This window comes from Pantoea sp. SGAir0184, from assembly GCF_043544755.1.
On record NZ_CP028050.1, the window covers coordinates 1,894,262 to 1,947,752 of the forward strand.

At 54.5% G+C, this 53,491-nt stretch carries 70 protein-coding genes and 1 tRNA gene (2 of these 71 cut by a window edge); 56 read left to right on the top strand and 15 right to left on the bottom strand.

What is annotated here, in order from left to right:
* From C1N60_RS08760 to C1N60_RS08790, 7 genes are all read right to left on the bottom strand, one after another.
* On the bottom strand, positions 1 to 139 hold the 5' end (the start) of the coding sequence (locus tag C1N60_RS08760) for a hypothetical protein (RefSeq protein ID WP_394521668.1). It extends 470 nt beyond the left edge of the window; the window shows 139 of its 609 coding nt (coding positions 1-139); the start codon lies at positions 137 to 139; its stop codon lies beyond the left edge, outside the window.
* Positions 136 to 1,143 carry a phosphoadenosine phosphosulfate reductase domain-containing protein gene (locus C1N60_RS08765; protein WP_394521746.1) on the bottom strand — a complete coding sequence of 336 codons (1,008 nt, stop codon included), beginning with the start codon at positions 1,141 to 1,143 and terminating at the stop codon, positions 136 to 138. The genes C1N60_RS08760 and C1N60_RS08765 overlap by 4 nt, the downstream gene beginning before the upstream one ends.
* Positions 1,143 to 1,670: a hypothetical protein gene (locus tag C1N60_RS08770; RefSeq protein WP_394521669.1), complete on the bottom strand. Its 528-nt coding sequence runs from the start codon at positions 1,668 to 1,670 to the stop codon at positions 1,143 to 1,145. Before C1N60_RS08770 ends, C1N60_RS08765 begins: the two co-directional genes overlap by 1 nt.
* Positions 1,671 to 1,680: 10 nt before the next feature.
* On the bottom strand, positions 1,681 to 1,842 hold the full coding sequence (locus tag C1N60_RS08775) for a DUF1317 family protein (protein WP_346818392.1): 162 nt from the start codon (positions 1,840 to 1,842) through the stop codon (positions 1,681 to 1,683).
* A gap of 1 nt (position 1,843) precedes the next feature.
* On the bottom strand, positions 1,844 to 2,641 hold the full coding sequence (locus tag C1N60_RS08780) for a hypothetical protein (RefSeq protein WP_394521670.1): 798 nt from the start codon (positions 2,639 to 2,641) through the stop codon (positions 1,844 to 1,846).
* Positions 2,642 to 3,606: 965 nt separating this feature from the next.
* The gene (locus C1N60_RS08785) at positions 3,607 to 3,762 is read right to left on the bottom strand and encodes a hypothetical protein (protein ID WP_394521671.1); all 156 of its coding nucleotides are present in this window, start codon (positions 3,760 to 3,762) and stop codon (positions 3,607 to 3,609) included.
* A gap of 103 nt (positions 3,763 to 3,865) precedes the next feature.
* Entirely contained in the window at positions 3,866 to 4,534 is a 669-nt protein-coding gene (locus tag C1N60_RS08790) for a LexA family protein (protein WP_394521672.1), read from the bottom strand.
* An 85-nt stretch (positions 4,535 to 4,619) separates the two neighbouring features.
* On the opposite strand from C1N60_RS08790, the gene C1N60_RS08795 reads away from it, so the two are divergent.
* From C1N60_RS08795 to C1N60_RS09000, 42 genes are all read left to right on the top strand, one after another.
* On the top strand, positions 4,620 to 4,847 hold the full coding sequence (locus C1N60_RS08795) for a transcriptional regulator (protein WP_394521673.1): 228 nt from the start codon (positions 4,620 to 4,622) through the stop codon (positions 4,845 to 4,847).
* Positions 4,848 to 4,866: 19 nt separating this feature from the next.
* A complete protein-coding gene (locus tag C1N60_RS08800; protein ID WP_394521674.1) occupies positions 4,867 to 5,400 on the top strand; it encodes a YmfL family putative regulatory protein in 534 nt (177 codons plus the stop codon).
* Positions 5,401 to 5,676: 276 nt separating this feature from the next.
* Positions 5,677 to 5,859 (top strand): DUF4222 domain-containing protein, encoded by a 183-nt coding sequence (locus C1N60_RS08805; RefSeq protein WP_394521675.1) that lies wholly within the window; start codon positions 5,677 to 5,679, stop codon positions 5,857 to 5,859.
* Positions 5,856 to 6,749 carry a replication protein gene (locus tag C1N60_RS08810; RefSeq protein ID WP_394521676.1) on the top strand — a complete coding sequence of 298 codons (894 nt, stop codon included), beginning with the start codon at positions 5,856 to 5,858 and terminating at the stop codon, positions 6,747 to 6,749. Before C1N60_RS08805 ends, C1N60_RS08810 begins: the two co-directional genes overlap by 4 nt.
* Before the next feature lie 2 nt (positions 6,750 to 6,751).
* Complete coding sequence (locus tag C1N60_RS08815) at positions 6,752 to 7,162, top strand: MarR family transcriptional regulator (RefSeq protein ID WP_394521677.1); 411 nt, start codon at positions 6,752 to 6,754, stop codon at positions 7,160 to 7,162.
* Positions 7,159 to 7,281, top strand: a complete 123-nt coding sequence (locus C1N60_RS08820; RefSeq protein WP_262257796.1) for a hypothetical protein — start codon at positions 7,159 to 7,161, stop codon at positions 7,279 to 7,281. The genes C1N60_RS08815 and C1N60_RS08820 overlap by 4 nt, the downstream gene beginning before the upstream one ends.
* A complete protein-coding gene (locus C1N60_RS08825) occupies positions 7,278 to 8,099 on the top strand; it encodes a ParB/RepB/Spo0J family partition protein (RefSeq protein WP_394521678.1) in 822 nt (273 codons plus the stop codon). The genes C1N60_RS08820 and C1N60_RS08825 overlap by 4 nt, the downstream gene beginning before the upstream one ends.
* Positions 8,099 to 8,725 carry an MT-A70 family methyltransferase gene (locus C1N60_RS08830; RefSeq protein ID WP_394521679.1) on the top strand — a complete coding sequence of 209 codons (627 nt, stop codon included), beginning with the start codon at positions 8,099 to 8,101 and terminating at the stop codon, positions 8,723 to 8,725. Before C1N60_RS08825 ends, C1N60_RS08830 begins: the two co-directional genes overlap by 1 nt.
* Positions 8,722 to 9,201: a hypothetical protein gene (locus C1N60_RS08835; protein WP_394521680.1), complete on the top strand. Its 480-nt coding sequence runs from the start codon at positions 8,722 to 8,724 to the stop codon at positions 9,199 to 9,201. Before C1N60_RS08830 ends, C1N60_RS08835 begins: the two co-directional genes overlap by 4 nt.
* Positions 9,198 to 9,569, top strand: coding sequence for a RusA family crossover junction endodeoxyribonuclease (locus tag C1N60_RS08840; RefSeq protein ID WP_394521681.1), 372 nt, complete (start codon positions 9,198 to 9,200; stop codon positions 9,567 to 9,569). The genes C1N60_RS08835 and C1N60_RS08840 overlap by 4 nt, the downstream gene beginning before the upstream one ends.
* A gap of 127 nt (positions 9,570 to 9,696) precedes the next feature.
* Positions 9,697 to 10,491: a KilA-N domain-containing protein gene (locus tag C1N60_RS08845; RefSeq protein ID WP_278707820.1), complete on the top strand. Its 795-nt coding sequence runs from the start codon at positions 9,697 to 9,699 to the stop codon at positions 10,489 to 10,491.
* Positions 10,492 to 10,498: 7 nt separating this feature from the next.
* Positions 10,499 to 11,515: a DUF968 domain-containing protein gene (locus tag C1N60_RS08850; RefSeq protein WP_394521682.1), complete on the top strand. Its 1,017-nt coding sequence runs from the start codon at positions 10,499 to 10,501 to the stop codon at positions 11,513 to 11,515.
* On the top strand, positions 11,496 to 12,347 hold the full coding sequence (locus C1N60_RS08855) for an antitermination protein Q (protein WP_394521683.1): 852 nt from the start codon (positions 11,496 to 11,498) through the stop codon (positions 12,345 to 12,347). Before C1N60_RS08850 ends, C1N60_RS08855 begins: the two co-directional genes overlap by 20 nt.
* A gap of 240 nt (positions 12,348 to 12,587) precedes the next feature.
* Positions 12,588 to 12,663, top strand: a tRNA-Ile gene (locus C1N60_RS08860).
* Between the two features lie 189 nt (positions 12,664 to 12,852).
* Complete coding sequence (locus C1N60_RS08865; protein ID WP_282955365.1) at positions 12,853 to 13,215, top strand: phage holin, lambda family; 363 nt, start codon at positions 12,853 to 12,855, stop codon at positions 13,213 to 13,215.
* Positions 13,199 to 13,831 carry a glycoside hydrolase family 19 protein gene (locus C1N60_RS08870; protein ID WP_394521684.1) on the top strand — a complete coding sequence of 211 codons (633 nt, stop codon included), beginning with the start codon at positions 13,199 to 13,201 and terminating at the stop codon, positions 13,829 to 13,831. Before C1N60_RS08865 ends, C1N60_RS08870 begins: the two co-directional genes overlap by 17 nt.
* On the top strand, positions 13,819 to 14,292 hold the full coding sequence (locus C1N60_RS08875; RefSeq protein ID WP_394521685.1) for a coiled-coil domain-containing protein: 474 nt from the start codon (positions 13,819 to 13,821) through the stop codon (positions 14,290 to 14,292). The genes C1N60_RS08870 and C1N60_RS08875 overlap by 13 nt, the downstream gene beginning before the upstream one ends.
* A gap of 198 nt (positions 14,293 to 14,490) precedes the next feature.
* On the top strand, positions 14,491 to 14,715 hold the full coding sequence (locus C1N60_RS08880) for a hypothetical protein (RefSeq protein WP_394521686.1): 225 nt from the start codon (positions 14,491 to 14,493) through the stop codon (positions 14,713 to 14,715).
* A 40-nt stretch (positions 14,716 to 14,755) separates the two neighbouring features.
* Entirely contained in the window at positions 14,756 to 15,097 is a 342-nt protein-coding gene (locus C1N60_RS08885) for an HNH endonuclease (protein ID WP_282955457.1), read from the top strand.
* 117 nt (positions 15,098 to 15,214) lie between these two features.
* Complete coding sequence (locus C1N60_RS08890) at positions 15,215 to 15,682, top strand: phage terminase small subunit P27 family (RefSeq protein WP_119177142.1); 468 nt, start codon at positions 15,215 to 15,217, stop codon at positions 15,680 to 15,682.
* Positions 15,636 to 17,381 (top strand): terminase large subunit, encoded by a 1,746-nt coding sequence (locus C1N60_RS08895; RefSeq protein ID WP_394521687.1) that lies wholly within the window; start codon positions 15,636 to 15,638, stop codon positions 17,379 to 17,381. The genes C1N60_RS08890 and C1N60_RS08895 overlap by 47 nt, the downstream gene beginning before the upstream one ends.
* The gene (locus tag C1N60_RS08900) at positions 17,381 to 18,685 is read left to right on the top strand and encodes a phage portal protein (protein ID WP_394521688.1); all 1,305 of its coding nucleotides are present in this window, start codon (positions 17,381 to 17,383) and stop codon (positions 18,683 to 18,685) included. The genes C1N60_RS08895 and C1N60_RS08900 overlap by 1 nt, the downstream gene beginning before the upstream one ends.
* A gap of 11 nt (positions 18,686 to 18,696) precedes the next feature.
* Positions 18,697 to 19,545, top strand: coding sequence for a head maturation protease, ClpP-related (locus tag C1N60_RS08905; protein WP_394521689.1), 849 nt, complete (start codon positions 18,697 to 18,699; stop codon positions 19,543 to 19,545).
* Between the two features lie 9 nt (positions 19,546 to 19,554).
* On the top strand, positions 19,555 to 20,769 hold the full coding sequence (locus C1N60_RS08910; protein WP_394521690.1) for a phage major capsid protein: 1,215 nt from the start codon (positions 19,555 to 19,557) through the stop codon (positions 20,767 to 20,769).
* Positions 20,770 to 20,809: 40 nt separating this feature from the next.
* Positions 20,810 to 21,049: a DUF7210 family protein gene (locus C1N60_RS08915; RefSeq protein ID WP_394521691.1), complete on the top strand. Its 240-nt coding sequence runs from the start codon at positions 20,810 to 20,812 to the stop codon at positions 21,047 to 21,049.
* A gap of 5 nt (positions 21,050 to 21,054) precedes the next feature.
* Positions 21,055 to 21,384 (top strand): head-tail connector protein, encoded by a 330-nt coding sequence (locus tag C1N60_RS08920; protein WP_394521692.1) that lies wholly within the window; start codon positions 21,055 to 21,057, stop codon positions 21,382 to 21,384.
* 1 nt (position 21,385) lies between these two features.
* Positions 21,386 to 21,775 carry a phage head closure protein gene (locus C1N60_RS08925; protein ID WP_394521693.1) on the top strand — a complete coding sequence of 130 codons (390 nt, stop codon included), beginning with the start codon at positions 21,386 to 21,388 and terminating at the stop codon, positions 21,773 to 21,775.
* Positions 21,768 to 22,274 (top strand): hypothetical protein, encoded by a 507-nt coding sequence (locus C1N60_RS08930; RefSeq protein WP_394521694.1) that lies wholly within the window; start codon positions 21,768 to 21,770, stop codon positions 22,272 to 22,274. The genes C1N60_RS08925 and C1N60_RS08930 overlap by 8 nt, the downstream gene beginning before the upstream one ends.
* Positions 22,271 to 22,831, top strand: coding sequence for a phage tail terminator protein (locus C1N60_RS08935; RefSeq protein ID WP_394521695.1), 561 nt, complete (start codon positions 22,271 to 22,273; stop codon positions 22,829 to 22,831). The genes C1N60_RS08930 and C1N60_RS08935 overlap by 4 nt, the downstream gene beginning before the upstream one ends.
* A 3-nt stretch (positions 22,832 to 22,834) precedes the next feature.
* Positions 22,835 to 23,023, top strand: a complete 189-nt coding sequence (locus C1N60_RS08940) for a DUF2635 domain-containing protein (RefSeq protein WP_264239796.1) — start codon at positions 22,835 to 22,837, stop codon at positions 23,021 to 23,023.
* Entirely contained in the window at positions 23,023 to 24,519 is a 1,497-nt protein-coding gene (locus C1N60_RS08945) for a phage tail sheath subtilisin-like domain-containing protein (RefSeq protein WP_394521696.1), read from the top strand. Before C1N60_RS08940 ends, C1N60_RS08945 begins: the two co-directional genes overlap by 1 nt.
* Positions 24,519 to 24,875 carry a phage tail tube protein gene (locus C1N60_RS08950; protein ID WP_312109343.1) on the top strand — a complete coding sequence of 119 codons (357 nt, stop codon included), beginning with the start codon at positions 24,519 to 24,521 and terminating at the stop codon, positions 24,873 to 24,875. Before C1N60_RS08945 ends, C1N60_RS08950 begins: the two co-directional genes overlap by 1 nt.
* 8 nt (positions 24,876 to 24,883) lie before the next feature.
* The gene (locus tag C1N60_RS08955) at positions 24,884 to 25,195 is read left to right on the top strand and encodes a phage tail assembly protein (RefSeq protein ID WP_167626700.1); all 312 of its coding nucleotides are present in this window, start codon (positions 24,884 to 24,886) and stop codon (positions 25,193 to 25,195) included.
* A gap of 84 nt (positions 25,196 to 25,279) precedes the next feature.
* Positions 25,280 to 27,115 carry a phage tail tape measure protein gene (locus C1N60_RS08960; protein ID WP_394521697.1) on the top strand — a complete coding sequence of 612 codons (1,836 nt, stop codon included), beginning with the start codon at positions 25,280 to 25,282 and terminating at the stop codon, positions 27,113 to 27,115.
* 36 nt (positions 27,116 to 27,151) lie between these two features.
* Complete coding sequence (locus C1N60_RS08965) at positions 27,152 to 28,480, top strand: DNA circularization protein (protein ID WP_394521698.1); 1,329 nt, start codon at positions 27,152 to 27,154, stop codon at positions 28,478 to 28,480.
* Entirely contained in the window at positions 28,477 to 29,550 is a 1,074-nt protein-coding gene (locus C1N60_RS08970) for a phage baseplate assembly protein (protein WP_394521699.1), read from the top strand. Before C1N60_RS08965 ends, C1N60_RS08970 begins: the two co-directional genes overlap by 4 nt.
* Entirely contained in the window at positions 29,550 to 30,107 is a 558-nt protein-coding gene (locus C1N60_RS08975) for a phage baseplate assembly protein V (protein WP_394521700.1), read from the top strand. The genes C1N60_RS08970 and C1N60_RS08975 overlap by 1 nt, the downstream gene beginning before the upstream one ends.
* Positions 30,104 to 30,517 carry a phage GP46 family protein gene (locus tag C1N60_RS08980; protein WP_394521701.1) on the top strand — a complete coding sequence of 138 codons (414 nt, stop codon included), beginning with the start codon at positions 30,104 to 30,106 and terminating at the stop codon, positions 30,515 to 30,517. Before C1N60_RS08975 ends, C1N60_RS08980 begins: the two co-directional genes overlap by 4 nt.
* A complete protein-coding gene (locus C1N60_RS08985; protein ID WP_394521702.1) occupies positions 30,510 to 31,577 on the top strand; it encodes a baseplate J/gp47 family protein in 1,068 nt (355 codons plus the stop codon). The genes C1N60_RS08980 and C1N60_RS08985 overlap by 8 nt, the downstream gene beginning before the upstream one ends.
* Positions 31,568 to 32,149 carry a YmfQ family protein gene (locus C1N60_RS08990; RefSeq protein ID WP_394521703.1) on the top strand — a complete coding sequence of 194 codons (582 nt, stop codon included), beginning with the start codon at positions 31,568 to 31,570 and terminating at the stop codon, positions 32,147 to 32,149. Before C1N60_RS08985 ends, C1N60_RS08990 begins: the two co-directional genes overlap by 10 nt.
* 3 nt (positions 32,150 to 32,152) lie before the next feature.
* A complete protein-coding gene (locus C1N60_RS08995; RefSeq protein WP_394521704.1) occupies positions 32,153 to 33,196 on the top strand; it encodes a hypothetical protein in 1,044 nt (347 codons plus the stop codon).
* A gap of 7 nt (positions 33,197 to 33,203) precedes the next feature.
* The gene (locus C1N60_RS09000) at positions 33,204 to 33,386 is read left to right on the top strand and encodes a hypothetical protein (protein ID WP_394521705.1); all 183 of its coding nucleotides are present in this window, start codon (positions 33,204 to 33,206) and stop codon (positions 33,384 to 33,386) included.
* On the opposite strand, the gene C1N60_RS09005 is transcribed toward C1N60_RS09000, so the two are convergent.
* Positions 33,383 to 34,363 (bottom strand): acyltransferase family protein, encoded by a 981-nt coding sequence (locus C1N60_RS09005; RefSeq protein WP_394521706.1) that lies wholly within the window; start codon positions 34,361 to 34,363, stop codon positions 33,383 to 33,385. The genes C1N60_RS09000 and C1N60_RS09005 overlap by 4 nt on opposite strands.
* 577 nt (positions 34,364 to 34,940) lie before the next feature.
* Here C1N60_RS09005 and umuD point away from each other — a divergent pair.
* From umuD to C1N60_RS09020, 3 genes are read left to right on the top strand one after another with little or no spacing between them, the layout of a single operon-like run.
* Entirely contained in the window at positions 34,941 to 35,363 is a 423-nt protein-coding gene (umuD, locus tag C1N60_RS09010; RefSeq protein WP_127834023.1) for a translesion error-prone DNA polymerase V autoproteolytic subunit, read from the top strand.
* Positions 35,364 to 36,626 (top strand): Y-family DNA polymerase, encoded by a 1,263-nt coding sequence (locus tag C1N60_RS09015; protein ID WP_288422676.1) that lies wholly within the window; start codon positions 35,364 to 35,366, stop codon positions 36,624 to 36,626.
* 5 nt (positions 36,627 to 36,631) lie between these two features.
* Entirely contained in the window at positions 36,632 to 36,922 is a 291-nt protein-coding gene (locus C1N60_RS09020; RefSeq protein WP_238561952.1) for a hypothetical protein, read from the top strand.
* 94 nt (positions 36,923 to 37,016) lie between these two features.
* Here the strand turns inward: C1N60_RS09020 and C1N60_RS09025 are convergent, their stop codons facing one another.
* A complete protein-coding gene (locus C1N60_RS09025) occupies positions 37,017 to 38,144 on the bottom strand; it encodes a site-specific integrase (RefSeq protein WP_394521707.1) in 1,128 nt (375 codons plus the stop codon).
* Between the two features lie 276 nt (positions 38,145 to 38,420).
* On the opposite strand from C1N60_RS09025, the gene C1N60_RS09030 reads away from it, so the two are divergent.
* Together C1N60_RS09030 and C1N60_RS09035 are read left to right on the top strand one after the other, a co-directional pair.
* Positions 38,421 to 39,269, top strand: coding sequence for a hypothetical protein (locus C1N60_RS09030; protein WP_088517807.1), 849 nt, complete (start codon positions 38,421 to 38,423; stop codon positions 39,267 to 39,269).
* A gap of 45 nt (positions 39,270 to 39,314) precedes the next feature.
* On the top strand, positions 39,315 to 39,935 hold the full coding sequence (locus tag C1N60_RS09035; RefSeq protein ID WP_058757506.1) for a LysE family translocator: 621 nt from the start codon (positions 39,315 to 39,317) through the stop codon (positions 39,933 to 39,935).
* Positions 39,936 to 39,938: 3 nt separating this feature from the next.
* Here the strand turns inward: C1N60_RS09035 and cmoB are convergent, their stop codons facing one another.
* From cmoB to C1N60_RS09050, 3 genes are all read right to left on the bottom strand, one after another.
* On the bottom strand, positions 39,939 to 40,907 hold the full coding sequence (gene cmoB / locus C1N60_RS09040) for a tRNA 5-methoxyuridine(34)/uridine 5-oxyacetic acid(34) synthase CmoB (protein ID WP_021509962.1): 969 nt from the start codon (positions 40,905 to 40,907) through the stop codon (positions 39,939 to 39,941).
* On the bottom strand, positions 40,904 to 41,632 hold the full coding sequence (gene cmoA / locus C1N60_RS09045) for a carboxy-S-adenosyl-L-methionine synthase CmoA (protein ID WP_058757507.1): 729 nt from the start codon (positions 41,630 to 41,632) through the stop codon (positions 40,904 to 40,906). Before cmoA ends, cmoB begins: the two co-directional genes overlap by 4 nt.
* 78 nt (positions 41,633 to 41,710) lie before the next feature.
* A complete protein-coding gene (locus C1N60_RS09050; protein WP_058757508.1) occupies positions 41,711 to 42,532 on the bottom strand; it encodes a DUF72 domain-containing protein in 822 nt (273 codons plus the stop codon).
* Between the two features lie 230 nt (positions 42,533 to 42,762).
* Here C1N60_RS09050 and aspS point away from each other — a divergent pair, with 230 nt between their 5' ends.
* The 6 genes from aspS to ruvB all read left to right on the top strand — a co-directional run bounded on the left by aspS (position 42,763) and on the right by ruvB (position 48,306).
* Positions 42,763 to 44,544 (top strand): aspartate--tRNA ligase, encoded by a 1,782-nt coding sequence (gene aspS / locus C1N60_RS09055; protein WP_059009762.1) that lies wholly within the window; start codon positions 42,763 to 42,765, stop codon positions 44,542 to 44,544.
* Entirely contained in the window at positions 44,544 to 44,975 is a 432-nt protein-coding gene (gene nudB, locus C1N60_RS09060) for a dihydroneopterin triphosphate diphosphatase (protein ID WP_059009760.1), read from the top strand. Before aspS ends, nudB begins: the two co-directional genes overlap by 1 nt.
* 241 nt (positions 44,976 to 45,216) lie before the next feature.
* Positions 45,217 to 45,960: a YebC/PmpR family DNA-binding transcriptional regulator gene (locus tag C1N60_RS09065; protein WP_021509967.1), complete on the top strand. Its 744-nt coding sequence runs from the start codon at positions 45,217 to 45,219 to the stop codon at positions 45,958 to 45,960.
* 36 nt (positions 45,961 to 45,996) lie between these two features.
* Positions 45,997 to 46,524 (top strand): crossover junction endodeoxyribonuclease RuvC, encoded by a 528-nt coding sequence (gene ruvC, locus C1N60_RS09070; RefSeq protein ID WP_021509968.1) that lies wholly within the window; start codon positions 45,997 to 45,999, stop codon positions 46,522 to 46,524.
* A 154-nt stretch (positions 46,525 to 46,678) separates the two neighbouring features.
* A complete protein-coding gene (gene ruvA / locus C1N60_RS09075) occupies positions 46,679 to 47,293 on the top strand; it encodes a Holliday junction branch migration protein RuvA (protein ID WP_021509969.1) in 615 nt (204 codons plus the stop codon).
* A gap of 8 nt (positions 47,294 to 47,301) precedes the next feature.
* On the top strand, positions 47,302 to 48,306 hold the full coding sequence (ruvB, locus tag C1N60_RS09080; protein ID WP_021509970.1) for a Holliday junction branch migration DNA helicase RuvB: 1,005 nt from the start codon (positions 47,302 to 47,304) through the stop codon (positions 48,304 to 48,306).
* 6 nt (positions 48,307 to 48,312) lie between these two features.
* Here the strand turns inward: ruvB and znuB are convergent, their stop codons facing one another.
* Positions 48,313 to 49,098: a zinc ABC transporter permease subunit ZnuB gene (znuB, locus tag C1N60_RS09085; RefSeq protein ID WP_021509971.1), complete on the bottom strand. Its 786-nt coding sequence runs from the start codon at positions 49,096 to 49,098 to the stop codon at positions 48,313 to 48,315.
* On the bottom strand, positions 49,095 to 49,850 hold the full coding sequence (znuC, locus tag C1N60_RS09090) for a zinc ABC transporter ATP-binding protein ZnuC (protein ID WP_058774752.1): 756 nt from the start codon (positions 49,848 to 49,850) through the stop codon (positions 49,095 to 49,097). The genes znuB and znuC overlap by 4 nt, the downstream gene beginning before the upstream one ends.
* 77 nt (positions 49,851 to 49,927) lie before the next feature.
* Between znuC and znuA the strand changes: the two genes are divergently transcribed.
* From znuA to lpxM, 3 genes are all read left to right on the top strand, one after another.
* Positions 49,928 to 50,899: a zinc ABC transporter substrate-binding protein ZnuA gene (gene znuA, locus C1N60_RS09095; RefSeq protein WP_058757511.1), complete on the top strand. Its 972-nt coding sequence runs from the start codon at positions 49,928 to 49,930 to the stop codon at positions 50,897 to 50,899.
* Positions 50,900 to 50,913: 14 nt separating this feature from the next.
* Positions 50,914 to 52,242 (top strand): murein DD-endopeptidase MepM, encoded by a 1,329-nt coding sequence (gene mepM, locus C1N60_RS09100; protein ID WP_031280193.1) that lies wholly within the window; start codon positions 50,914 to 50,916, stop codon positions 52,240 to 52,242.
* A gap of 127 nt (positions 52,243 to 52,369) precedes the next feature.
* Complete coding sequence (gene lpxM, locus C1N60_RS09105; protein WP_394521708.1) at positions 52,370 to 53,344, top strand: lauroyl-Kdo(2)-lipid IV(A) myristoyltransferase; 975 nt, start codon at positions 52,370 to 52,372, stop codon at positions 53,342 to 53,344.
* 44 nt (positions 53,345 to 53,388) lie between these two features.
* On the opposite strand, the gene C1N60_RS09110 is transcribed toward lpxM, so the two are convergent.
* On the bottom strand, positions 53,389 to 53,491 hold the final stretch of the coding sequence (locus C1N60_RS09110) for an MFS transporter (RefSeq protein WP_127834161.1). 1,133 nt of this gene lie beyond the right edge of the window; only the last 103 of its 1,236 coding nucleotides appear in the window; its start codon lies beyond the right edge, outside the window; it ends in the stop codon at positions 53,389 to 53,391.

Here is a 53,491-nt window from a genome sequence, read left to right on the forward strand (position 1 = left end):
GATAGCACTCACCAATGGCGGCAGCGGTATCGATCATCTTGAGTTGCCGCGGCGTCAACATGCGCCGCGTCTGTGTCTTGCTGCCATCCAGAACTGCACGAACCATTTCGGCGTTGAAAATCATTCCGCGCTCTTTCATTCGCATACTCCTGCATAAACGCTATTACAGAGAGTTTTATCATCCGCTTCTGCAAGCAGGTCGAACTGTGCCCCTCCGCGAGTAGTCATCGCCCAATCGCGATAGGTCTCTATGCCGAATTTATCAACGGTAATCACTTCAATTCTTCGTTCAGCCCTGCGTGGGTCATGAGTAGATGGAAAAAACGTTGAATTGCCACGGCGCGAGCAAGCCGCCACAAGTTTTTCCCATTCTGCAACCCTGGCTACTTCCTCCGGCCAGCGGCTAAAAATTTCTGCAAGCTCACTTTTGCGTGCATGAATGCATGGCATACAACCGACACGGCTGCATCCCTGCAGGTAAAGCGGGTTAGGTTTAATGCCGTGCCTTTTTGCCAGGGCAAAAACTTCATCATGGGTCCATTTCAGGATGGGTCGATAGATAGCAAGACGCGGTCCAATATCCATTCCTTCTTCCCATTCAGCCAGGGCTGCGCGAGCCGGGGATTCTTGGGCGCGGACACCTTGCCATGAAATCACTTTGGTACCCGATTCGATCAGCGGCTCGACTACCTGAACTTTTATTGGCTCGTGCTTCAGTTCGAAAGTACAAAAGCGCGCTTTAGTGGAGGGAAAACGGCCTTTCCACATACATAAATCAAGGAACGGGTTACCAGTCGCACTAAGTAATGACAGGGCTCGTTCGATTGCCTCCGCAGCTTGGTCTGAAGACATTCCACATTCTTCAGTCAGTGAAATTGGCCATTTTTCAGCTATGAATTTGCGCTTATTTTCAATGCGCCGAGAGAAGTCAGCTTTGACCCGTTGTATATTCCCCAGCTTACTTTCGAGATAATCCAGGTACTCCATTGTTTGAGGATGTTCGTGACCGGTATCCGCAAATACAGGTAAATGTGTGGCTCCGTTTTCGATAGCTAAAAGCCATTGAGCCAGACTGTCTTTACCACCCGAGATGCTAACCAGATTCATAGCGTTCTGCTCGAAACAGCGAGGGTCGAGAGCCATCACACACCATCCATACCGGCATTGCCGGCGCGGAGCTGGGCGATCTGGTTATCTATTCGCTCTTTAATTTCATCATGAACAATACCTCCTGCTTTAGATGCGTCGTGATATGCCCCAATCTCGCTAAGCACTCGGCCAACGTCACGGAGTGATTTGCGCCAGAGTGATGCAACTGCATCCGCCCGCACCGCGTTCAGGTAAGCGTCAGTGGCTGGTGTTTTTAGCGCCTGCAATGCGTCATAAAGAAGAGACTCAGCCGGGTTAATTGAGTTCTGCACTGCGTGGTAACCAGCTGCGCTGTATTGTCCAATCAGTCGACCGATGATGTTGCAGCTGATCGGGTTTTCAGCCGCAAGCTGATCCCGCTGCTTACATGCTTCAGCAGCAGCTGCCAGCGCAACATCGAGCCGAGTTGCCAGCGCACTGACCATCTTCGCCATATCGATCTGCGGCGTATCTGCGCTGATATTGGCTGCGAACTGATGGCCTGCAGCGACCAGCTCTTTGTTTGATAAATTCTTCTGCATGCTGGTGGCCTCAGTGGATTGAACGTGGCGCGTTATTCAGGCGCTCAGCGGCGTTCTGCGCGGTTATTGGGTTTTTAATTACGGCGCCATCAGGCATTAACCAGCCGCCCAAAATTACGCTGTAGGGAAGGGTGACAATCCCGACAGTGATGTTGTCATTTGGCTTCTGCATATCAGTACGCCCCCGGGTAATAAATCTCGTCAGCGTCGTCGCAATCCAGAACGAGCAGGCTATCCCCGTAATACAGCGCGCCCACCAGACGTTCGAAGTCGGAACGGAACTGATGCACTTTTTTGCCAAGAGCGTCGCCATCAAGTGCGCCGGAGAATAGGCGCCAGACAGCCTTTCCATCGTGCAGCACGTCAACCGTCACACGGTCTTCGTAATTTGTCTCTTTGGTAAAATACAGGTTATTAGCGAACTGGAACGCGTGGTTCTTACTGCGAGACCGGGTGCTATAGCTGCTGCTCTGCTCCGGCTCTTTTTCCAGTCCGACCATGAATGAGCCATAGTCGCTGTAAGCCATGAGCACTGCTGGAGATTCCCATCCTTCCTGAGTCGCTTCTTCTTCGTGTTCTTTGACAAACGCAGCCCAGAGGTCAGACGCCTTAATGTACTTCGGCACCTCGTGCGATTTCACAAACTCCAGCACATGCTCGCGCATTGAAGTTACCAGGCGCTCAGATACGGCATTACCTTCCCACGTTGAGGCCAGTTCCTTCGCCATTAGCAAGTTGTAGCGTGGCAAATCAACCAGCTCGCTAATGTTGGCTGGTAGCGCGCCCTCCAGAGCCTTCTTTACCGCCTTCGGGAATTCACCCCAGCGGAACGTGTCTTTGATGGCCTCTTCATACAGGCTCGTGACATGCTTGCGCACCATGTCAGCAAATTCAGGTGATTTTTCGAACTCCGCGCAATGGGCTGCAATAGCTGATGCTAAGCTGTTGGCAATATTTTTCTCGTTGCTCATTTGTTTCTCCACACGAATTCAGGTTGATGAAATCCCTTGCCGGTAATGGCAATAAATCGAAGGGATTAAACGTAAATGGCTGGTGGGTCTCTGCACTGACCCACAGCCGCGCTCTCCACACTTGAAAGAAGTTGTGATGCCGGGTGCCTCCCGGAGCTCTGGCAGAACGGGCAACATCCAGAGCGGCGACTTTAGACTTGAAGCATCGCACGATTGGAATATGTGGATGCCGGTTCTGCCGCGCTCGCACTTGGCGCCATCACCACAACGGAAAAAGAGCGGTCCGCCTCCACCATACTTTGCCTGCTACCATTGGGATTGGTTACTTCAGCAGTCGGAGAATTCAGTTTTTCACGCCCACGCTCTTTCCGTTGTGTGCTGACCTCCCAGCCAGCTTGGTTCGGGTAACACGCAATCACGTGGTTTACGAACTGGCAGACTTTTTCGGTGCTGCCCCCGGTTGTGGTGGCCGGTACTGATCTCCGGCATCTAGGAAAGTGTGTCAGCTATCGGAGGTTCGCTTACCACACATCGCGCATCAGCCTGCGCATTCACCACAACGGAAAGAGCACTGTCAGGGCGCCTCCGGCGCTATACCCGCCATCGGCCAATGCTCTCGCCTGTTGCGCGCCGGTTACCGCTCCGGCTCTGTCTCGCTTTTTGCTTACAGAAGATTGCGTTGTGGCGGCTGGTGACAACGTATCCAGCTCAGTGGCGCGGTGTTTTTCATCGTAGCCGCCCGTACCTTCCGCGTTCGATCAATCCATATGCTCGCTTAGAACGTCTCGCCTGCTTATCAATCTCAACCGTTTGACGGTCATCATCCGTCATTCACCACAACGAAAAGGGCACTTACTCCACGTCTCTAAAGCGTCCGAAAACACCCGCTTTGCAAATACCCTTATCGTTATGAAAAAGGGCGGTTTACCTGAAACAGAGGGAAAAGGTAGCCGCCAATCTCCCCACTAAAACGACGTCCTGAATGGTGCTGGTGCATCATTGAGTTCAACCGTCATCACGCCGGAGTCGGCATCACAGATCAGCTCAGCTGCAGGAAACAGACGCAGGAAGGTGATCAGGTTCTGAATGCTGGTGTCGGCCATGTGTTTAATCATCTTCATGCTATGTACCTATGCGGTTCTGATGAAACTTATTATGTACCTTCAGGGTACATTGTCAAGCATAAAAAAACCTGCCGAAGCAGGTAAATTTTTTGGGATAATTTTAGCGGTGAAATCTTCGAGGCTTCCCAGAGAAGATGACCGTACCTATTAGAGAGCAATTGCCGTCAATTTTTACGTATGGCTCAGGCCAGTCTCTGTTCAGTGCTTTCAGATATTTGCTGTTACCATCTTCAATGAGCCTCTTAAAAGTGGTTTCACCAGTCTCAATCATCAACGCTATAACATCATCACCATGGACTGGAGCAACTTCAGGGTCTACAAAAATCATCTCACCTTGCTTGTACTCATCGATCATGGACTCACCAATGACACGTAAAATGTAAGTCATCGGCCCACAAGGTACGGGGCAAGGGTAAGTTTCTGCAACGCTCATATCCACCTCTGAAAAACCGATCTCTGTCCATGCTCCGGCTTGCACCCAAGAAATAACCGGGACCATCTGAATTTTTAGTTCAGTATCCATTACATCTTTTGGTGCTGCAACGTTGGTGGTCTGATGCTCCTGATCAAGCCAGCCTTGAGGTAGGTCGAAACACTTTTCAATGTGGCGAGCCATATCTTCGCCAATATTCTTGCTCGCATTTTCGCCAAGAAAACGACTCGTTTGAGTTGGCTCGCGCTCAATCATATTGGCGAAGTAGGAGTTACCACCCACCCCGTCACGCAGTTTCCTGGCGTTATCACGCCGTATTTCATTAATGGTTTTCATCTGCTCATTAGATTCCATGTACCAAAAAGGTACAAGTACCTTGCGGGTTCAATTCATTCGTGTATTATGTGCCCAGGAGGTACATATGAAACGATTTTGGGATTCACTTTCTCAAGAAGAACGCTCTCATTTAGCCAGCAAAGTTGGTTATAGCGCTGGCTATCTGAGGCTTGTCTTTACCGGCCATAAAAAGGCCGGATTCATACTGGCGCAACGGTTGGAAGTAGAAACGAAAGGGGAGGTTACACGTTCAGAACTCAGACCTGATATCTACTCCGGAAATAATTCTACCGCGGCGTCTAAAAAATTTTAACTACCTTAAGGAAATCAAGATGGTAGCCACATTAAACGAAGCCGTTAGCCAGATGTGTAAGTCATTACCGCATGGGCGGAATGGTATGGCGGCCGCGCTGGGCATGACGATTGACCAGTTCAATAACCGACTGCACCGCAAATGCAACAGCCTGTTTTTCACAGTTGATGATCTGATGCGGATGGAAGAAATCTCCGGCACATCGCTCATGGCTGAATTTTTCGCTAATCGCCACGGCTTAACGCTGGTGGACATTTCAGCGGTGAATGACGTCGATAAGGTCGAGCTGTTCGACATTGAGATGCGTGCCAATGCAGCAGCTGGAGAGCTGGCGATCGCAAAGCAGATGGCGGCGGAGGACGGGGTGATCGACCAGAAAGAGCTGAAGACGCTGTCGCGCCTGTTTCAGACCAAAGTGCGCCATCAGATTCACGGATTTCTCGGTTTTCTCGCGCTCTATGGCGCTGGTGTATCTGATCACTCGGTGGATTTGTTCATGGCTAACCGAAAAGCGGAGGTGGCTGGTGTTCAGCTTGAAGCGACAGAGATGTGAGGCGTCACGCCCCGTAAAGGGTGACGCCCGAAGTGTGCAGCTTCGGGCGTCGAGTGCAGTTAAATCAACGTGTGGAGATTCAACCTACATGAGCAGTTTAAGACAAAACTTGTATCGAGAGCAATTCCGTTGCCGTTTATCGGCTGGCGTTCTTGTCTATGAGCAAATCATACCGGCGGCTGGTGGGCCTAACAACTACCAGAAGACTGATCGGAAGGTAGTCGAAAAGGCCTGGGCAGATTTTTACACCCGGCCAGAAGGCAAGGCGGTGAGCTGATGGAAAACGAACACATTAAACCCTGGGTGGCGCGCTACAAAGATTCGCATGGTGTCGAGATTGAGACCATCGGCGTCGATGTAGTGAATCACCGCGTGATCTTCATGCGTTCAGGTTATCCGTATCCCTGCGCTCAGCCGCGCGAGCTGTGGGGCCGTAAGTTCAGGAAGGTAGCGCCATGAGCAATTTAATTTCACTGCTTGACCGGCCAATTGCCTATCAGGCCTGCTTTGTTCGCTTTGGCGGCGTAACTGGCGCGGTCTTACTCTCTCAGCTTGTCTACTGGCATAACCGGATGGACGGTGAATGGTTTTATAAAACGCAGAGTGAAATCAAGGCAGAAACCGGCCTGTCGCGCGAAGAGCAGGAAACAGCGCGCCGCAGGCTTATCTCTGCCGGAGTCATCGAGGAAGAGCGGCGTGGAGTGCCGGCAAAACTCTTTTTCCGCGTTAAAGCTGATCACCTGGAATCGCTTCTTTTACAGAATGCGGGAAAGCCGCAATCCAGTATGCGGGATTCCCGCATTCAAGAAAGCGCCAATGCCGCAGACAAGATTGCGGAAAAGCCGCAGGCAAGTTTGCGGGAAACCCTCTCGCCAGCGTGCGGGAATCCCGCATTCATTCATACAGTAGATTACCAAGAGACTACTACAGAGATTACTACAGAGACTGTACGTCAGGCTGCGCCTGCCCATCAGCCGCAAATCGATTACGCAGCGATTGTGGGTTCTTATCACGAAATCCTCACGGACATGCCACGTGTCGCTGAATTCACTGACGCTCGCCGCGATAAGGTCCGGACGTTCTGGCGGAAGTTTGATTTCACACAGGAGCGCTGGATGGCGTATCTGCGCTACATCGCCAGGAACTGCCGCTGGATGTGTGAAAACCGGCCTGACAAGACATCCGGGCGCACCTGGCGCAAAAAAAACTTCGACTACCTGATCACTGAGCGTTGCTATCTCGCGGTGAAAGAGGAGCGCGCTAACGATCTTCCTAAATCCGGTTCGGTCAGGGATATCACGGTCTTGCCGTCCGCTAACTACGACATTCCCCAAGGCTTCAGGGGGTAACGATGAACACTGAAACTTTGATTCTGACTCACCTGATGCTGCATAGCGGGCAGAAGCCGGGCCAGATTGCCGAGGCGGTTGGACGCTCTGTCAGCACCGTTAAGAGTTCGCTTCAGGCTCTGACCACGAACGGCGATGTCTGGTATGACGCTGAAGCGCGCTATTACGCCGCTGAAGAAATGGGCCAGTGCGATGAGGCATACGCAACGCTGAGCGACAAAGCGCTGACCCTGCAGGACAAAAACCTCTGGTACCGCGCGGCGCGCGTTTGGCTTGAAGCTCATGACGCTACCCTGCGCCCCGGCCTACGCCAGAAAGCGATCATCTGCCGTGCGCAGTGCATCAAGCGCGGGAACAGCATGGCACCGAAGCCATTGCCTGATCCGCTGATTATGGGGAATAAGCGCCGATGATAGCTGCCATCAAACGCCATTACTGGCGTAACGAGGATTTTTACCGTGGCGCGCGCATCGCGGCGCTGATGATTACCGGATTGATTATTGCCCTGGCACTGGAGCTGCAACTCAAATGACAACTTTATCTCTGATTTACAAAGACAAAGACCAGAAAGGCACCAACATCACCACGCGCAAAACCTACCTGCTGGGCGTGGACGAACTCTACATCGAGCCAGGCTACAACGTTCGCGACATTGACCAGCAGCACGTTGAAGAGTTTCGCGATGCGTTCATTGCTGGCGAGCACGTGCCGCCGCTGATGGTGCAGGTGACAGAGCAGGGCATGAAAGTCATCGACGGTCACCACCGCTGGCACGGCGCGAAGCTGGCGCAGGCGGCGGGCCACGACATTCGGCTGGAGTGCAAAGACTTCGTCGGCAGCGAAGCCGATCGCATTGCGTTCATGGTAACCAGCAGTCAGGGCCGCGCGCTGGAACCGCTGGAGCGTGCAGCAGCGTATCAGCGTCTGGTTAATCAGGGCTGGGAACCGGCTGAAATCGCGAAGAAGGTTAAGCGCTCAGTGGCTGACGTTGATCACCACCTCGCGCTGCTGACCGTGGGTGATGGCCTGATCGAAATGGTGAAAAACAAAGAGGTCGCGGCAACTACTGCGGTTGCGCTGGTGCGTGAGCATGGCATGCAGGCTGGGCGAGTTGCAAAAACGCAACTCGAAAAGGCAAAGGCGACCGGCAAGACCAAACTGACGCGCGCAGCAGCAATGCCACAATTCAGCGCAGCGCGCGCCCGTAAGCTGGTGGAGCTGATGACCGAGGCTGAACATACGACTGATCCGCAAGGCGAGAATGCGCTTTGGCTCCCTTCCGACACCATCCTGGAAGTGATGGCAATCGTTGCAGAGTTTCGCCAGCACCAGAGCGGGGAGGGCGCGTAATGCCATACCAACTCATTTACGCCGATCCGCCGTGGGCATACAACAACAGCGCCAGCAATGGCGCTGCTACTGACCACTACCAGACCATGTCTATGACCGATCTGAAGCGCCTGCCCGTGTGGGCGCTTGCCGAAGAAAACGCGGTGCTGGCGATGTGGTACACCGGCACCCACAACCAGGAGGCGCGGGAGCTGGCGGAAGCGTGGGGCTTTCGTGTGCGCACGATGAAGGGTTTCACCTGGGTTAAGCTGAACCAGCTGGCTGAGCAGCGTTTTAACCGCGCGCTGACGGAGCAAACGCTCCATGACTTTACCGACCTTCTGGAAATGCTCAACGCTGAAACCCGCATGAACGGCGGCAATCACACCCGCAGCAATACCGAGGATGTGCTGATAGCGACGCGCGGCGCCGGGCTGGAACGGGCCAGCGCATCGGTTAAGCAGGTGGTGTATTCATGCCTGGGCGAGCACAGCGCGAAGCCGTGGGAAGTGCGCCGCCGGCTAGAGCAGCTTTACGGTGACGTGTCACGCATTGAGTTATTCGCGCGAACCGCCGCTGCGGGCTGGGACTGCTGGGGCAACCAGTGTGACAGCAGCGTGCAACTGATCGCCGGGAGTGTGGCATGAAAAAATTAACCTCAGAGAAGTGTCAAAGTGTCATCGCCGGATTCAAATGGCTGACTGATGAAGGAATCGGCATGTCGATCCGCGATGGGTATGATCTGCAGGCATACGAGATTGCTTTGCAGGCACTGAAGCAGCCGACGGCGCAGTTCTTCATCGTCGAGCATGACAGTGGCTATGAAGTCGAAACCACGCTTCACGCCGCCATGGAGCGCCGGGCAGATTTTGGCGGCCGCATCTGGGCGCTTACCGGCAGCATCATGAAGCCCAAAACCGACACCTACCGGCAGATTGAAAATGATGACTGGATTGAGTGGGGTGGTGGGTCTGTTGCGCCAGTAACAGGACTGGTTGAGGTTAGGTGGAGCACGGGGTCAACGGACATAGGTGACGCCGGAGTTTGGAGATGGGAGCACTCTAAGTTCATGGTTAACCTGGTCGCCTATCGGGTGATTGAGAATGATGGGAGGGAGGGATGAAACTAACCCTGCCATTCCCTCCCAGCGTCAACACCTACTGGCGAAACACCAGGAAGGGAGTATTAATCAGCGCCTCCGGGCGCTCTTTCCGATCTAACGCGCTGGCGGACATCATGGAACAACTCCGCCGCATGCCTGAGCCGATTACAGTGAACGTGGCTGTTTCGGTAATTCTCTATCCGCCGGACAAGCGGCCACGCGACCTGGACAACTACCTGAAAGCAGCTTTCGACAGTCTGACGCATGCTGGGGTATGGGTAGACGACAAGCAGATTAAGCGGTTTGAAGTGGAGTGGGGACCGTTGACTAAAAGGGGTAAAACGGAAATCACTATAAATCCATACAGTGAAATCTGCAGCGATAGGTAAGAATTGTCTGTGCGGTTATGATGTTTTGGCGGCGAGGATGTGCAGAATTTTCGCCGCGGTGGTTGGTCCCGTTCGCGTGCAGGTGATGGGGCGGGACCTGTGAAAAATCAGTGTGGAGATTACCGATATGCATAATCAGCTTTTAGTGATTGATGATATTTCCGTTCGCCGTGACCAGACAGGTCGCTACTGCCTTAATGATTTTCATCGTGCTGCTGGTGGGCTTGATAAGCACAAGCCAGCCTTCTGGCTTCGCAATGAGCAAACTGAGCAATTAATCGCCGAGTTGCAAATTAGCAACTCGACCCACAGCGAACCGGTTAACACTATTCGCGGCGGCAGAGAGCAGGGTACTTACGTAAGTAAAGAGTTGGTCTACGCCTATGCCATGTGGATCAGCCCGGCATTCAACCTGAAGGTGATTCGCACATTCGATGCGATTGCCACCCAATCTGCAGCCCCAGCTTTCTCCGACCGCATTCAGGCCGGAGTAATCCTGCTGGAATCGGCAGCCAGAACGCTCAACCTGTCTAACTCATCAAAGCTGGGCGCTTACCACAAACTGCAGCAGGTGGCTGGCTTACCTGACCTGATGCCTCATTACGCTATCGACGCCCCTGCTGATGCGGTAGATGGTTCCAGCCGCCCGACGCAGTCACTTACCCAACTGCTGAAAATTCACGGTGTACGCCTTTCCGCCGGGCAGGTATACACGCAGCTGGCAAAGCTTGGCGTAACCGAGCAGAAAGTCCGCCCGAGCCGTTCAGGTGTTGGCGGTGTGAAACGCTTCTGGTCGTTGACGGCCAAAGGCTGCATGTACGGCAAAAATATCACCAGCCCGGCAAACCCACGCGAGACGCAGCCGCATTTCTTCGAGTCACGCTTTGCTGAACTGCTGCGCCTGCTTGAAACAGTGCACTGAGGTGTCAATGCGAGCATTACTTACACCAGAAGTGGCCCCGCGCACAGGCATTGTGCTGTTCAAACCCGGCAGCGATCTGATGTCCCTGTTTCGTGGCCGCGTGCTGATCACCGTTCCGCCTGGCGACATGGAAAATTTGCCATCCGGACGGATTAATGACAGCGCGCAGCCACTGCTCGATGATCAGCAACTGGCGGAATTCTTTGCCAGCGAAAGGGTGATCACCGCTGCCGGCGGCATGGTGGCGCTGAGAGGGTGGCTGGAGGGTGTCACATACTGCCAGTGCGAAACGGAAGACGGCTATCACTACCACGAACTGACAACGCTCGACGTTGGCACCGGGGCGATCAGCGTCTGTCACCATCATGACAATCTGCTGCGTAAGAACGGAGTACCGCAGTCACTGGAAGCCACAGCAGCAATCAACGTGGCCGCCTGGGTGATCAGCGCCGCCTGCAATCAGATGGGGCTTGGCCTTGATCACCTCATGACGCTGCCTGAGCTGTGCTGGTGGGCGTCACTGAGGGGAGTGATTGACCTCATACCCGAAGCGCCGGCGCGCGTGGTTCTGCGGATGAAGAAGGAATCGGTGCTGACCGGAGCCATTCGCGAAGCGGCCATTACCCCGGAGCGTTCAGGGCGTGAAATCCTGCAGGATGCCGGGGAAGTGGTTAAGCAGGTGATCACCCTGCAGGCGGACCCGGACTCACCTGAATCATTCATGGCGCGCCCGAAGCGTAAGCGCTGGGTAAACGAGAAGTACACGCGCTGGGTGAAAGCGCAGAGCTGCGCCTGCTGCAATAAGCCGGCAGATGATCCACATCACATCATTGGACATGGACAGGGAGGAATGGGGACAAAGGCACATGATTTATTCGTGATACCGCTGTGCAGAGCGCATCACGACGAGCTACATCGCTCACCGTCAGATTTTGAAGAGAAGTATGGCAGCCAGATAGAGCTGCTGTTCCGGTTCCTCGATCACGCGATTGCAGTCGGTGTGATTGGGTCAGATAAAAAATAAAGCGTGTGGAGTGAGTATGAAAATTGAATCAGCGCTGAAGCACTTCAGCCCGAAGAGTATGAATATCAGCGACACGTCGCGCGCCACGGCGTCAGATGCGCTGACGGGCAATGATGTAATGGGGGCCTTTGGCATGTGCCAGTCAAAATCACCGCTGGGTGTTGCCGCGGTTCTGGCGAAAGCCGGCGTTGGTGAAGAGGACAAGCGCCGCGCCGTGGAATACCTGATGGCCCATGCGCGACACACGGTTCCGCGTCTGATTGTGAAAGGCGCAGGGAAGCAGCTGCTGCCATGCCTGATGGTCATGTGTCAGCTGGCGTTCGAAGAATACACCCGTTCGGCTGCCACAGTTCACAGTTGCCCGGACTGCAAAGGTCGCGGCGTTATCAACGGCCTGGCTAACGTGATGGTGCGTCCCGGCTGCGGAGAAAAGACGCCGGCCAGATATCGGCTTGAAACTACTGAAGTACAGTGCGTGACATGTCACGGCAAAGGAACTATCAGTGCCCGCTGCCGGTGTAATGGTAGCGGGCGTGTGCGGGACATTGAGAAATCAAAGCTTCAGGGTACCGTTGTCGAAAAAGAGTGTGAGCGCTGCAGCGGTGCCGGGTTTCGCAGAAGCACTGGCACCCGGGCTTACAAAGTGATCAGCCAGCATCTTCCCGAGCTGCACGTGCGCACCTGGACGCGCAACTGGAAACCTTTCTTCGATTCGCTGGTGGCGAAGCTGGAAGCAGAAGAGAGCCACGCAGACAGTGTGTTTAAAATTGTGACGGGCAACGAATCGATGTCGTCAATTGCTGAATTATCGCAGCACGTTAATAACAAATAGCTTGCTTTTGTCCGAAAATGGATTATTATCTTTCTCATGGTGGGCGTGCTGCATACGAAACACCACCACCCGCAAAAGAACCCTGCCACCCGGCGGGGTTTTCTGTTTTAAATCCACACAATACCAAAGGCGCACGCGCATGACGGGCTCATTACCCAAACCATGCGGGGACTGCACATCCCTGCGCGCCTTTCATATTGTGGCGAAAACCTGAGCCTATCAGGATGCCTTAACGGACACGGCCCCTTAGCTCAGCGGTGAGAGCGACCGACTCATAATCGGCAGGTCGCTGGTTCAAATCCAGCAGGGGCCACCAGACAATCCCCGGTCATGACGATGACAGTAATTACCGCTTAGCGTCGGGGAATTATTCAAAAGCCAGCCTGAGAGCTGGTTTTTTCGTTTTTGCGCCCAGCCAATCAGCGACAGATGACCTTCACCGGAAGTGGCTGAGGCGCATTTTTAATTTCGACTACCTACGGCACCGACCAATCGGGAGGTGAGGATGAAACGCATGCCAGAAAAAGACCCGGGCTTTTGGGCGAGCCTGCTTGCCTGGCTGTATGCCCATAAAAACGAATCTGGCTATGCAGGTCTTGCCGGGGTGATGGCAATCCTGCGTGGCACGTACTACGGCAAAGATACGTGGCCGCGCCGCCTTCTGGACGCTGCCATGTGCAGTGTCTTCGCATTTTTTCTGCAACCAACGCTCCAGATTGCCGGTTCAGTTCTTAACTGGAACATCAGCACGGGAACAACACAGATTGTTGCAGTGTTTCTCGGCTTCCTCGGCGTTGACTGGCTCTCAACAAAACTGCGCCGGTTCATTGATAAGCGCATAGGGGATAGCAATGCTGACACCCAGTAACTTTCAGCGCGCGACCGGCGTATCTGATGCGCTCCGCGATAAGTGGTTTCCGCGCATAGCGGCCAGCATGAGTTCATTCGGCATCAACACGCCGCTGAGACAGGCCCACTTTCTGGCGCAGGTCGGCCATGAGTCCGCCGGATTCACGAAAGTTGAGGAAGGGCTGAATTACAGCGAGAACGCGCTGCTCGCCATGTTCGGCAAGCGCATCAATCCTGCTCAGGCTAAGGCGTATGGCCGCAATAACGATCACCCTGCCAATCAGCGGATGATTGCCAACATCATTTATGCGAACCGAAACGGGAATGGTGGCGTTGGTTCTGGTGATGGCTATCGCTATCGCGGGCGCGGCCTGATTCAAATTACCGGCAAAGCGAATTACGCAGCGCTGTCGGGTCAGCTTAGTGATGATGTGGTGGCTAATCCTGATTTGCTCACTGAAAACCTGCAGGCCGCGATGTCAGCAGCTGCATGGTGGAAGAATCACGGCTTAAACGAACTGGCAGACCAGGATGATGTTACCCGCATCACCCGGGTCATTAACGGTGGCACTAACGGTCTGGACGACAGGAAATCCCGCTTACTCAAAGCTAAGGGGATTCTATGTTCAACGTAATCGGCTTTATCCGAAACTATTCACACGTAATCATCATCGGCCTTATCTGCGTCTGCCTGTGGGGACTCAACGCGCGCAACTCACAGCTGTCAGCTACTAATGACAGGCTTGAACGTCTTGCTAACAGCAAAGACGAGCAGATAAACGACCTCCGCTCTAAAAATGACGACCTGGCCGCCAGCGTTAACGATCTGGTGAAAGCGGTAAATCAGCAGAACGCTGTAATGACTCAGGTAACAGAGCAGCGCGCCGTTACGGCAGAGCAGAACCGGAAACTTCAGAATGAAATTAAGCAATACCTCGCAGCTGATAAAAACGCTGCCGCTCCTGTGCCTGCTGATGCTGTTAAGCGGCTGCGGGACGCCGCGAAGTCAGCCAGTGGAGTACCGGACGATAAAACAGCCCCGGTTAAACCTACCAGCGGAACTGACAGGCCCGATAAAGGCACCGGAACCCGCTAGCGCTATGAGCTATGGCGATTCGGTTGAGTTGAACGTAGTGCTGTATGGCATTGTGGGGCAATGCAACATCGACCGTGCTGCTATCAGGAAAATAGAATCCTCCGACAAGGGATAACGGTTAGCCACGCTGTGAAGCGTCGCGACATCGGTTTATAATGTGGTGGCATTATTGCCATGTTGACAGCAAAGGAGATTGCCATGATTGTTGAACCGAAAGACTTTAAATTTGATGAGTTAACAGCTGCTGAATATGCCAATCCTAAAGCAACTGCACATTTTACTCCTGGCCCAGATGGGCATCACTTCAAATGGGAGTGGGAAGGAAACAGGCATGAACTGTTTATCTCAAAGGAAAAGCTGGTTTTTCCTGATTTGATACTTGAACAATTATTTGAAGCAGCCATTGCGATGGCAAAAAAATAACAGGAAGTCGCCTCCGGGCGGCTTTTTTATTGGAGTTAGTATGTCCGAGCCCCGCATCTACAATAGCCGCTGGGACAAAGCCAGACTGTCATTCCTCAAATCTCATCCTCTCTGTTTAATGTGCCAACGTCAGGGCAGAGCAGTTGCAGCAGCTGTCGTTGACCACATCAAGCCGCATAGGTTGAAAGAAGCAATCAACGGTGGCAAGCAGGATGAGATAGCAAAGGCTCAGAAACTTTTCTGGGACAAAGCCAACTGGCAGCCCCTTTGCAAACAGCACCACGACTCCACCAAGCAGCGCGAAGAAAAGCGCGGTCACATCATCGGGTGCGATGAGAACGGCCTGCCACTGGACCCACAGTCGCACTGGCGCAGGGGATAAAGCTCGGACACAAGGGGGAGGGCGGGTAAAGAGTTCAGGGGATAACGTATTCCTGACCGCCCGCCCCCCTTTTTGTGCACAACCGCGAAATGAAAAGTTTTTTTCTGGGAGGTTTTAATGGCCGGAAGACGACCAAAACCTACCCATCTGAAAGTTGTAACTGGTAATCCCGGCAAGCGCGCGCTCAATAAGAAAGAGCCTAAGCCCGCCCGTGAAATTCCAAGCCCGCCATCTCATCTGACCGACTGGGGAAAAACAGCCTGGGGCAAGCTCACTGTTCTTCTTGACGGTATGGGGGTGCTGACAGTTGCCGATACTCTGGCGCTCGAAAGGCTTTGTGATCTGTATGCGGAAATTCTTCAGCTGCGCCAGATAGTGGATATCGAAGGGCGTACTTACACGACCAAAACGCAGATGGGTGATTTTCTGATAAAGGCAAATCCGGCTGTTGCCATGCTGGCAGATGCCGATCGTCGTTTTAAAAGTTATTTAGTTGAATTTGGCCTGACACCGGCCGCGCGGTCAAAGGTAAACGCAGATGGTGGAGAAAAAGAAGAAGACCCGCTCAACGCATTCTTCGGCTGACCCTGCAACGCAGTATGCGCTGGACGTAAACAGCGGAAAGATTCTTGCTGGTCCGGATATTCGCGCCGCATGCGCCCGCCACATACGCGACCTGGAACACGGACAAACGCGCGGTCTCTTCTGGGACGTTGACGCGGTAACGCGCGTAATAAATTTTTTCGCTCAGGTGCTGAAACTTAACGGTGGTGAGCATGAGGGGAAGCCTTTCATTCTGCTGCCGTGGCAGTGTTTCATTGTTGGTTCGCTGTTTGGCTGGAAATCAGCAGACGGTACGCGCCGTTTTCGTATGAGCTACATCGAATCCGGCAAGGGTTCCGGTAAATCGCCGCTGGCGGGCGGGGTGGGTCTTTACCTGCTGATGGCTGATAAAGAGCCGCGCGCCGAAGTTTATGCGGCGGCCACAAAAAAAGACCAGGCGATGATTTTGTTTCGGGATGCCGTAACGATGGTCGACCAGTCTCCTGCATTGGCGCAGCGCATTACGAAATCCGGCACCGGCCTGAACGTATGGAACCTTGCATTTCTGCAGACCGGTTCCTTTTTCAAGCCAATCAGTTCTGATGATGGTCAGTCAGGACCTCGCCCGCATGGTGCGCTAATTGACGAAGTGCATGAGCACAAAACGAACGCCGTTGTTGAGATGATGCGCGCAGGCACAAAAGGCCGCCGTCAGGCGCTGATGTTCCTGATCACTAACAGTGGCCATGATAAAACCAGCGTCTGCTACGAGTACCATGAATATGGGCGAAAGGTTGCCGCCGGCGATCTGGAAGATGACAGTTTTTTCAGCTTCATCTGCTCGCTGGATGAAGGTGACGACCCATTCAAAGATGAGTCGTGCTGGGGAAAAGCAAATCCCTCTCTTGGGCATACATTCAGCGATAAGTACCTGCGTGAACAGGTGACGCAGGCTCGCGGCATGCCTTCAAAAGAGAGCATCGTCCGCCGCCTGAACTTTTGCCAGTGGGTGGAAGCGTCCGATCCGTGGATTGACAGCGACACCTGGATGAACTGCGAACAGGACTTTGACCCCGAAGATTTGGCGGGTGAAGAGTGCTATGGCGGGCTGGACCTGTCCGGTTCGCGTGACCTGACGGCACTGGCACTTTACTTCCCGAAATCCAAAAAGCTTTTAGTTGAGTTCTGGACGCCGAAAGACTCCCTTATGGAGAGGGCCAAAACTGACCACGTCCCATATGACGCCTGGCTACGTAATGGCTTTATTCACGCGCCGCCGGGCAAGGCGGTCAATTATGGTTTCGTGGCTGTTCGCATCGGTGAACTGGCGGCCAGATACGATATTAAGTGCATTGCATTTGACCAGTACCGTATTAAGTATCTGGAGCCTGAACTTGAAAGCGAGTCTGTAAGCGTTGACCTCATTCCGCACGGTCAGGGCTTTTATAAAGCGCAGGAGTCCGGATTGTGGATGCCGCGATCAATTGAGCTGTTTGAGGAGCATCTGAATAACCGGGTGCTGGTTATCCGGCCTAATCCCTGCCTGCGCTGGAATGCCGCCTCTGCGGTACTTGAAGCTGACCAGAAGGACAACCGCATATTTGCCAAAAAGAAAAGCACCGGCCGTATCGATGGCGTGGTGGCCTCAGCTATGGCAATCGGTGCAGCGGAAGATGCTGTTCTGATAGAGAGCGGCGATCCCGATGACTTTTTTGACGACCCGATCATGGTAGGTATCTGATGAAGGAAAAAAAACGGCCGGGCCGCATAAAAAGCGCGATAGTGAACTGGCTGGGTGAGTCGATTGGACTCAACGATGCCGCGTTCTGGCAGGAGTGGTACGGCACAAGCAGCAGCGGTAAAGTCGTTACAGCAGAGAAAGCGCTGGCGCTGGCCTCCGTGTGGGCCTGTGTGCGCCTGCTGAGCGAGTCGGTATCCACCTTGCCGATGAAAGTTTACGAGCGGTCGGCTGACGGCTCCCGCAAGCTGGCGTTGAATCATCCGGCTTATCAGCTGCTGTGCCGCCGGCCTAACAGCGAAATGACGCCATCACGATTTATGCTGATGGTTGTTGCCAGCATCTGCCTGCGCGGTAATGCCTACGTTGAGAAAAAGATGATCGGCCAGAAGCTGGTCTCTCTGGTGCCGCTCCTTCCTCAGTGCATGAAGGTGGAGCGACTTGACAGCGGCGAACTGCAGTACACATACACAGAGAAGGGCATGCCGCGCATTATCCCCGTTAAAAACATGATGCATATCCGGGGGTTTGGTCTGGATGGCGTCTGCGGAATGATGCCGATGCGCACCGGGCGTGACGTGTTTGGCGCCGCGATGGCAGTTGAGGAATCTGCAGCCAAGATTTTTGAAAATGGTATTCAGACGTCAGGCTTCTTTCTGTCAAAGAATCTGCTGACCAAAGAGCAGCGCCAGAAAAACCGCGAAAACCTTAACCGGTTCGTTGGTTCAAAAAACGCCGGTAAGGTGATGGTGCTTGAGGGTGATATGTCGTATCAGGGCATTACCCTTAACCCTGAAGATGCTCAGATGCTGGAGTCTCGGTCATTCAGCATTGAGGAAATCTGCCGCTGGTTCCGCGTGCCGCCATTTATGGTAGGTCACGTTAACAAGCAGAGCAGCTGGGCTTCAAGCGTTGAAGGCATGAATCTGCTGTTCCTGACCAATACGCTACGACCGATGCTGGTGAATATTGAGCAGGAGATTTCACGCTGCCTTCTCAACAGTGATGAAGACCTATTTGCTGAGTTCTCCGTCGAAGGTCTGCTGCGTGCTGACAGCGCCGGACGCTCAGCCTACTACACCACTGCCCTGCAAAATGGCTGGATGTCTCGCAATGACGTGCGCCGCCTGGAGAACCTGCCGCCTATTGAGGGTGGTGATATTTATACCGTACAGCTGAACCTAACCCCGCTTGAGGACCTGCGAAAAAACAGTAAAGCCGTAAACGCTAAGCTGCTGCGCGAAGTCCACGATGCTGTTTTCCCGGATATTCCTTTCGAAAAATCACCGCTTAAACAGGCGGCTTAGGAGCAACCCCAATGACAGTAAAAAGTCTTCCGGCAGCACCGGAGGGGCGGCCTTTTGCGCGCGAAAATCGCGATCTGCCGTCCTCTGCCATGGAGCGCTGGAATGGCGGCATAAAAGCCGCAAAGAGTGATGACAACAGTATTTCAGTCTTTGACGTTATTGGCGCTGACTGGTACGGCGACGGCGTTACCGCCAGTCGTATCGCGGCGGCGCTGCGCGCAATTGGCGGTGCTGACGTGACGGTGAATATCAATTCGCCTGGCGGAGACATGTTTGAAGGTCTGGCCATATACAACTTGCTGCGTGAGTACGAAGGGAAAGTCACCGTCAAGGTGCTTGGCCTTGCTGCTTCCGCTGCGTCGATTATCGCGATGGCCGGTGATGAGGTCCAGATTGGCCGCGGTGCTTTCCTGATGATCCACAACTGCTGGGTGTATGCGATGGGCAACCGTCACGATCTGGCGCAGGTGGCTGCTGACATGGAACCCTTCGACAAAGCCATGAACGATATCTACGGCGCCCGAACAGGGCTGAGCAGCGAAGCCATTGAAGCAATGATGAATGCTGAAACCTATATCGGCGGCAGCGATGCGGTTGAAAAGGGGTTCGCAGACCGCCTGCTTGCGGCAGATGAGATTGCTGACGGCGACGACAGTCCGGTAACTGCGCTGCGCAAGCTGGACGCCATGCTGGCAAAAACCGATGCCCCGCGTTCTGAGCGTCGAAAACTTCTTAAAGCATTAACCGGCGGCAAGCCTGGCGCTGCTGCCACCCCTGAAGGTATGCCGGGCGCTACCGACGAAATCAACCCTGAATTTATTGAACAACTTAATAACGCGCTGGCCGCGTTCGGCAAATGAGGATTATTTATGTCTGAAGTAAATGAGATTCTGAAAAAGGTCACGGCAAGCATTGAAGAAGCTAATGGCAAATTCAGTGCTAAGGCAGAAGACGCCCTGAAAGAGGCAAAAAAAGCGGGTTCACTCTCAGCTGAAACGAAAGACGCAGTTGATAAAATGGCTTCTGAATTAAATGCCATGCGTGAAGCTGAAAAAACGCTGAAGGCGGCGCTGGGTGATCTGGAGCAGCACGTTGCGCAGATGCCGCTGGCAAATGCGAAAATGGTTGCCGAAACACTTGGCCAAGTGGTTATCAGTAATGAAGCGCTGAAAGCTTTTGCGGCAAGCGTGGAGGGCGGTAAGCGTGTCAGCGTACCGGTTAACGCTGCGCTGCTCTCAACCGATGTAGCCGATGGAGTGGTTGAGCCGCAACGCCTCCCAGGCATCGACACCGCACCGAAGCAGCGCCTCTTTATACGAGATCTGATTGCGCCGGGTCGCACCTCTTCACCAGCTATCTTCTGGGTACAACAGACCGGTTTTACCAATAACGCCGCGGTTGTTGCAGAAGAAACCAAAAAACCGTACAGCGATATTCAGTTCACCTCGAAGATCACTGCGGTGTCTACCGTTGCGCATATGTTCAAAGCGTCAAAGCAGATTCTTGACGATTTTGCGCAATTGCAGTCTACCGTGGATGCTGAACTGCGCTACGGCCTTAAGTACGTCGAAGAGCAGGAAATTCTGTTCGGTGATGGTACAGGTGTTCATCTTCACGGCATTGTTCCGCAGGCAACAGCATTCAGTGCAGCATTCAGCGTAGAGCAGCAAAACGGTATTGACGACCTGCGCTTAGCAATGCTTCAGGCGCAGCTAGCCCGTTTCCCGGCTTCCGGTCACGTTCTGCACTTCATTGATTGGGCGAAAATTGAGCTGACCAAAGACACGCTGGGTCGCTATATTTTGGCCAATCCGTCTGGGCTGGTTGGTCCCACCCTGTGGGGGCTGCCTGTAGTGGAAACGCAGGCGGCCGCGTTCCAGGGTAAATTCCTGACCGGCGCCTTCAATGCCGCCGCACAGCTCTTCGACCGAGAAGACGCCAACGTCGTTATCTCCACCGAGAACGACGACGACTTCGAAAAGAACATGATTTCTATCCGCTGCGAAGAGCGTCTGGCTCTGGCCGTCAAGCGCCCTGAAGCGTTCATTTACGGTACATTCACAGCACCTGCTGCAGCTGCGTAATAGCACGGCGGCCTACGGGCCGCTTTTCCGGGAGTCATATATGAAACTGCTTCTGATTAAACCGAATTACTTCGGCGGCACGGTCGTGTCTGAGGGCAATACCATCGAGACCGATGATCAGCATGGTCGCGAGCTGATTAAAAAAGGCTATGCAGAGCTTTCTGCAGAAGATACTGCTGCTCTGCCAGAGCCAGAGCCAGAGCCAGAGCCAGAGCCAGAGCCAGAGCCAGAGCCAGAGCCAGAGCCAGAGACAGCAAAAGGTAAAAACAAAAAAGGCTGAACACCATGCTGCTGACGCTCGATGAAATTAAACAGCAATGCCGGCTGGAAAATGATTTAACGGAAGAAGATCGCCTGCTGGAATTATTTGCCCTGGCTGCAGAGGCTAAGGCGGTGACCTACCTTAACCGCAATCTCTATAAAACAGTGGACGACATTGCCCCGCTTGATACTGATGGCATGGTGATCACCGAAGATATACGTCTTGCGCTGCTGATGCTGGTCAGTCACTGGTATGAGCACCGCAGCTCTGTGTCTGAACTGGAGATGACTGAGACGCCTCAGGCGTTTGAGTTTCTTCTCTATTCACGCCGCCTGCCTGTGTCGGGGTACTGATATGCAGTTACGGTCATCAAATACCAGCGCTGTATTCACGCTGCCCGATCCCGGTGAGCTCAATAAGCGCATTCATCTGCGGCAGCGCATAGATCAGGCGGCAGCGGATTATGGTGTTGAGCCGATTTATCAGAATGAAAAGGATGTTTGGGCAAGGGTCCGACAGGTGGGGGCGACTACCTATCACGAATCCATTCAGGCTGATGACATCGTTACCCATTACATCACGATCCGTTTTCGCCAGGGTATCACTGCGGATTTTGAGGTGGTGTACGGCGGCAACATCTACCGGGTCAAGCGCCTTCGCGACCTCAATTCAGCTGGCCGTTATCTGCTGATGGAGTGCGAGGAACTGGGCGCGGTAAATCGAGATGGAGAAATGTATGGCTAAGCCGCTGCTGCATGTCGATTTCGACCAGCCAAAAGAGCTCGTTTTTAACCGCGCCAGGATGCGTAAGGCCTTCGTGAAAATAGGCCAGGTGCATATGCGTGACGCCCGAAGGCTGGTGATGCGTCGTGGTCGTTCATCACCGGGGGAGAATCCGGGATTTCGCACTGGCAGGCTGGCGCGCTCAATCGGTTACTACGTCCCCCGGGCATCAAAAAATCGTCCAGGCATGATGGTTCGAATTGCGCCCAACCAGAAGCGGGGCGAAGGCAACCGGCTCATCGACGGCGATTTCTATCCGGCGTTTCTCTTCTATGGGGTCAGGCGCGGAGCCAAGCGCGCTAAAAGTCATCATAAAGGTAGATCAGGCGGTAACGGATGGCGTATTGCACCGCGCAAGAACTATATGGCGGAAGTGCTTGAGTCCCGGAAGAGCTGGACGAGTTACGTCCTCAGAAGGGCGCTGCGCACCTCCCTCAGGCCTGAAAGGAAAAAGAAATGAAGCTGTCTCTTATTATAGCTGCGCTTCGTGCGCGATGTCCGCGCTTTGCAGGCAACGTGGCCGGCGCGGCGGAATTCAAAGCCATTCCTGAAACCGGAAAAATGAAGTTACCCGCGGCTTACGTGGTACCCACTGAAGACGTTACTGCCGAACAAAAGTCACTGACCGACTACTGGCAGAACGTGACCGAAGGTTTTGCAGTTGTCGTTGTGCTGGACAATATCCGCGACGAACGCGGGCAGGCATCAGGCTATGACGCGGTGCATGATGTTCGGGGCGAAATCTGGAAAGCCCTGCTGGGCTGGGAGCCGGATGAGGACGCGGGTCCGGTGGCGTATTCAGGTGGACAGCTTCTGGATATGGATCGTGGCCGCCTCTATTACCAGTTTGAGTTCATGCTGACGCGTGAAATTACTGGCGAGATGACGCGCCAGCAGGACGATCTCAATGCTCTGGATGAATTCAGAGAAATTGATGTCGACGTGGACTTCATCGGCAAAGACCAGAAACCAGACGGCATCATCGAACACAAACTTCGGGTCAACCTCAGCGAGTAACCAATGAAACTAAAACCTGTTGCCGGGCGATCAGTTCCTGATCCAGCCCGTGGCGACCTATTGCCCAAAGAAGGGCGAAACGTCGAGATGAGCACGTACTGGCTCCGCCGTATCAAGGCCGGAGATGTTACGGAAGTCAAAGCAGATAGTAAAACCTCTGCAAAAGACGCAATTAAACAAGGTGGCGAGTGATGACTGTCAGCTTTAATCAGGTGCCTTCTGATATCCGCGTGCCGCTGTTCTGGGCTGAGATGGATGCCAGCCAGGCGAACAGCGCGAGTTCAGGCGGCCCGGCGCTGCTTATTGGTACCGTGGCGACCACGGGCACGATTGTTAAGAACACGCTCACTATCATGCCATCAGCCGATCTTGCCGGTAAAATCTGCGGCTTCGGCAGCCAGTTGCACCGTATGGTCAAGCGCTATCGTGCCATTGACCCCTTTGGTGAGTTGTGGATTCTGGCTGTGGGTGACTCAACGGGGGCGCAGGCTGCAGGCTCAGTAGTGATTGCAGGTACCGCGCAGGCGTCAGGGACGCTAAGCCTGTATATCGGGGTTGAGCGCGTGCAGGCCGCCGTGGTTATCGGCGATGAGGCTGCTGATGTTGCCACCACGCTGGCAGCCGCTATCAACGCGAATGCCAGCCTGCCTGTAACCGCGACAGCTACTGAAGGCACAGTTGCTGTCAAAGCGCGCCATAAGGGGCTGACCGGGAACGACATCCCGCTGATGCTGAATTATTACGGCACAGTTGGCGGTGAAACTACACCTGACGGCATTACCGTGACCATCACCGCGCTGGCTGGCGGCACTGGTTCACCGGACCTTACCGACACCATTGCTGCTATGGGCGATGAGCCATTTGATTTCATCGGGCTTCCGTTCAGCGATTCAGCTTCTCTCGCTACGATGGCGCTGGAAATGAATGATGGTTCAGGCCGCTGGAGCTATGCGCGCCAGTTGTATGGCCACGTTTATACGGCTAAAACCGGTACGCTGTCCGAGCTGGTTGCCTTTGGCGACACCATGAACAACCAGCATATCACCGTAGCGGGTTATGAAGTGTCAACTCAAACCTGCTGCGATGAGCTGGTGGCGATGCGTACCGCACGCAATGCAGTGTTTATCCGTAACGATCCTGCTCGCCCGACGCAAACCGGTGAGCTGACCGGGGCATTGCCGGCACCAAAGGGGAGCCGCTTCATACTTTCTGAGCAGCAGTCTCTGCTGACGCACGGGATTGCAACGTCCTATGCTGAAGGCGGTGTTCTGCGCATTCAGCGCGATATCACAACCTATCAGCAGAATAGTTACGGCGTGGCTGATAACAGCTATCTCGACAGTGAAACGCTGCATACCAGCGCTTATGTACTGCGCGAGCTGAAGAGCGTGATCACTTCAAAGTATCCGCGCCATAAACTGGCCAATGACGGAACCCGCTTCGGTGACGGTCAGGCCGTGGTGACGCCAGCGGTTATCAAAGGTGAGATGTGCTCCGTTTACAAACAGATGGAGCGGTCAGCCATCGTTGAAAACTTTGACCTGTTCAAAACCTATCTGGTGGTAGAGCGCAATGCGGATAATCCAAACCGCGTAGATGTGCTGTTCCCGCCTGACTACGTTAATCAGCTGCGTGTGTTTGCGCTGGTAAATCAGTTCCGTCTGCAATACAGCGAGGAGAGCGAATAATGGCCCGTATTGCTGGTACCACGTATTTCAAACTCGACGGCCTTCAGCTTTCTTTGACTGGCGGCATTGAAGTGCCGATGAACACTAAGGTAAACGATGATGTGATCGGCCTTGATGGTTCTATTGACCGTAAGGAAACGCACCGCGCCCCGTACATCAAAGGCACTTTTAAAGTGCCGAAAGGTTTTCCGCTCAGCAAAATCACAGAGTCCGACAGCATGACTGGTACTGCGGAGCTGGCGAACGGTCAGGTGTATGTCCTGACCGAAGCCTGGTTGTTTGGTGAGGCCAACCACAACGCTGAAGAGGGCACGGTTGACCTTGAATTCCACGGCTCAGAAGGGTTCTACCAGTGAAAGAATTGATGCTTTCTAAACCTATTGTGGCGGCAAATGAGACGCTGCATGTGCTGGAAATTCGCGAGCCAACTTACGACGAAGTTGAGCAGTTTGGTATCCCTTTCAGCTACAACGAGTCCGGTGAAATGAAACTGGATTCACGTGTCACGCTGAAATATATCCCTGTGCTTGCGGCCATCCCGCGTTCTTCGGCGGCCAAAATGGCGCTCAAGGATATCTTTATGGCGTCAATGACGATCGTGGGTTTTTTTACGGGGTCGGAAGCGGGAGAGAGTTCAGGAAGCGACTCTACAACACCGCCCACTTCTGGCGCATAAATCCGCTTGAACTGAAAAATGTCAGCCTCAGCAAGTTTCTGGAAATGGAAGCTGAGGCTGTCCGCATCTCTGAGGAAATCAACCGTGGCAGATAGTTTTCAGCTGAAGGCGATCATCACGGCAGTGGACCAGCTTTCAGGTCCACTGAAGGGGATGAGCAGAAACCTTAAAGGCTTTCAAAAGGAAGCCAAAAATATCATGGTCAACGCGGCGGCTATGGGCGTCGCGCTAACCTCCGCGTTTGCAGTACCCATCAGCCAGGCGATGGATTTCGAATCGCAGATGGCAGACGTTCGCAAAGTCGTCAACTTTGACACCCCGCAACAGTTTAAAGAGATGAGTGAGGATGTGCTCAAACTCTCGACTCGGTTACCAATGGCTGCGAACGGCATTGCGCAGATCGTTGCGGCTGGCGGCCAGGCGGGTATTGCGCGTAATGACCTGATGCAGTTTGCAAGCGACGCGGTGAAGATGGGCGTGGCATTTGATCAGACCGCAGAAGAGTCTGGTCAGATGATGGCACAGTGGCGAACCGCGTTCAAAATGACGCAGGATGGCGTGGTGGTTCTCGCCGATAAAATTAACTACCTGGGTAACACTGGCCCGGCAAATGCACAAAAGATTTCCGATATCGTCACCCGCATAGGTCCCCTGGGTGGCGTTGCAGGCGTGGCGTCCGGTGAGATTGCCGCGATGGGCGCAACCATCGCAGGTATGGGCGTAGAGTCTGAGATAGCCGCAACGGGCATCAAAAACTTCATGCTTTCCCTTACCTCCGGAAAATCAGCCACGGCATCACAGAAGAAAGCGCTGAAGTTTATAAAGATTGATCCGGGCCAGTTAGCGGCTGACATGCAGAAGGATTCACGCGCCGCGATGCTAAAGGTGCTGGACTCTCTGGCTAAGGTGCCAAAAGACAAACAGGCAGCGGTCATGAATGCCCTGTTTGGTAAAGAGTCGCTTGGTGCGATCGCCCCTCTGCTGACGAATCTGGACTTACTGCGCACCAACTTCAATCGCGTTGCGGATGCGCAGCAGTATGCAGGGTCGATGCAGAAGGAATATGAGTCGCGCGCGGCCACAACGGCGAACTCCGTTCAGTTGCTTAAAAACCAGTTCAGTGCTGCCAGCATTACCATTGGGGATATGTTTCTGCCCGATATCGTGAGGCTGACCCAGAAAGTTCAGCCAATGGTCGAACAGTTCAGGCAGTTCACCAAAGCCAACCCCGAGATGGTTCGCGGTACCTTTAAGTTTGGCCTGACATTGCTGGGTACTGCCTCTGCTGTGGGTATTGCCGTAAAGGCGGTGAAGATGTTTGAAACCGTGCTGAAGATGTCCACCATGGGCAAGCTGGTTTCGCTGCTGGTGTTGGGTGGGAGCCTTATTGTCAGCAACTGGGACCAGGTTGGTCCGGTTATTAAAGCGGTATGGCAGGACGTGAATGATGTCGTGGAAGCGATGGGTGGCTGGAAGAGCACAATTGAAGGTGTCAGCGCTGTTATGGCAGGCGTATTCACCGTGCGCACCGTTGGCACTCTGAAAACCGCGCTCACAACAGCAACTTCACTTTCCGGCGTGCTGGCGCAGATTGCATCACTCGGTGCGCTGACAGTGTCCATCGGCGTTGCGATTTATATCTTCAAAAAGCTGAACGATATCGCTGATGCAGTTACTGAAAAAGACGGCACAACATCCTTCTGGCAATCCCTCAAAAACCGCTGGAATGCCGGAGGCTGGTATAACAATCAGCAGGGTGGGCCGGGCTATCAGTCAGCGGTGCCACTTTCGCGGCCACAGCAGGGTGAGCTGAAGGTAACATTCGATAATGCGCCGCCCGGCATGCGCGTTGCGCCAGCGGGTAACTCACTACCCTGGCTTAACTATGATGTCGGATATAACCGCTTCTCTAACCAGTAACCCGCTCCGGCGGGTTTTTCATTGCCTGGAGACCGCATGAGCTGGATTGATAATCTGCAGGATGCCTCGCTGCGGGGTGTCCCGTTTAAGGTAGATGAGGATGAAGCTACTTTCGGCAGACGCGTGCAGGTCCATGAATACCCCAACCGCGATAAGCCATGGGCTGAAGATATGGGGCGTGCAACGCGGCGCTTTAGTGTTCAGGCGTATCTTGTCGGTGATGACTATTTTGAGCAGCGCAACAGGCTGATCGAAGCGGTTGAGAAGCCCGGAAGCTGCACACTCGTTCATCCTTTTTACGGCGAAATGACCGTCACCGTTACGGATGAAGTCCGCGTAAGCCATACCAAAGACGAAGGCCGCATGTGCCGCGTCAGCTTCAGCTTCATCGAGTCGGGCGAGTTGTCATTCCCTAAAGCTGGAATTGCAACCGGAGCGAAGCTCACGGGCGCCGCAGCGCTGATGGATGATTTCCTGTCATCAGCATTTGAGGCGTTTGGGCTGGACGGCCTGCCAGATTTCACACAAAACAGCGTACTGGATGATGCAACGGAGATGTTCGATACCGTTACTGACGCCATGCAGTACGTAGATTCTGGTATTAGCGCAGCATCTCGTCTGATGCAGGGTGATTTGTCTGTATTGCTGATGCCACCGTCCAGTGGCATGAATTTCGTCAATCAGCTTCAGACCATGTGGCGCGCAGGCACCAAACTGACAGGAAATGTCAGCGACCTGATGTCAATGGTCAAAGGTCTGAGCGGCATCACCCTCGATAAAGGACTTGCTCCGCGCGGAGTCTGGAGAACCGACAGTGCCAGTACTCAGGCCAGAACTGAACAGCGCAATTACGTTGCGCAGGCCATCCGTACGTCAGCGCTCAGCGAGGCAGTGGATACAGTAACAAAGCTCCCCAAATCCACCTCAGCAACCACGAACGCAGCGGAACAATCGTCAGCAACAGTCATTGTTTCGCACCCTGCGGTTAATGACTTACTGGAAGATGACACAGCGGTGGGCGTTATTACTTCCACTGCTACGGACACGGTGCCGTCATGGGATGAACTGACCAATTTACGCGATAGGCTGAACTCGGCCATAGATCAGGAGATGAGCCGCGTAACCGATGACGGACTGTTTCTCGTACTCCGTCAGGTGCGTACTGCGCTGAATGAAGATATCACTGCGCGCCTTGAGCAAACTTCCAGAACGGTTGAGCGCATACCGCCCGAAGTTTTACCTGCAGTCGTGCTTGCTGCTGACTGGTACGACGATGCCGGGCGTGAATATGACATTACCGCGCGCAACGCCATTCGGCACCCCGGCTTTGTGCCGGTTAAAACCCTGAGAGTGCCCGTCCAGTGAATACAACCGTATTTCTTCGCGTTAATGGCCGTGAGTGGGGCGGATGGACCTCTGTCCGTATTGCCGCCGGCATTGAACGTATCGCAAGGGATTTTAACGTCCAGATCACCCGCTCATGGCCGGGTGATGAATCGCAGGTAAGCCGCCGCAGCCGCATAAAGAAGGCCGATAAGGTTGAAGTGCTGATCGGTGATGATCTTGTTATCACCGGATGGGTGGAGGCAACACCTGTGCGGTATGACGCTAACAGCATCTCAATGGGTATCGTTGGCCGCAGTAAAACGGCTGACCTGGTCGATTGCTCAGCTGTGCCCTCGCAGTACAACGGACGATCAATCGTTCAGGTTGCCGCACACCTCGCCAGACCTTTCAGCATCAACGTTGTGGATGCGGGCGGCGTGTCCGGCGTACTGCAGGGCGTGCAGGCCGACCAGGGTGAATCCGTTATGGATGTGCTGAATAAGATGCTCGGCCTGCAGCAGGCGCTGGCCTATGACAACGCAGCGGGTGATTTAGTCATTGGCGGGATCGGTACCGTCAAAGCAACAACCGCGCTAGTGCTGGGGGAAAACATTCTGACCTGTGACAGTGAGCAGAGTATTAAAGACCGCTTCAGTAGTTATCAGGTATCAGGCATGCGCGCCGGAAACAACAATGATTTTGGCGAAGCAACCACAACAGCCATTCGCGGTACGGCAACAGATACAGGCATTGCACGTTACAGGCCGCTGCTGGTCAGACAGACCGGTAATGCCACGTCAGCAACCTGCGCAGAGCGCAGCGAGTTTGAAATGCGCCAGCGCGCAGCCAAAACTGACGAGGTGACTTACACCGTTCAGGGGTGGCATCAGGGAGACGGTAAGTTGTGGCAGCCCAACATGCTGGTGAACGTATTCGATCCCGTACTGGGTTTCGATAACCGTGAAATGGTGATCGCTGAGGTGACCTATCAGCAGGATGAAAATGGCACAATCAGTGAACTGCGCGTTGGCCCTGCAGATGCTTATCTACCCGAGCCTGCCAAGCCCGGCAAGCGTAAGAAAAAAGCCGTAGCGGAGGATGATTTCTGATGGCAGGTCCTCTCAATGCGCTTAATCGCGCACTCTCAAACGTTCTCGCCAGAGCGGTATTACGCGGTATCGACACGGCCAGCAAGTGCCAGATGCTGGAGATCAGCATGCCAGGTAATGAAGCCAAAAGCGATATCGAACATCTTGAGCCCTATGGCTTTACGTCAGCAGCACTGAGCGGCGCGGAGGCCGTTGCGGCTTACTTTGACGGTGACCGCTCTCATGGCGTCGTGCTGGTGGTAGCAGATCGCCGTTACCGGCTTAAAGGATTGAAGGGCGGGGAAGTGGCCATCTATGACGACGAGGCTAAGTCGGTAACACTCACCCGAACTGGCATTGTTGTTGATGGTGGTGGAAAGCTGATCACTCTCAAAAATGCGCCAAAAGCCCGTTTCGAAATGGACATTGAGGCCACCGGAAATATCACCGACAACTGTGATTCTGGTGGCGTTTCTATGTACCAGATGCGTGTGACCTACAACGGTCATAAGCATAAAGAAAACGGCGATGGTGGCGGCACAACGGATACAACCTTGCAACAGATGGGCGGCTCATGATCCTTACGATAAACGGTAAGAAGCAGGCGGTATACCAGTTGACTGACCCGCTCACCCGCGCGGTGGTCATCTCACTTTTCACCTGGAGAAAAGCAGGCAAAGACGATGCGCCTGAAGAGGTCAATGGCTGGTGGGGTGACACGTACCCAACCGTCCAGAATGACCGAATCGGTTCACGCCTTTATTTACTTAAGCGCTCAAAACTGACCAACAAGACGCCGCTGAAAGCTCGTGAGTACATCACAGAAGCTCTGCAGTGGCTAACGGCTGATGGCGTGGCCGCGCGGGTAGATGTGACAGCGCAAAGGCTCGGCATCAATGCAATGTCAGCTTCCACGGTTATAAAGAAACAGGACGGCACAACCCTGACGCTTTCCTTTGATGATTTATGGAGTGAACTCAATGGCTGACAGCGGATTTTCCCGCCCGACACTCCCGCAGCTGATCACCGCAGTACGGAGCGATATTCTTACCCGCCTGGCGGCTGATTCAACGCTGGCCGAATTGCGCCGGACTGACGCCGAGGTGTACAGCCGCGTTCTGGCGGCATCGGTTCATACCGTATATGGCTACATAGATTATCTCGCCCGGAATCTCCTTCCTGACCTTGCGGACGAAGACTGGCTGACCCGCCACGGCAATATGAAGCGAGCCCCGCGCAAAGCAGCAACGGCAGCATCGGGATATGTCCGATGGGATGGCGTGACGGGAACAACAGGCCTGTCTGCCGGCGTGACAATTCAGAGGGATGACCTTGTATCGTTCACCACCACTGCCAGCGCCACACCATCCGGCGGTGTTCTGCGGGTACCTGTCACCTGCGATACGGCAGGCATAACCGGCAACACAGATGATGGCATTACGATGCGCCTCACAAGCCCGGTAGCGGGTCTTCCTTCCGCTGCTGTCGCAGACAGTATTCAGGGCGGCACCGACATAGAGGACCTCGAAGTATGGCGCGCCAGAATCATTGAGCGCTGGTACTACACCCCGCAGGGTGGCTCTGACACTGATTATGAGGTCTGGGCCAAAGAGGTTTCAGGCGTAACGCGTGCATGGACTTACCGGCACTGGTCAGGGCGCGGGACGGTAGGGATCATGCTGGCAAACAGCGATCTCTACAACCCAATACCGGCTGCCGCTGTAGTGGCCGCCGTGCAGTCACATATTGAACCGCTAGCACCGATAGCCGGCGCAGATGTTTACGCATTCGCGGCGAAACCTCATGTGGTTAATTACCACATCCGCCTGACTCCCGACACTGAAGAAATCAGGCTGGCTGTCGAAGCAGAGATAAGGGCCATGAACCTTCGCGATGGTGTCCCTGAGGGGGCGCTGGAACCTTCACGTATCAGCGAGGCTATCAGCCTGGCGACAGGTGAATACAGTCATGTTCTGGTGAGCCCTACGGATAAAGTGCCAATTGCGAAGGGCGAAATAGGCGTTGTGGGGGACTTCACATGGACCTGACAGCGCAATATGAGCAGATGCTGGGGGCACTTTTGCCACGGGGTCCCGCATGGGATGCCAGTGATCCTTTACTGTTAGGGTGCGCACCTGTTCTGTCGCGTGCTCACGCTCGAGGCGATGCCCTGATGCTTGAGATTGACCCGCGATCAGTCACTGAACTAATTGACCGCTATGAAGGTATCACGGGGCTGCCTGACAGTTGCACACCAGCAGGAACGCAGACGCAGCAGCAGCGCCGTCAGCGGCTTGATGCAAAGATAAATCTGGCTGGTGGAATAAATGAAGCCTTCTTTCGCGCACAGCTGAATGCACTTGGATATACCGAGGCAACGATAACGCGCTATCCCAAAAGTAGTTTCACATGTGTATCAGACTGTACAGAATCCCTTTATAGCGATGAATGGCGTTATTACTGGCGAGTAAATATTCCATCCGCCGCGAAAATTAGCCCGATCACCTGCATCAGCAACTGCTCAGACTCAATCCGCACATGGGGTGAAACTGTAGTGGAGTGTGTTTTGAGCAAACTTGCTCCTTCGCATACCTACGTAATATTTTTATACACGGAGTAATACATGCATCGTATTGATACTTCAACTGCTCAGGTAGATAAATTTGGTTCAGGCAAAAACGGCTTCACAGGTGGAAATCCTCAAACCGGTGAATTACCTACTGCGCTTGATGCGGATTATTTTGACGCCATCCAGGAAGAAATTTGCGGCCCAATTGAAGCTGCAGGTCTCGAACTTGATAAGAGCAAGAGAAACCAACTCTTAATTGCATTAAAAGCCCTTTTTTTGCAACCGGTAAACGTTCTTAACGAAATCAAGCTACTTGGTCCGTCTTCACAAGCTAAAGCGGTAGATAATTTAGGTATCCGTAACACCCTCTCGGGTGTAGTCGGCAATTCCCGTAACCTGAATATGATAGTAACATCGGCATCAGCAACAGCGACAGTTACTGCTGATGAAATTATAGTCGGAACAGCGCTTGGGGGAAGTCAGTACAGAATCGGTAATTTCAGTAAAACAATTAACCTTGCTACTACTGGCGCAGGTGGAATTGATACCGGATCGGCCCCATCACCAGGATTTGTTGGGATTTATGCGATTTATAATCCAGTGACTAATGCATCTGCTCTGCTTGCAGTAAATGCAACCTCTGCAATTGTGCCGGAAGTTTATGGAGGCGCTAACATGCCTGCCGGTTACACGGCTTCTGCGCTGGTTAACGTGTGGCCTGTAGTCAGCGGTCAACTTAATGTTGGAATTATGGTGGACAGAGAAATATCTTATCCGCCAGGAACGGTACTGACCACATCCACCACCACATCATCCTTTATACCTACATCTGTTGCTTCAGCTGTTCCACTTAATGCAAAGAAAGTAAAGGGTACAATTCAGGCTGGATCTACTGCATCAAGTGCTTTGATATTCCAAGTTGCCTCAGACTCATCAGCAACAAGCGCTAGTTCCTGCGTATTAAACTCCGCAGCTGCCGGGAATATGGCTAACACATTTCCATTGATTCCCATAAAGAATCAATCTGTTTTTTACAGGGCGACGAGCACGGGAGGGACACCAACTTTCATCATTGGCATAACAGGTTATAGCATCTGAGGACGATATGAAAATTTTCGTGCAGTTTAGAGATAAAAATGAAGATGAGATTGTTTCTTACTTCATGAGCGCTCAAAATCATGATGTTTATGAAAATCTTGGCGAAATAGAAACTAATGATGAAAGGTGGAAAAAATACTTTGAATCCCTTCCACCATACGTTCAGGAATTGCTGCCTCAGCCTGACTAATTTAAGGCCATGGATGGCTTGTTATTTGCCCTAATCCTGTGCCTTAAATCCATCACGGGTTTTTCTATAAATAGATAGGATGGTATGGCCAACGCTATTGATGTAAAGATAATCATCATGGCTACCACAGGGCTCTGTGTATCAAGGCCTAGCTTCCCAGCAATAAAAAGCAAGAGGAAATGATTGAGATATACTCCGTAACTGATATTACCCATGAATGAATCAATGGATGATTTTTTTATTTTTGATGTGAACCACACAACTGGAGCGCCAAAAACAGCTCCAGCTAAAACGGATTTATTTATGGTTTTGTCGCCTGGCTGGAAATAAATATACAACACAAGCAAAGCAAAGGCGAATGCGTAGCCAATAAAGAGCATTTCCTTTTCCCTACATTCATTTCTGCTATAAATAAAACCACCCATTAAGAATATAAACAACGTTCCAGGTAGCAGCCTGTAAGCGAAGGCGTTCGTGTCTATTGCTCCTAAGTAAGCCAAAAAGAATACCAGCATTGAAAAATAGAACGCAATCTTTTCCTTTTTATAAATTAGGATGAGTGGCAACGCTAGGTAAAAAGTCAACTCCAATCCAAGCGACCACCCCTGAGGCATGATCATTCCATTCTCAAGCCCGAGCATATAAAAATCTAGCGGTATCATCAGGTAATTGAGGATTATTTTCAGCCCGCTTAAGTCTGTCAAAAACGGCGATGCGGGCCTTAACAATAATATAAATACCAGTGAAGTTGTTAGGTAAAATAAAAATTGAGGGAATAATCTAAGTATTCTGTCTACATAAAACCCCCCTAAAAGACCTATATCACTGTAGCTTTTTTTTACCAATGCCGTCATTGCAAACCCACTAATCATAAAAAATGACACAACAGCGGATATGCCCTGGTTTATGCCAAAAAAGGTAATTCCTGCGTGAGAGAGAAGGACTAAAACTGCCAGAAAAAGACGGTAAGCACCCATGATGATTTAATAATCCTTATGATTTTTTCTAATCCTACCAGACTCATCGAATCCAGGCCATGCAAAACAAACCCTTAGCCAGCTTATCTATCTGCAACAGGCTTAAAAAAGCCCCGGCGACGGGGCAGAGGTATGCCGCGCCGATCTGAGCAGGCTACGGGGTGGGTATTTTCAGGGTAGAACGCAGCGGGAAGCGGAGCCAGGCGGCAGGCGAAAAAAAGCCCGAACGGATATTCGGGCGGCATCAGTTCCGAGCCAAACATCCCTGGTCTTGGCATTGTCTCGTCGAGCGGCTAAATCCAGCCATACCTGGCTGAAAAACAAGGGTAATCTACTCTCAAACGCAGCAGCATTGCTGTGTTACCCATTCATCATAGTCTGTGGGGAAAAGCGTAACGTTAAGATTGCGTAAATACATGAAGAATTTTTGGCCTCATGGTTTACCCACCAATAGCACAAAAAAATAAATATCCTTACCCGCCAAAGGCTTTACAAAAACCTCAACCGCAGCGGCTTGATCATTTTCGGTGATTGATATTACTGTATTTATATACAGTAACCTTTTGAGATCACGAAAATGGAGCTTTTAAGACCAGCGGAAATCCGCGCCATTCTGGAGTTGCCACTCTATGTAAGCCGCGTGCCATGCGGCTTCCCGTCGCCTGCGCAGGACTACGTTGAACAGCGGATCGATCTCAACAACCTTCTGGTGCAGCATCCCAGCGCGACCTATTTCATCAAGGTCAGCGGGGATTCGATGATTGAAGGGGGCATCAACGATGGCGACATGCTGGTTGTGGACAGCTCACTTAAAGCCGGTCACGGCGATGTTGTCGTTGCCTCCCTCGCCGGTGAATTCACCGTGAAGCAGCTGATGCTGCGCCCCTTCCTACATCTCAAGCCGATGAACTCGGCACACTCCATAATCCCTATCGATGATGCCGATCAGTTCGAAGTTTTCGGCGTGGTGCGTCACGCAATAAAAAATATAGGCCAGTAGATGTTCGCGCTCGTGGACGTTAACTCGTTCTACGCCAGCTGCGAAACGGTGTTCAGACCAGACCTGCGCGGAAGGCCGGTAGTTGTGCTGAGCAACAACGACGGCTGCGTTATCGCGCGCTCTGCAGAGGCAAAGAAAATCGGCATCAAAATGGGTGATCCCTTCTTCAAGATGAAGGATGAACTGCGCCGGCACAGAGTACAGGTGTTCAGCTCTAACTACGCGCTTTACGCCGACATGAGCAATAGGGTGATGACCACGCTGGAGGATATGGCGCCAGCAGTAGAAATCTACTCTATTGACGAAGCTTTCATGAACCTGACGGGCATGCGCCGCTACAAGCCGCTGGAGGAATACGGGCGCGAGATTCGCGGGCGCGTATATCGTGAAACGCACCTGACCGTAGGCGTTGGCATCGCGCAGACTAAGACGCTGGCAAAGCTGGCTAATCACGCTGCCAAAAAGTGGACGCAGACCGGCGGTGTTGTTGATCTGTCCAACGTTGAGCGCCAGCGTAAGCTGATGGCGCTGGTACCGGTTGAGGATGTCTGGGGTGTTGGCCGGCGCATCAGCAAGAAGCTTAACGCGATGGGCATCGAAACCGCGAAGGACCTGGCAGAGCAGAGCACCTGGATAATCAGGAAGCATTTTAACGTTGTGCTTGAGCGAACAGTCAGGGAGCTGCGCGGCGAGCCATGTCTTGAGCTGGAGGAGTTTGCGCCGACAAAGCAGCAGATCGTCTGTTCACGTTCGTTCGGCAGCCGGATAACTAAATACGAGGATATGCGCGAAGCTGTATGCAATTTCGCAGCGAGAGCTGCTGAGAAGCTGCGCGGAGAGCGTCAGTACTGCCGCCAGATTGCCGTGTTTGTCAGAACCAGCCCGCACGCGGTGGATGAGGTGTTTTACGGCAATCAGGCGATGGGCAAGCTACTGACCCCGTCCAATGACTCCCGCGACATCATCCGCGTCGCTATGGAGGCGCTGGACCGCATCTGGCTTGACGGCCACCGTTACATGAAAGCAGGTGTGATGCTGGGCGATTTTTTCAGTCAGGGCGTCGCACAGCTCAATCTGTTCGATGAATTTCAGCCACAGCCTAACAGCGAGGCGCTGATGCGTGTTGTTGACGGGCTTAACCAAAGCGGGAAGGGGAAACTATGGTTCGCAGGACAGGGCATACAGAAATCCTGGGCGATGAAGCGCGAAATGCTGTCACCGGCATACACCACAAGGTATTCGGACCTACCCGTTGCGAAGTGACGTTTGTGATGCAGCCGCTTCATCAGATATTGCCAACGAGCAGATCATGCTTCGTCAGGGAACTGAAAGGGCGGACATGTATTGTTGATGCGATGAGGATGCCGCAAAGCGGCGATACCGTCTTGCTGGACATGTCGGGCTTTCTGGAATGGGCACAGATTTTTTTGCATCCGCGCCGCGTCATCACGGATGAAGGAATGATTCTGGAAAGCGATCTGCTGGAAGACATTGCGATTGTCGGTGTTGTGACGCATGAAATCACAGCACTGCAAGGTAATGATGAGTCGCCATTCTGATACAAATTTAAGTCAATAGCGTATGTGAATACTGGGTAAGTTTAGACACGCAAAGTTGTGCAAATCCTGCAAACCTTTGCGTGTTCCTCGCTATTTAGTCACCAATAATTTCAGTTGGATTTATAGGCGGAGTTGAGGGTTTGCCGCGGCTCTCCTGAAGCGCTTTATATCGATCATGAAGTGACCGTGGATAAAGCTCTGTGTAAATCTGCCATAGCGTTTTCAGTGAACGATGCCCTGTCACCTGGGCAACTTCCTCCAGAACAAAGCCCGCTTCAAATAAGCGACTTGCACCCTCCCTGCGTAGGTCATGGTAGCGTAAATCCTCGATACCCAGCTTGTTTCTTTCTTCTCCAAATACGATTGATATCCGCTTATGTTTAAATGGGAATATCAGTTCGCTGGTCCTCGGTTGCTCCATGACGATATCCCAAGCTTCACCGAGCAATGCCACATACATGTGATTGCCAAGCTTTTTTCTGGGGTGCTTTCGATCACGAACAAGTATGGCCTTTTGCTTATGGTCAATATCATCCCACCGTAAACTTGTTACCTCACCAATCCGCATGCATGAGAGAATCGAAAAAAGAAAAATACGATGGAAAGGGATTTTTAGATTAGAACGGCGCGAGCGTGTCTCAAGGGCTATCAGAAGAGCGTTAGTTTCATCCTGAGTGGGGCGGCGGCTCCTTTTTTGGGAACTTGCGGTCATACCTAACTTTTGAAGTTGATACTTCGCTTGCTGGTAACACTGCAGATCAACTCTTAAATTAAACATGGGTTCAGCAGAACTCAGCACCGAGCCGATGAAAGCGATATCATTTCTGATAGTGGATGGGCCAGCTCCCTGCGCCTCACGCAATCTGGCGTGCTCAATGAATGTATTTGTCGTGAATTCCAATAAGGCGATTTCTGAGATTTCACAACGGCGGATAAGGTTCAGCGACCAATTTTTACTCTTACCAAACTTGATGTTTGGATGTTTTGTATAAAGGTCTAATAGTTCGCCAAAGGTGGTGGCTTGCTGCGTATTGGCAGAAGGAACGCCATTCTGCTCAATGTCCGCAACACGCATCACTCCCCAGCTTTTGGCAGCTGCTAGCTTTGAAAAGGTCTGGCGTTCCCGGAAAATTATTACACCGTCTTTCTTTACACCGACGGTACAGCGATATTTGATTTCGCCCTTAGATGTCGCTCTTTTTTCGATACTGTAGTAAGCCATTTATGTTACCTCGCGCCGCAGTCACTCAGGGGGACCTGCAGGGGGTCCTGACGGCATAAAAACACACAGGAATACTGTGATAATATACAGTTATGTGCAAGGTTAAAATGGTCGCCATGCTCTAATGCATTGATATTTTTATGTAAATATTTCAAGTCCGCATTCCTCTTCACTATTCCTTGCTGGGGTTCTTTTTGTCTGCCGCTTCGCCATCAATAGCGCATTGGTGAAAAAGATGCTTTGATTACTCTATGGCTTAACGCGCGGATAACGCTGATGAAATCCCTCCCTTATGCTGTTGTGATTCTGCTGTTCCCCGTTGCCGGCGCGGCGCTGGCCGCCAGCAGCACCTGCCCGCCGCTGAGCAAAAACATCACCAGCAGCAACAACTGGATTATGCTGGGCGGCGATGCCAAAGGCGCGGTGCGCCAGGTGGTGGCCGGGGAGTTTGGTAAAGACGTCAACTCGCAGAAGCGCGTGCTCGGGCAGTTTGACCAGTGCGGCGATCTGATGGTGGCTGACATCACCTATGACAAAAGCGAAGGCAACGTGGTGCTGAGCATGGAGCAGCATATCGCGCGCGTGCAGCGCGGCTGGGTGGCTGACTATGCTTATCTGGTTAAAGTGACCCGCGCGGGCAAAGAGGAAGTGGTGGATAACCGGCAGGGCACCATCAGCTGGCAGATGGGGCAACACGGCAACATCATCAGCGCCTCAGACAAATTTACCAGCATGGGGAAAGAGGGCTTTACCGATACCACTTACCGCTACGATAAACACTTCCGGCTGGAAAAAAGTATTGCGCGCGGCAGCGACGAACTGACTAACGGCGAGAATACCTGGCGCTGGAATCCGCAGGGGCTGGTGGTGGCATCCACCAGCGCGCGCAGCAAAGAGACCTATAGCTACGATAATCAGTGGCGCGAACTGCGGCTGCACGGCACCTCGACCACGCCGGTCAGCACTTTGCGATCGGTGGATGAGTGCCAGCTGTGGGATGAGGTAGGCAATTGCACGCTGAGCTATTTGCATGAGACCGAAGTGTTTGCCAAAGGCACCATTGAGCGGCATCTGAGTTCGGCCTACAAATATCAGTACTGGGATCGTCCGGCGACGGACAATTGATGCGCTGTCGCGTATGCTGTTCTGTGCACAACCCGGGAGCCCATCATGACACTGATTATTTCATTCCTTTTCGCCATTACCCTGCTTACGCTGACGCCCGGCTTCGATACCGCGCTGGTGCTGCGTTCAGCGGCTGCGCAGGGCTGGCAGCGTGCCTCGGCGACGGCATTGGGCGTTACGCTCGGCTGTCTGGTGTGGGGCGTGGCGGTCGGGCTGGGCTTAGGCGCGCTGCTGCTGGCTTCGGAAATGGCTTATAACCTGCTGAAAGGCATCGGTGCCGTGTACCTGCTGTATCTCGGCGTCAGACTGCTGCTCAACCCGCGCAGCACGGTGGCCAGCGGGCAGGAGGGGCAAAAGCGGGAAGAGCGCTATCTGACCTGCTTCGCGCGTGGCCTGACCGGTAACCTGCTCAATCCCAAAGTCGGGGTCTTTTACGTCACTTTCCTGCCGCAGTTTATCCCGGCCGGCGGATCGGTGGCGCTGTGGTGCACGCTGATGGCGCTCACCCACATGGTGATTGGCTTAGTGTGGAACGCGGTATTGATTAGCGGCAGCCAGTACTTTGCCGGTCATCTGCGCCGTCCGGCAGTGTTAAAAGTGATGGATCGCCTGACCGGCTGCGTGTTTATTGGTTTCGCCGCGAAGCTGGCGCTGTCGCGGCGTTAAGCGTTACGGTTTGCGCGCCACCAGCACGGCACGCAGCGGGGCAGGATAGCCTTCAATCGTTTTGCTGCTGTCGTGCGGATCGAGGAACTCCGCCAGCGATTCGCTGGTCATCCAGTCGGTGCGACGCTGCTCTTCCACCGAGGTGATGGCGTAATCGGCAATGCGCACATCGACAAAACCGCACTTCTCCAGCCAGTTTTTCAGCGCCGCCGCAGACGGAATAAAGTAAACGTTGCGCATCTGCGCATAGCGTTCACCCGGCACCAGCACCGCGTTTTCATCGCCTTCAATCACCAGCGTCTCCAGCACCAGTTCGCCGTCGCTGACCAGCTGATTTTTCAGCTGCAGCAGATGGTCGAGCGGCGAACGCCGGTGATAGAGCACGCCCATGGAGAACACGGTATCGAACGCCTGCAGCGCCGGTAGTTGCTCAATGCCCAGCGGCAGCAGATGCGCACGGCGATCGTCACCCAGCAGCTTACGCACCGCTTCGAACTGGCACAGGAACAGCTGCATCGGATCGATACCGACCACCAGCTGCGCGCCGGCACCAATCATGCGCCACATGTGATAACCGCTGCCGCAGCCCACATCCAGCACGGTTCGACCGGCCAGCGAAGAGATATGCGGCAGCACGCGGTCCCACTTCCAGTCGGAGCGCCATTCGGTGTCGATATCGCAGCCGTAGAGCGAAAACGGCCCTTTGCGCCACGGCATCAGGTTACGCAGCAGCTTTTCGATGCCGGCGCGCTGGCGATCGGTTAACGCATCATGCTGCGCGCTGACGCTGTGCAGCAGATCGAGCTGCTGCGGCACCAGCAGCGGCAGATTGTCGACCGACTTCTCCCAGTTGCGAAAATGTCCGTGCAGGTTTTCACGCTGCCAGGCGGCGACCTGCGCCGGCAACACTTCCAGCCAGCTGGCGAGCGGGCCGGTGGCGATTTGCTGATAAAAACGGCCAAAATCAATCATTTCAACGCCACCAGTGAGCCAAAGTTAAAGCACTGGAACCACAGCTCGGCGTGGGCAAAGCCGGCGCTTTTCAGGCGGGCTTTATGCGTTTCCACGCTGTCCGTCAGCATTACGTTCTCCAGCATGCTGCGCTTCTGGCTGATCTCCAGCTCGCTGTAGCCGTTGGCGCGCTTAAAGTCGTGGTGCATGTTGAACAGCAGTTCGCCGACGTCGGCATCTTCAAAGCTGAACTTTTCCGACAGCACCAGCGCACCACCCGGATTGAGGCCGGCGGCAATTTTCTGCAGCAGCGTCAGGCGCGCGTCCGGCTCAAGGAACTGCAGGGTAAAGTTGAGCACTACCAGTGAGGCGTTTTCGATGTGGATATCGCGGATATCCGCTTCCAGCACCTGCACCGGCGTAGCGGCGCGGAAGGCGTCGATGTGACGGCGGCAGCGTTCCACCATCGCCGGGGAATTATCGACGGCAATAATCTGGCAACCCGGTGCCTGAATATTGCGGCGCACCGCCAGCGTGGCCGCGCCCAGCGAGCAGCCGAGATCGTAAACCTGGCTGTTGGGCTGCACAAAGCGTTCTGCCAGCATGCCAATCATCGAAATGATGTTGGAGTAACCCGGCACCGAGCGCTGAATCATATCGGGAAAGACTTCAGCCACGCGCTCGTCAAAGGTCCAGTCGCCCAGTTTATCGATGGGCGCGGAGAATAGCGTATCGCGGTCAGACATAATGAATTATCCGGAGAGAAAACGGAAAGGGCGCTATTCTGGCAGAAACTGCCGCAGGCTGCACCCGTTTCCCTGCGTTTAGAACAGGCTGGATTGCTGTGGCCAGGCGGGCAGCGGGCGCAGCGTCGGCTCCAGCTGTTGCAGCTGCGGCCACAGCGCCTGTAGCAGCGGAAACACCGCGCCCATATCCGGCGTGTGGATGAACAGCAGCGGGTCGCTGTCGTGCTGCCAGTCCGCCAGTTTTTGCTGCCAGACATCAAACAGCGGCAGGCTCTCCTCCACGCTGTCGCTGCCGATAAAGCGCACCATCGGCTGACCGGCAGTGCGCACCGCGTGCGTCGGCACCCGTGGCTTCTGCGCGCGCGCATGCACGGCGGCCGGACTGAGCGAGGCAGACGCATGCACCGGGCGGCTGTCGAGGATCACCCGGTTAACGCCGCGCTGATGCAGACCGCGATTGAGCGCGCGCTCGGCCTCGCCTTTGGCAAAGAAAGCCGCGTGACGTACTTCGACGCCATAATGAAAACTGCGCGGCAGGCGATCGAGAAACGCCCATAAATCTGTCAGCTGCGCCGGTGAAAAGGCGGCGGGCAGCTGCAGCCAGTACTGGCCGATGCGCTGGCTGAGCGGATCCAGCAGGCGCAGAAATTCATTCACCAGCTCATCGCAGTTCTTCAGCGCCGCTTTGTGGCTGATGGTGTCAGGAAATTTAAAGCAGAAGCGAAAGGCGTCGTCAGTCATGTCATACCAGCGCTGCACCACTTCGGGTTTAGGCAGCGCGTAAAGCGTGGTGTTGCCTTCAACGCAGCCGAACAGCCGGGCGTAATCCGCCAGGGTTTCGATACCCAATACTTTCCAGTTGGCGTGCTGCCATTGTGGTAATCCAATACGAAGTGTCAAAACTGCTCCTGCCTGCTGTGGCGCGGAAAATGCGCCGTACATTACCTGGTTTTGCCACGGGCAGGAACCGATCGCGCGGCAAACGCTGACGATTTGTCCGCTTTGCGCGGGATCTGCTTATCCTGCCTGCCATTTTCCATTATAATAGCCGCCTTTTTTGCGGCAGCATCTCAGAAGGTTACGCGGCCTGATGCTGTCTGGCAGCAGCGGCGAAGTTAAAAGGATACGTTATGCGTACAGAATATTGCGGACAGCTCAATCTGTCTCATGTGGGTCAGCAAGTTACTCTCTGCGGCTGGGTCAATCGCCGTCGCGATCTCGGCAGCCTGATTTTTATCGATATGCGTGACCGCGAAGGCATCGCGCAGGTGTTTTTCGATGCCGATCATCAGCAGGCTTTCCAGCTGGCGTCTGAACTGCGTAATGAATTCTGTATCCAGATCACCGGTACTGTGCGTGCGCGTGAAGAGAAAAACCGCAACAGCGACATGGCCACCGGTGACATCGAAGTGTTCGCCCATGAGCTGAACATCATCAACCGCGCAGAACCGCTGCCGCTGGACTCTAACCAGACCAACAGCGAAGAAGCGCGTCTGACCTATCGCTACCTCGACCTGCGTCGTCCGGAAATGGCGCAGCGTCTGAAAACCCGTGCCAGAATTACCAGCTTCGTGCGCCGCTTTATGGACGGTGAAGGCTTCCTCGACATCGAAACCCCGATGCTGACCAAAGCCACGCCGGAAGGCGCGCGTGACTACCTGGTGCCGAGCCGGGTGCACAAAGGTAAATTCTACGCGCTGCCGCAGTCACCGCAGCTGTTCAAACAGCTGCTGATGATGTCTGGTTTTGACCGCTACTATCAGATCGTCAAATGCTTCCGTGATGAAGACCTGCGCGCAGACCGTCAGCCGGAGTTCACCCAGATCGACGTGGAAACCTCGTTCATGAGCGCGGAGCAGGTGCGCAGCGTGATGGAGCGGATGATCCGTGAACTGTGGCTGGACATCAAAGGCGTCGACCTCGGTGACTTCCCGCAGATGACCTTCGCCGAAGCGATGAACCGTTACGGCTCCGATAAGCCAGACCTGCGTAACCCGATGGAGCTGGTAGACGTTGCTGACCTGCTGAAAAGCGTTGAATTCCAGGTGTTCGCCGGCCCGGCAAACGACCCGAAAGGGCGCGTTGCGGCGCTGCGCGTGCCGGGCGGTGCCGCGCTGACGCGTAAGCAAATCGACGAATACGGCAGCTTTGTCGGCATTTACGGTGCCAAAGGTCTGGCGTGGATGAAGATCAATGCGCGCGCAAGCGGTTTCGACGGCGTGCAGAGCCCGGTGGCCAAATTCCTGACGCCAGAGATCGTTGAAGCTATTCTGCAGCGTACCGACGCGCAGGACGGCGACCTGATCTTCTTCGGCGCCGATCGTGCCAAAGTGGTGGCGGATGCGCTGGGTGCACTGCGCCTGAAAGTGGGCCGTGATCTGCAAATCACCAATGATAAAGCCTGGGCTCCGTTGTGGGTTGTCGACTTCCCGATGTTCGAAGAGGACGACGAGGGCGGCCTGGCGGCGATGCACCATCCGTTCACCTCGCCAAAAGCGCTGACGGCAGAACAGCTGGCGGCCGATCCGACGCAGGCGGTGGCTAACGCCTACGATATGGTGATCAACGGTTATGAAGTGGGCGGCGGTTCAGTGCGTATCCACAGCGGCAATATGCAGCAGACGGTGTTTAGCATTCTGGGCATCAGCGAAGAAGAGCAGCGTGAGAAGTTTGGCTTCCTGCTGGATGCGCTGAAGTTCGGTACCCCGCCGCACGCAGGTCTGGCATTCGGTCTTGACCGTCTGACCATGCTGCTGACCGGCACTGACAATATCCGCGATGTGATTGCGTTCCCGAAAACCACCGCGGCGGCCTGTCTGATGACTGAAGCGCCAAGCGAAGCCAACCCGGCGGCGCTGGCTGACCTCGGTATCCAGATCGCGCCGAAGAAAGTCACTCCAGAGACGAAATAATGGGCTATAAACACCCGGTATCGGTGCTGGTGGTGATTTTTGCGCAAGATACCGGCCGGGTGTTAATGCTGCAGCGGCGCGATGACCCCAGCTTCTGGCAGTCGGTTACCGGCAGCCTGGAGCCGGGCGAAACGCCGGCGCAAACGGCGCAGCGCGAAGTGGCTGAAGAGCTGGCGATTGATATCGCCGCAGAGGGGCTGGTGCTGGAAGATTGCCACAAACAGATTGAGTTTGAGATCTTTCCGCACTATCGCCATCGCTATGCGCCGGGCATCACGCATAACCGGGAACACTGGTTCCGGCTGGCGCTGCCCGCCGAACGCCAGCCAGTGCTGAGCGAGCACCTCGCCGCACAGTGGCTGACACCGGCCGCCGCCGCCGCACTAACCCGCTCGTGGAGTAATCGTCAGGCAATCGACGAATTTATCTGAATGCCCGCCACCGCGCGTTTTTCCGGTGGTTTTATCGTTAAATTACAGACATACGGTGTAAGTCGAAAGATTTGCACCGCTAAAATAGAACAGTCAGGCGTCATCGGCGCAGCAAGGTTGTTCACCGCCAGCGCACAGCAACCGGAGCGTACATGAGTACGTGAGGATTGCGCGCACTGCCGGGGAACAAGATTGCCAGCAAGATAGCCTGCACCCTGTTAAAGATCGGAGAATATGTAAGATGGCTGGACATAGTAAATGGGCGAATACAAAGCACCGCAAAGCGGCTCAGGACGCCAAGCGCGGTAAAATCTTCACCAAAATCATTCGCGAGCTGGTGACAGCGGCCAAGCTGGGCGGTGGCGATGCCGGCTCCAACCCGCGTTTGCGCGCAGCGATGGACAAAGCACTGTCCAACAACATGACGCGTGACACCATGAACCGTGCTATCGCGCGCGGCGTCGGCGGTGAAGATGACAGCAACATGGAAACCATCATCTATGAAGGTTACGGTCCGGGCGGCTCTGCGGTCATGGTGGAGTGTTTGAGTGATAACCGTAACCGTACCGTGGGCGAAGTGCGTCACGCCTTCAGCAAAACCGGCGGTAACCTCGGCACCGACGGTTCGGTATCTTACCTGTTCAGCAAGAAAGGCGTGATCTCCTTCGCGCCAGGCCAGGACGAAGATGCCGTGATGGAAGCGGCGCTGGAAGCCGGTGCAGAAGATGTCGTGAGCTATGACGATGGCGCGATTGACGTCTTTACCGCGTGGGAAGAGCTGGGCAGCGTGCGCGATGCACTGGAAGCCACTGGTCTGAAAGCCGACAGTGCTGAAGTGTCGATGATTCCATCAACCAAAGCGGAACTGGATGCCGAGACGGCTCCTAAACTGCTGCGTCTGATCGACATGCTGGAAGATTGTGATGATGTGCAGGAAGTTTACCATAACGGTGAAATTTCTGATGAGGTAGCGGAAACGCTGTAATGGCGTTACGCACCCCCTGCAATACGGAGACGCGCTATGGCGATAATACTCGGGATTGACCCCGGCTCGCGCGTCACCGGCTACGGTGTCATCCGCCAGACCGGCCGCCAGCTCAGCTATCTGGGCAGCGGCTGTATCCGCACTAACGTCACCGATCTGCCTTCCCGCCTCAAACTGATTTACGCTGGCGTCAGCGAAATCATCACCCAGTTCGCGCCGGATTACTTCGCCATTGAGCAGGTGTTTATGGCGAAGAACGCGGATTCGGCGCTCAAGCTGGGGCAGGCGCGTGGCGCGGCAATTGTCGCAGCAGTCAACCTTGATCTGCCGGTGTTTGAGTATGCGGCCCGTCAGGTGAAGCAGACGGTAACCGGCATCGGTAGCGCGGAAAAAAGCCAGGTGCAGCACATGGTGCGCACGCTGCTCAAACTGCCGGCCAATCCGCAGGCGGATGCCGCCGATGCGCTGGCCATCGCCATCACCCATTGCCACGTCAGCCAGAATGCGGCGCGCATGAGCGACAGCAAACTGGTGCTGACGCGCGGACGTTTGCGATCCGGTTAGCAAAAGCGTGGCCATTCAATAGGCTGGATATGCATCCAGCCTTTTTTATGATATACATAGCCGACATTTTACCTCCAGCAGGCGCGCGGTTTAGCGCGGTGTGGCAGGAGGCCGATGATTCAGACGCTTACACATACACTAAGGAATTGCTCAGGTGATTGGTCGTTTACGAGGCATTATTCTGGAAAAACAGCCGCCGCTGGTGCTGATTGAGGCGCACGGTGTGGGTTACGAAGTGCACCTGCCAATGACCTGCTTTTACGAGCTGCCGGACATCAACCAGGAAGCGATTATCTTCACCCAGTTTGTGGTGCGGGAAGATGCGCAGCTGCTGTTCGGGTTTAACAGTAAGCAGGAGCGGGCGCTGTTCCGTGAGCTGATCAAAGTCAACGGCGTCGGGCCCAAACTGGCACTGGCGATTCTTTCCGGCATGTCAGCGCAGCAGTTTGTCACGGCGGTGGAGCGCGAAGAGATCGCCTCGCTGGTGAAGCTGCCGGGCGTGGGCAAGAAAACCGCTGAGCGTCTGGTGGTTGAGATGAAAGATCGCTTCAAAGGTATGCACGGCGACCTGTTTGGCGGCGACTCGGCGTTTACCCTGACCACACCGTCGGCACAGCAGGATAACAATGACGCCGAGGCTGAAGCAGTTGCGGCGCTGGTAGCGCTGGGTTATAAACCGCAGGAAGCCAGCCGTATGGTCAGCAAGGTTGGCAAACCAGATGCGGATTGTGAAACCCTGATTCGCGAAGCCCTGCGCGCTGCTATTTGAGGTAATGCATGATTGAAGCCGACCGCCTGGTCTCGGGCAGTTCTTTCACTGAGGAAGAGAGCCTCGACCGCGCTATTCGCCCCAAACTGCTGACGGAATATGTCGGGCAGCCGCAGGTGCGCGAGCAGATGGAGATTTTCATCCAGGCCGCCAAACTGCGCGGCGATGCGCTGGACCACCTGTTGATCTTTGGTCCGCCCGGGCTGGGTAAAACCACGCTGGCCAACATCGTGGCCAATGAGATGGGCGTCAATCTGCGCACCACATCCGGTCCGGTGCTGGAGAAGGCCGGTGACCTGGCGGCGATGCTCACCAACCTTGAACCGCACGACGTCTTGTTTATCGATGAAATTCATCGCCTGTCGCCGGTAGTGGAAGAGGTGCTGTATCCGGCGATGGAAGATTATCAGCTGGATATCATGATCGGCGACGGACCCGCAGCGCGCTCGATCAAACTGGATTTGCCGCCGTTTACCCTGATTGGTGCCACCACCCGCGCAGGCTCGCTCACCTCACCGCTGCGCGATCGCTTTGGGATTGTGCAGCGCCTGGAGTTCTACAATGTGCCGGATCTGCAGCACATCGTCGGACGCAGTGCCGCCTGCCTGGGGCTAACGCTGAGCGAAGAGGGCGCGCTGGAAGTGGCGCGCCGTGCGCGCGGTACGCCGCGTATCGCCAACCGCCTGCTGCGCCGTGTACGTGACTTCGCCGAAGTGCGCGCCAGTGGCAACATGAGTGGCGAAGTGGCCGCCAGCGCGCTGGATATGCTCAATGTGGACAATCAGGGCTTCGACTATATGGACCGCAAGCTGCTGCTGGCGATCATCGACAAGTTCATGGGCGGTCCGGTGGGGCTGGATAATCTGGCGGCGGCGATTGGTGAGGAGCGTGAAACCATCGAGGACGTTATCGAACCCTTCCTGATCCAGCAGGGCTTTATTCAGCGCACGCCGCGCGGCCGGATGGCCACGCAGCACGCCTATAAGCATTTCGGCATCAGCCGCGAAGAGTAACCGGCGTCACGCCGCCGGTTTTTTTGCCATGCTGATAATGAACAGTACCGCAGCACACAGCACCACCGACGGACCGGCCGGGGTGTCGTAGCTGGCAGAGAAGGTCAGGCCACCGGTGACGGCTATGATACCGATAAGCACCGCAAAGCCGGCCATCTGTTCTGGCGAACGCGAGAAGCGTCGTGCCGTGGCGGCCGGAATGATCAGCAGTGAAGTAATGATCAGCGCGCCAACAAATTTCATCGCCACACCAATGGTCAGCGCGGTTACCAGCATCAGCATCAGGCGGGTACGCTGAATGTTTACGCCGTCTACCTGCGCCAGCTCCGGACTGATGGTCATCGACAGCAGCGAACGCCACTGCCACGCCATCACCACCAGCACGATTGCCACGCCGCCCGCCATCAGCGACAAATCGTCCGGGGTGATCGCCAGCAAATCGCCAAACAGATAGGCCATCAAATCAACGCGCACGCCCTGCATCAGACTGACCACCACCAGACCCAGCGAAAGCGCGCTGTGCGCCATGATCCCTAACAGCGTGTCGATCGCCAGATGCGGGCGTCGCTCCAGCCAGACCAGCCCGAGCGCCAGACAGACGGTGACCAGAATCACCGCATAATAGGGGTTCACATTCAGCAGCAGACCAAACGCCACGCCGAGCAATGACGCGTGGGCGAGGGTATCGCCGAAATAGGACATCCGGCGCCAGACGACAAAAGAGCCGAGCGGACCGGCCGCCAGGGCCAGCAATACGCCGCCCAGCCAGCCGGGTAATAACAGTTCAATCATGACGGGCCGTTTCCTTTGCGCAGAACAATGCGTCCCTGTAAATCGTGACGGTGATTATGGTGATGACGGTAGATCGCCAGCTGCTGTGCGCCGCGCGGGCCAAACATGGCGATGAATTCCGGGTGCTGCGAGACGGCTTCCGGCGTGCCGGAACAGCAGATGTGATGGTTGAGGCACAGCACTTCGTCGGTCTTTGCCATCACCAGATGCAGGTCGTGCGACACCATCAGCACGCCGCAGTTGAGCTCGCGTCGCAGTTGATCGATCAAGTCGTAGAGCGCCACCTGGCCGTTCACATCCACGCCCTGCGTCGGTTCGTCCAGTACCAGCAGCTGCGGCTGGTTGAGCAGGGCGCGCGCCAGCAGCACGCGCTGCGTTTCGCCACCAGACAGTTTTTGCAGCGGTGACTGCAGCAGATGGCCGGCCTGCACCCGCTTCAGCGCCGGCAGAATATCGTCACGGCGACTGCCGCGCGTCAGACGCATAAAGCGCTCTACGCTGATCGGCAGCGTCGGATCGATGTGCAGCTTTTGCGGTACATAGCCAATACGCAGCCCCGGCGCGCGGCGGACGCTGCCGCTGTCTGGCGTGAGCAGGCCGAGTACCGTGCGCACCAGCGTGGACTTGCCGGCTCCGTTGGGACCTAGCAGGGTGAGAATTTTGCCCGGCTGCAGCGACAGGCTGATGCCTGCCAGCACCGCACGCTGGCCAAACTTCACCGAAATGTTTTCGAGTGTAACAAGTGACGACATGATATTTACGGGTTGCATTGAATTTCGAATGTTATAATATCACATTCCATCACCTGGTCACGATGGAATGACGCATTATGTTACACAATAAAAAGCGCCTGGCTTTTACCCTTTCTGCGGCGACGTTAAGCCTCGCCACCACGTTTTCCGCGCAGTCTGCGGTGGTGGCTTCAATCAAGCCTCTCGGATTTATCGCAGCCGCCATTGCCGATGGCATTACGCCGGTTGAAGTATTGCTGCCGGACGGTGCCTCAGAGCACGATTATGCCTTACGGCCATCCGATGTAAAACGTATTAAAAACGCTGACTTAGTAGTATGGACCGGTCCGGAGATGGAAGCCTTTCTGACGAAGTCCGCCGGGGAGTTACCGGCCAGTAAGAACCTCGAAATTGCCGCCTTGCCTGGCGTAAAACCGCTATTGATTAGCGGCGGTGAAGATGAGGACGAACATGAGCACGGTCACGATCACGACCATGACTCAGACAATTCTGAGAACCAGGACCCGTCTCATACTCATCATCACCACGGCGAGTTTAATATGCACCTGTGGATGTCGCCGGAGATTGCGAAACAATCTGCTGTTGCAATCCACGGAAAATTATTGGAACTTATGCCGCAAAGCAAAGCCAAACTTGACGCCAACCTGCAGCAGTTTGAGGCACAATTGGCGGACACAGACAAACGGATTGGCGCACAACTCGCGCCGGTACGGAACAAGGGTTATTTCGTTTTTCACGACGCTTACAGCTACTTTGAGAAACATTACGGTTTATCACCATTAGGTCATTTTACCGTCAATCCTGAGATCCAGCCGGGCGCCCAGCGTTTACATCAAATACGAACACAGTTGGTTGAGCAGAAAGCAGTCTGCGTTTTTGCTGAACCACAATTCAGGCCGGCGGTCATCGATGCCGTGTCTCGCGGAACCAGCGTGCGTAAAGGCACCCTCGACCCGTTAGGCATGGGAATCAGCTTAACCAAAGACAGCTACGTGAAATTCCTCTCACAGCTGTCAAGCCAGTATGCGAGCTGCCTGAATGGAGCATAGAGGAATAGGTAAAAGTGCAGCAGATAGCCCGCTCTGTCGCCCTCGCATTTAATAATTTGCCGCGCCCCCACCGCGTTATGCTGGGGTCACTCACCGTTGTTACACTGGCCGTCGCTGTCTGGCGGCCTTACGTCTATCATCCCCGCGATGTTGCGCCCATCGTGAAAGACATCACCCTCGACAAAAACGAGCTGCGCACGCTGCTGCCGGAAGCCAGTGAACCGATCGATCAAACCACGGCGGAACCGGAAGACGAGATCCCGTCGGATGACATCGATAAAGACGTGCCGGTCAATCCCGATCAGCATGACTACACCGTTTCCTCAGGCGATACGCTGAGCAGCGCGCTTAATCAGTACGGTATCGATCTCGGTGACATCAACGCGCTGGTCAGCAGCGACAAGAGTTTGCGTAATCTGCGCGTGGGGCAGCAACTGAGCTGGACGCTGGATGCTGATGGCGCGCTGCAGGACTTCACCTGGGAGATCGATCGGCGTGAAACCCGCACCTATGCGCGTCAGCCGAACGGCAGCTTTAAGATGCAGCAGGAGATGCAGAAGGGTGAATGGCAGAACAGCGTTCTGAAAGGCGAAGTGCGCGGCAGTTTCGCCGCCAGCGCCCAGCGCGCCGGCCTGACCAGCGCCGAAACCAGCAGCGTGATTAAAGCCATGCAGTGGCAGATGGATTTCCGCAAACTGCGCGCCGGCGATGACTTTAGCGTACTGATGTCGCGCGAGATGCTGGACGGTAAAAGTGCGCAGAGCCAGCTACTCGGCGTGCGCCTGCGCACCGGCGGTAAAGATTACTACGCGTTCCGCGCGGAAGACGGCAAGTTCTACGACCGCAACGGCTCCGGTCTTGCGCGGGGCTTCATGCGCTTCCCGACGGTCAAGCAGTACCGTGTCTCGTCAAACTTCAATCCGCGCCGCCTCAATCCGGTGACCGGGCGCATCGCGCCGCACAAAGGCGTCGATTTTGCGCTGCCGATTGGTACGCCTGTGCTGGCTGTCGGCGATGGCGAAGTGGTGATCGCGAAAAACGGCGGAGCCGCCGGCAACTACGTCGCGATCCGTCACGGTCGCCAGTACATGACCCGCTACATGCATCTGAGCAAAGCGCTGGTGAAACCGGGACAGAAAGTGAAACGCGGCGATCGCATCGCGCTTTCCGGTAACACCGGTCGCTCTACCGGACCGCATCTGCATTATGAAGTGTGGATCAACAACCAGGCGGTCAACCCGCTGACGGCGAAGCTGCCGCGCATGGAAGGGCTGACTGGTAAAGATCGCAGCACCTATCTGGCGCAGGTGAAGAGTTATCTGCCACAGCTGACGCTGAAATAACGTTAATTTCCGGGCAAACGCGCAAAAACCGACGGATTCTTCGTCGGTTTTTTGCTATCTGGCCTGTGAAGATTGCAAAATTACCTGCCGTCACTATTATTGAGCCGTCATTGTCAGAGGCGAGTGCATGGAAACCCGAAAAAAAAATAACAGTGAGTTTATTCCCGTTTTTCAACGTTCTTTTTTAAAGCCGAAATACTGGGGCAGCTGGCTGGCGATTGGTGCGCTGGCCGGTATGGCGATGCTGCCGGCCAGGGTGCGCGATCCGGTGCTGGGCGGGCTGGGTAAGTTTGCCGGCAAGCTGGCGAAAAGTGCGCGCCGCCGTGCGCTGATCAATCTCTACTATTGCCTGCCGGAGCTTAGCGAAGCGCAGCGCGAAGAGATTGCTGATCGTATGTTTGCCACCGCACCGCAGGCGATGGTGATGATGGCCGAGCTGGGGATGCGTAATCCTGAACGCGTGCGCCAGCGCGTTGAGTGGCACGGCCGCGAGATCATCACGGCGCTGCAGGAGAATCATGAGAACGTGATTTTCCTCGTGCCGCACGGCTGGGGCGTGGATATTCCGGCGATGCTGCTGGCCTCGGAAGGTCAGATGATGGCGGCGATGTTCCACAATCAAAGCGATCCGCTGATGGATTATATCTGGAACACCGTGCGTCGCCGTTTTGGTGGCCGCATGCACGCGCGCAACGACGGCATCAAACCGTTTATCGCCTCGGTGCGTCAGGGCTATTACGGCTACTATCTGCCGGACCAGGATCACGGTGCTGAGCACAGCGAGTTTGTCGATTTCTTTGCTACCTATAAAGCGACATTGCCGGCAGTCGGGCGTCTGATGAAAGTGTGCCGCGCGCGCGTAGTGCCGCTGTTCCCGGTGTATAACAGCGCGACGCACAAGCTGGAGATTTTCGTGCGCCCGCCGATGGACGATTTGCTGGATGCCGATAACACCACGCTGGCGCGGCGCATGAACGAAGAGGTGGAAATCTTCGTGCGCCCGCATCCGGAGCAGTACACATGGATTCTCAAACTGCTGAAGACGCGTAAAGAAGGGGATATTGAGCCTTACGCGCGAAAGGATTTATACCCGCGTAAATAGCTAACGCGTGCTGAACCGTGCCGCCCGGCACGGTTCATCATCACTTATTCTACGCTCGTCAGGCGACTGCGCCGCTTGCGCTCGCGCAGGAACAGCGTCACCAGGCCAAACCACAACACGCCGGCGACGAAGTTGATCGCGCTGAAC

What these genes read in the sequence shown, in the direction of transcription:
- C1N60_RS08835 (WP_394521680.1), top strand. Translation starts at nt 8,722, where the DNA reads ATGAAAAAATTAACCTCAGAGAAGTGTCAAAGTGTCATCGCCGGATTC.
- znuB (WP_021509971.1), bottom strand. Translation starts at nt 49,098, where the DNA reads ATGATTGAACTGTTATTACCCGGCTGGCTGGGCGGCGTATTGCTGGCC.
- C1N60_RS08775 (WP_346818392.1), bottom strand. Translation starts at nt 1,842, where the DNA reads ATGCAGAAGCCAAATGACAACATCACTGTCGGGATTGTCACCCTTCCC.
- C1N60_RS09065 (WP_021509967.1), top strand. Translation starts at nt 45,217, where the DNA reads ATGGCTGGACATAGTAAATGGGCGAATACAAAGCACCGCAAAGCGGCT.
- C1N60_RS09005 (WP_394521706.1), bottom strand. Translation starts at nt 34,363, where the DNA reads ATGGGTGCTTACCGTCTTTTTCTGGCAGTTTTAGTCCTTCTCTCTCAC.
- C1N60_RS08815 (WP_394521677.1), top strand. Translation starts at nt 6,752, where the DNA reads ATGAACACTGAAACTTTGATTCTGACTCACCTGATGCTGCATAGCGGG.
- C1N60_RS08940 (WP_264239796.1), top strand. Translation starts at nt 22,835, where the DNA reads ATGAAACTAAAACCTGTTGCCGGGCGATCAGTTCCTGATCCAGCCCGT.
- C1N60_RS08980 (WP_394521701.1), top strand. Translation starts at nt 30,104, where the DNA reads ATGATCCTTACGATAAACGGTAAGAAGCAGGCGGTATACCAGTTGACT.
- C1N60_RS08990 (WP_394521703.1), top strand. Translation starts at nt 31,568, where the DNA reads ATGGACCTGACAGCGCAATATGAGCAGATGCTGGGGGCACTTTTGCCA.
- C1N60_RS08880 (WP_394521686.1), top strand. Translation starts at nt 14,491, where the DNA reads ATGATTGTTGAACCGAAAGACTTTAAATTTGATGAGTTAACAGCTGCT.
- C1N60_RS08870 (WP_394521684.1), top strand. Translation starts at nt 13,199, where the DNA reads ATGCTGACACCCAGTAACTTTCAGCGCGCGACCGGCGTATCTGATGCG.
- C1N60_RS08865 (WP_282955365.1), top strand. Translation starts at nt 12,853, where the DNA reads ATGAAACGCATGCCAGAAAAAGACCCGGGCTTTTGGGCGAGCCTGCTT.
- C1N60_RS08825 (WP_394521678.1), top strand. Translation starts at nt 7,278, where the DNA reads ATGACAACTTTATCTCTGATTTACAAAGACAAAGACCAGAAAGGCACC.
- cmoB (WP_021509962.1), bottom strand. Translation starts at nt 40,907, where the DNA reads ATGATTGATTTTGGCCGTTTTTATCAGCAAATCGCCACCGGCCCGCTC.
- znuC (WP_058774752.1), bottom strand. Translation starts at nt 49,850, where the DNA reads ATGTCGTCACTTGTTACACTCGAAAACATTTCGGTGAAGTTTGGCCAG.
- C1N60_RS08780 (WP_394521670.1), bottom strand. Translation starts at nt 2,641, where the DNA reads ATGAGCAACGAGAAAAATATTGCCAACAGCTTAGCATCAGCTATTGCA.
- C1N60_RS08885 (WP_282955457.1), top strand. Translation starts at nt 14,756, where the DNA reads ATGTCCGAGCCCCGCATCTACAATAGCCGCTGGGACAAAGCCAGACTG.
- cmoA (WP_058757507.1), bottom strand. Translation starts at nt 41,632, where the DNA reads ATGTCTGACCGCGATACGCTATTCTCCGCGCCCATCGATAAACTGGGC.
- C1N60_RS08975 (WP_394521700.1), top strand. Translation starts at nt 29,550, where the DNA reads ATGGCAGGTCCTCTCAATGCGCTTAATCGCGCACTCTCAAACGTTCTC.
- ruvC (WP_021509968.1), top strand. Translation starts at nt 45,997, where the DNA reads ATGGCGATAATACTCGGGATTGACCCCGGCTCGCGCGTCACCGGCTAC.
- C1N60_RS08765 (WP_394521746.1), bottom strand. Translation starts at nt 1,143, where the DNA reads ATGGCTCTCGACCCTCGCTGTTTCGAGCAGAACGCTATGAATCTGGTT.
- C1N60_RS08955 (WP_167626700.1), top strand. Translation starts at nt 24,884, where the DNA reads ATGCTTTCTAAACCTATTGTGGCGGCAAATGAGACGCTGCATGTGCTG.
- C1N60_RS08785 (WP_394521671.1), bottom strand. Translation starts at nt 3,762, where the DNA reads ATGAAGATGATTAAACACATGGCCGACACCAGCATTCAGAACCTGATC.
- ruvB (WP_021509970.1), top strand. Translation starts at nt 47,302, where the DNA reads ATGATTGAAGCCGACCGCCTGGTCTCGGGCAGTTCTTTCACTGAGGAA.
- C1N60_RS08930 (WP_394521694.1), top strand. Translation starts at nt 21,768, where the DNA reads ATGGCTAAGCCGCTGCTGCATGTCGATTTCGACCAGCCAAAAGAGCTC.
- C1N60_RS08935 (WP_394521695.1), top strand. Translation starts at nt 22,271, where the DNA reads ATGAAGCTGTCTCTTATTATAGCTGCGCTTCGTGCGCGATGTCCGCGC.
- C1N60_RS08915 (WP_394521691.1), top strand. Translation starts at nt 20,810, where the DNA reads ATGAAACTGCTTCTGATTAAACCGAATTACTTCGGCGGCACGGTCGTG.
- C1N60_RS09015 (WP_288422676.1), top strand. Translation starts at nt 35,364, where the DNA reads ATGTTCGCGCTCGTGGACGTTAACTCGTTCTACGCCAGCTGCGAAACG.
- C1N60_RS08985 (WP_394521702.1), top strand. Translation starts at nt 30,510, where the DNA reads ATGGCTGACAGCGGATTTTCCCGCCCGACACTCCCGCAGCTGATCACC.
- C1N60_RS08925 (WP_394521693.1), top strand. Translation starts at nt 21,386, where the DNA reads ATGCAGTTACGGTCATCAAATACCAGCGCTGTATTCACGCTGCCCGAT.
- C1N60_RS08995 (WP_394521704.1), top strand. Translation starts at nt 32,153, where the DNA reads ATGCATCGTATTGATACTTCAACTGCTCAGGTAGATAAATTTGGTTCA.
- C1N60_RS09035 (WP_058757506.1), top strand. Translation starts at nt 39,315, where the DNA reads ATGACACTGATTATTTCATTCCTTTTCGCCATTACCCTGCTTACGCTG.
- C1N60_RS08845 (WP_278707820.1), top strand. Translation starts at nt 9,697, where the DNA reads ATGCATAATCAGCTTTTAGTGATTGATGATATTTCCGTTCGCCGTGAC.
- C1N60_RS08800 (WP_394521674.1), top strand. Translation starts at nt 4,867, where the DNA reads ATGGTAGCCACATTAAACGAAGCCGTTAGCCAGATGTGTAAGTCATTA.
- C1N60_RS08805 (WP_394521675.1), top strand. Translation starts at nt 5,677, where the DNA reads ATGGAAAACGAACACATTAAACCCTGGGTGGCGCGCTACAAAGATTCG.
- C1N60_RS08810 (WP_394521676.1), top strand. Translation starts at nt 5,856, where the DNA reads ATGAGCAATTTAATTTCACTGCTTGACCGGCCAATTGCCTATCAGGCC.
- lpxM (WP_394521708.1), top strand. Translation starts at nt 52,370, where the DNA reads ATGGAAACCCGAAAAAAAAATAACAGTGAGTTTATTCCCGTTTTTCAA.
- nudB (WP_059009760.1), top strand. Translation starts at nt 44,544, where the DNA reads ATGGGCTATAAACACCCGGTATCGGTGCTGGTGGTGATTTTTGCGCAA.
- C1N60_RS08795 (WP_394521673.1), top strand. Translation starts at nt 4,620, where the DNA reads ATGAAACGATTTTGGGATTCACTTTCTCAAGAAGAACGCTCTCATTTA.
- C1N60_RS09025 (WP_394521707.1), bottom strand. Translation starts at nt 38,144, where the DNA reads ATGGCTTACTACAGTATCGAAAAAAGAGCGACATCTAAGGGCGAAATC.
- umuD (WP_127834023.1), top strand. Translation starts at nt 34,941, where the DNA reads ATGGAGCTTTTAAGACCAGCGGAAATCCGCGCCATTCTGGAGTTGCCA.
- C1N60_RS08950 (WP_312109343.1), top strand. Translation starts at nt 24,519, where the DNA reads ATGGCCCGTATTGCTGGTACCACGTATTTCAAACTCGACGGCCTTCAG.
- C1N60_RS08910 (WP_394521690.1), top strand. Translation starts at nt 19,555, where the DNA reads ATGTCTGAAGTAAATGAGATTCTGAAAAAGGTCACGGCAAGCATTGAA.
- C1N60_RS08895 (WP_394521687.1), top strand. Translation starts at nt 15,636, where the DNA reads ATGGTGGAGAAAAAGAAGAAGACCCGCTCAACGCATTCTTCGGCTGAC.
- C1N60_RS08890 (WP_119177142.1), top strand. Translation starts at nt 15,215, where the DNA reads ATGGCCGGAAGACGACCAAAACCTACCCATCTGAAAGTTGTAACTGGT.
- C1N60_RS08900 (WP_394521688.1), top strand. Translation starts at nt 17,381, where the DNA reads ATGAAGGAAAAAAAACGGCCGGGCCGCATAAAAAGCGCGATAGTGAAC.
- C1N60_RS08905 (WP_394521689.1), top strand. Translation starts at nt 18,697, where the DNA reads ATGACAGTAAAAAGTCTTCCGGCAGCACCGGAGGGGCGGCCTTTTGCG.
- aspS (WP_059009762.1), top strand. Translation starts at nt 42,763, where the DNA reads ATGCGTACAGAATATTGCGGACAGCTCAATCTGTCTCATGTGGGTCAG.
- C1N60_RS09000 (WP_394521705.1), top strand. Translation starts at nt 33,204, where the DNA reads ATGAAAATTTTCGTGCAGTTTAGAGATAAAAATGAAGATGAGATTGTT.
- znuA (WP_058757511.1), top strand. Translation starts at nt 49,928, where the DNA reads ATGTTACACAATAAAAAGCGCCTGGCTTTTACCCTTTCTGCGGCGACG.
- C1N60_RS08945 (WP_394521696.1), top strand. Translation starts at nt 23,023, where the DNA reads ATGACTGTCAGCTTTAATCAGGTGCCTTCTGATATCCGCGTGCCGCTG.
- C1N60_RS09030 (WP_088517807.1), top strand. Translation starts at nt 38,421, where the DNA reads ATGAAATCCCTCCCTTATGCTGTTGTGATTCTGCTGTTCCCCGTTGCC.
- C1N60_RS08790 (WP_394521672.1), bottom strand. Translation starts at nt 4,534, where the DNA reads ATGAAAACCATTAATGAAATACGGCGTGATAACGCCAGGAAACTGCGT.
- C1N60_RS08830 (WP_394521679.1), top strand. Translation starts at nt 8,099, where the DNA reads ATGCCATACCAACTCATTTACGCCGATCCGCCGTGGGCATACAACAAC.
- C1N60_RS08820 (WP_262257796.1), top strand. Translation starts at nt 7,159, where the DNA reads ATGATAGCTGCCATCAAACGCCATTACTGGCGTAACGAGGATTTTTAC.
- C1N60_RS08770 (WP_394521669.1), bottom strand. Translation starts at nt 1,670, where the DNA reads ATGCAGAAGAATTTATCAAACAAAGAGCTGGTCGCTGCAGGCCATCAG.
- C1N60_RS08840 (WP_394521681.1), top strand. Translation starts at nt 9,198, where the DNA reads ATGAAACTAACCCTGCCATTCCCTCCCAGCGTCAACACCTACTGGCGA.
- C1N60_RS08920 (WP_394521692.1), top strand. Translation starts at nt 21,055, where the DNA reads ATGCTGCTGACGCTCGATGAAATTAAACAGCAATGCCGGCTGGAAAAT.
- C1N60_RS08965 (WP_394521698.1), top strand. Translation starts at nt 27,152, where the DNA reads ATGAGCTGGATTGATAATCTGCAGGATGCCTCGCTGCGGGGTGTCCCG.
- C1N60_RS08875 (WP_394521685.1), top strand. Translation starts at nt 13,819, where the DNA reads ATGTTCAACGTAATCGGCTTTATCCGAAACTATTCACACGTAATCATC.
- C1N60_RS08850 (WP_394521682.1), top strand. Translation starts at nt 10,499, where the DNA reads ATGCGAGCATTACTTACACCAGAAGTGGCCCCGCGCACAGGCATTGTG.